The organism is Pirellulales bacterium, assembly GCA_035939775.1.
In the GTDB taxonomy this organism is placed as follows: Bacteria; Planctomycetota; Planctomycetia; order Pirellulales; family DATAWG01; genus DASZFO01.
Genome location: DASZFO010000104.1, coordinates 1 through 57671, shown reverse-complemented (window position 1 = coordinate 57671; position 57671 = coordinate 1). Strand labels below are relative to the sequence as shown.

The 57671-nt window shown below is 62.7% G+C and carries 49 protein-coding genes (1 of these 49 running past the window's edge); 43 read left to right on the top strand and 6 right to left on the bottom strand.

Annotated features, from left to right (window positions below):
* The 4 genes from VGY55_06700 to VGY55_06685 form a co-directional block, all read left to right on the top strand.
* Window positions 1–206: part of a MotA/TolQ/ExbB proton channel family protein coding region (locus VGY55_06700; protein HEV2969661.1), annotated on the top strand (this coding region is incomplete at its 5' end). Its footprint begins 274 nt before the window's first position; the window shows 206 of its 480 annotated nt.
* Between the two features lie 2 nt (window positions 207–208).
* Window positions 209–625 carry a biopolymer transporter ExbD gene (locus VGY55_06695; GenBank protein ID HEV2969660.1) on the top strand — a complete coding sequence of 139 codons (417 nt, stop codon included), beginning with the start codon at window positions 209–211 and terminating at the stop codon, window positions 623–625.
* A gap of 122 nt (window positions 626–747) precedes the next feature.
* Entirely contained in the window at window positions 748–4524 is a 3777-nt protein-coding gene (locus VGY55_06690; GenBank protein HEV2969659.1) for a prenyltransferase/squalene oxidase repeat-containing protein, read from the top strand.
* 247 nt (window positions 4525–4771) lie between these two features.
* Window positions 4772–5218, top strand: a complete 447-nt coding sequence (locus tag VGY55_06685; GenBank protein HEV2969658.1) for a hypothetical protein — start codon at window positions 4772–4774, stop codon at window positions 5216–5218.
* 495 nt (window positions 5219–5713) lie between these two features.
* Here VGY55_06685 and VGY55_06680 read toward each other — a convergent pair whose 3' ends face one another.
* Window positions 5714–5899, bottom strand: coding sequence for a hypothetical protein (locus VGY55_06680; protein ID HEV2969657.1), 186 nt, complete (start codon window positions 5897–5899; stop codon window positions 5714–5716).
* Between the two features lie 114 nt (window positions 5900–6013).
* On the opposite strand from VGY55_06680, the gene VGY55_06675 reads away from it, so the two are divergent.
* From VGY55_06675 to VGY55_06595, 17 genes are all read left to right on the top strand, one after another.
* Window positions 6014–6985, top strand: a complete 972-nt coding sequence (locus VGY55_06675) for an HD domain-containing protein (protein ID HEV2969656.1) — start codon at window positions 6014–6016, stop codon at window positions 6983–6985.
* Window positions 6986–7027: 42 nt separating this feature from the next.
* A complete protein-coding gene (gene rnr / locus VGY55_06670; GenBank protein HEV2969655.1) occupies window positions 7028–9388 on the top strand; it encodes a ribonuclease R in 2361 nt (786 codons plus the stop codon).
* 160 nt (window positions 9389–9548) lie between these two features.
* Entirely contained in the window at window positions 9549–10694 is a 1146-nt protein-coding gene (gcvT, locus tag VGY55_06665; GenBank protein HEV2969654.1) for a glycine cleavage system aminomethyltransferase GcvT, read from the top strand.
* A 12-nt stretch (window positions 10695–10706) separates the two neighbouring features.
* A complete protein-coding gene (gcvH, locus tag VGY55_06660) occupies window positions 10707–11111 on the top strand; it encodes a glycine cleavage system protein GcvH (protein ID HEV2969653.1) in 405 nt (134 codons plus the stop codon).
* An 11-nt stretch (window positions 11112–11122) separates the two neighbouring features.
* Complete coding sequence (gene gcvPA, locus VGY55_06655) at window positions 11123–12493, top strand: aminomethyl-transferring glycine dehydrogenase subunit GcvPA (GenBank protein HEV2969652.1); 1371 nt, start codon at window positions 11123–11125, stop codon at window positions 12491–12493.
* Window positions 12486–13943 (top strand): aminomethyl-transferring glycine dehydrogenase subunit GcvPB, encoded by a 1458-nt coding sequence (gcvPB, locus tag VGY55_06650; protein ID HEV2969651.1) that lies wholly within the window; start codon window positions 12486–12488, stop codon window positions 13941–13943. Before gcvPA ends, gcvPB begins: the two co-directional genes overlap by 8 nt.
* A gap of 186 nt (window positions 13944–14129) precedes the next feature.
* Window positions 14130–14819, top strand: a complete 690-nt coding sequence (locus VGY55_06645; GenBank protein HEV2969650.1) for a biotin/lipoate A/B protein ligase family protein — start codon at window positions 14130–14132, stop codon at window positions 14817–14819.
* 183 nt (window positions 14820–15002) lie between these two features.
* Window positions 15003–15662 (top strand): FHA domain-containing protein, encoded by a 660-nt coding sequence (locus VGY55_06640; protein ID HEV2969649.1) that lies wholly within the window; start codon window positions 15003–15005, stop codon window positions 15660–15662.
* A gap of 213 nt (window positions 15663–15875) precedes the next feature.
* Window positions 15876–17009 carry a hypothetical protein gene (locus tag VGY55_06635; GenBank protein HEV2969648.1) on the top strand — a complete coding sequence of 378 codons (1134 nt, stop codon included), beginning with the start codon at window positions 15876–15878 and terminating at the stop codon, window positions 17007–17009.
* Window positions 17009–18454, top strand: coding sequence for an aldehyde dehydrogenase family protein (locus tag VGY55_06630; GenBank protein HEV2969647.1), 1446 nt, complete (start codon window positions 17009–17011; stop codon window positions 18452–18454). The genes VGY55_06635 and VGY55_06630 overlap by 1 nt, the downstream gene beginning before the upstream one ends.
* A 130-nt stretch (window positions 18455–18584) precedes the next feature.
* Window positions 18585–19736: an iron-containing alcohol dehydrogenase gene (locus tag VGY55_06625; GenBank protein HEV2969646.1), complete on the top strand. Its 1152-nt coding sequence runs from the start codon at window positions 18585–18587 to the stop codon at window positions 19734–19736.
* Window positions 19737–19779: 43 nt separating this feature from the next.
* On the top strand, window positions 19780–20979 hold the full coding sequence (locus VGY55_06620) for a PQQ-binding-like beta-propeller repeat protein (GenBank protein ID HEV2969645.1): 1200 nt from the start codon (window positions 19780–19782) through the stop codon (window positions 20977–20979).
* A 106-nt stretch (window positions 20980–21085) separates the two neighbouring features.
* Window positions 21086–22390 carry a coproporphyrinogen-III oxidase family protein gene (locus tag VGY55_06615; GenBank protein ID HEV2969644.1) on the top strand — a complete coding sequence of 435 codons (1305 nt, stop codon included), beginning with the start codon at window positions 21086–21088 and terminating at the stop codon, window positions 22388–22390.
* Window positions 22391–22428: 38 nt separating this feature from the next.
* Window positions 22429–22974: a DUF2760 domain-containing protein gene (locus VGY55_06610; protein ID HEV2969643.1), complete on the top strand. Its 546-nt coding sequence runs from the start codon at window positions 22429–22431 to the stop codon at window positions 22972–22974.
* 1 nt (window position 22975) lies between these two features.
* Complete coding sequence (locus tag VGY55_06605; GenBank protein HEV2969642.1) at window positions 22976–24775, top strand: Hsp70 family protein; 1800 nt, start codon at window positions 22976–22978, stop codon at window positions 24773–24775.
* Window positions 24772–27609 (top strand): Hsp70 family protein, encoded by a 2838-nt coding sequence (locus VGY55_06600; protein ID HEV2969641.1) that lies wholly within the window; start codon window positions 24772–24774, stop codon window positions 27607–27609. Before VGY55_06605 ends, VGY55_06600 begins: the two co-directional genes overlap by 4 nt.
* A 442-nt stretch (window positions 27610–28051) precedes the next feature.
* A complete protein-coding gene (locus VGY55_06595; GenBank protein HEV2969640.1) occupies window positions 28052–29296 on the top strand; it encodes an acyltransferase in 1245 nt (414 codons plus the stop codon).
* A gap of 294 nt (window positions 29297–29590) precedes the next feature.
* On the opposite strand, the gene VGY55_06590 is transcribed toward VGY55_06595, so the two are convergent.
* The 5 genes from VGY55_06590 to glf all read right to left on the bottom strand — a co-directional run bounded on the left by VGY55_06590 (window position 29591) and on the right by glf (window position 34363).
* Window positions 29591–30532: an IS110 family transposase gene (locus tag VGY55_06590; protein ID HEV2969639.1), complete on the bottom strand. Its 942-nt coding sequence runs from the start codon at window positions 30530–30532 to the stop codon at window positions 29591–29593.
* Window positions 30533–31422: 890 nt separating this feature from the next.
* Window positions 31423–31716, bottom strand: a complete 294-nt coding sequence (locus tag VGY55_06585) for a hypothetical protein (GenBank protein HEV2969638.1) — start codon at window positions 31714–31716, stop codon at window positions 31423–31425.
* 14 nt (window positions 31717–31730) lie between these two features.
* A complete protein-coding gene (locus VGY55_06580; GenBank protein ID HEV2969637.1) occupies window positions 31731–32192 on the bottom strand; it encodes a hypothetical protein in 462 nt (153 codons plus the stop codon).
* Between the two features lie 120 nt (window positions 32193–32312).
* Window positions 32313–33092, bottom strand: a complete 780-nt coding sequence (locus VGY55_06575) for a hypothetical protein (protein ID HEV2969636.1) — start codon at window positions 33090–33092, stop codon at window positions 32313–32315.
* Window positions 33093–33238: 146 nt separating this feature from the next.
* The gene (gene glf / locus VGY55_06570; GenBank protein HEV2969635.1) at window positions 33239–34363 is read right to left on the bottom strand and encodes a UDP-galactopyranose mutase; all 1125 of its coding nucleotides are present in this window, start codon (window positions 34361–34363) and stop codon (window positions 33239–33241) included.
* A gap of 451 nt (window positions 34364–34814) precedes the next feature.
* Here glf and mdh point away from each other — a divergent pair, with 451 nt between their 5' ends.
* The 22 genes from mdh (at window position 34815) to VGY55_06460 (ending at window position 57628) form a co-directional block, all read left to right on the top strand.
* Complete coding sequence (gene mdh / locus VGY55_06565; GenBank protein HEV2969634.1) at window positions 34815–35759, top strand: malate dehydrogenase; 945 nt, start codon at window positions 34815–34817, stop codon at window positions 35757–35759.
* Between the two features lie 151 nt (window positions 35760–35910).
* Entirely contained in the window at window positions 35911–36729 is an 819-nt protein-coding gene (locus tag VGY55_06560) for a PHB depolymerase family esterase (protein HEV2969633.1), read from the top strand.
* Window positions 36730–37192: 463 nt separating this feature from the next.
* The gene (locus VGY55_06555) at window positions 37193–39538 is read left to right on the top strand and encodes a tetratricopeptide repeat protein (protein ID HEV2969632.1); all 2346 of its coding nucleotides are present in this window, start codon (window positions 37193–37195) and stop codon (window positions 39536–39538) included.
* Window positions 39539–39543: 5 nt separating this feature from the next.
* The gene (locus tag VGY55_06550) at window positions 39544–39996 is read left to right on the top strand and encodes a hypothetical protein (protein HEV2969631.1); all 453 of its coding nucleotides are present in this window, start codon (window positions 39544–39546) and stop codon (window positions 39994–39996) included.
* A gap of 4 nt (window positions 39997–40000) precedes the next feature.
* Window positions 40001–40855, top strand: coding sequence for an ATP-binding protein (locus VGY55_06545; protein ID HEV2969630.1), 855 nt, complete (start codon window positions 40001–40003; stop codon window positions 40853–40855).
* Window positions 40852–42324, top strand: coding sequence for a sigma-54 dependent transcriptional regulator (locus VGY55_06540; GenBank protein ID HEV2969629.1), 1473 nt, complete (start codon window positions 40852–40854; stop codon window positions 42322–42324). The genes VGY55_06545 and VGY55_06540 overlap by 4 nt, the downstream gene beginning before the upstream one ends.
* A gap of 280 nt (window positions 42325–42604) precedes the next feature.
* Complete coding sequence (gene flgB, locus VGY55_06535; GenBank protein ID HEV2969628.1) at window positions 42605–43030, top strand: flagellar basal body rod protein FlgB; 426 nt, start codon at window positions 42605–42607, stop codon at window positions 43028–43030.
* A gap of 89 nt (window positions 43031–43119) precedes the next feature.
* Complete coding sequence (gene flgC, locus VGY55_06530; GenBank protein HEV2969627.1) at window positions 43120–43542, top strand: flagellar basal body rod protein FlgC; 423 nt, start codon at window positions 43120–43122, stop codon at window positions 43540–43542.
* Window positions 43543–43617: 75 nt separating this feature from the next.
* On the top strand, window positions 43618–43938 hold the full coding sequence (gene fliE, locus VGY55_06525) for a flagellar hook-basal body complex protein FliE (protein HEV2969626.1): 321 nt from the start codon (window positions 43618–43620) through the stop codon (window positions 43936–43938).
* Between the two features lie 102 nt (window positions 43939–44040).
* Entirely contained in the window at window positions 44041–45717 is a 1677-nt protein-coding gene (locus VGY55_06520; GenBank protein ID HEV2969625.1) for a hypothetical protein, read from the top strand.
* 66 nt (window positions 45718–45783) lie between these two features.
* Window positions 45784–46776, top strand: a complete 993-nt coding sequence (locus tag VGY55_06515) for a FliG C-terminal domain-containing protein (GenBank protein ID HEV2969624.1) — start codon at window positions 45784–45786, stop codon at window positions 46774–46776.
* A 76-nt stretch (window positions 46777–46852) separates the two neighbouring features.
* Window positions 46853–47521: a FliH/SctL family protein gene (locus tag VGY55_06510; protein ID HEV2969623.1), complete on the top strand. Its 669-nt coding sequence runs from the start codon at window positions 46853–46855 to the stop codon at window positions 47519–47521.
* 2 nt (window positions 47522–47523) lie between these two features.
* A complete protein-coding gene (locus tag VGY55_06505; protein ID HEV2969622.1) occupies window positions 47524–48876 on the top strand; it encodes a FliI/YscN family ATPase in 1353 nt (450 codons plus the stop codon).
* A gap of 20 nt (window positions 48877–48896) precedes the next feature.
* Entirely contained in the window at window positions 48897–49349 is a 453-nt protein-coding gene (gene fliJ, locus VGY55_06500; GenBank protein HEV2969621.1) for a flagellar export protein FliJ, read from the top strand.
* A complete protein-coding gene (locus VGY55_06495) occupies window positions 49349–50053 on the top strand; it encodes a hypothetical protein (protein ID HEV2969620.1) in 705 nt (234 codons plus the stop codon). The genes fliJ and VGY55_06495 overlap by 1 nt, the downstream gene beginning before the upstream one ends.
* Window positions 50050–51690, top strand: coding sequence for a flagellar hook-length control protein FliK (locus tag VGY55_06490; protein ID HEV2969619.1), 1641 nt, complete (start codon window positions 50050–50052; stop codon window positions 51688–51690). The genes VGY55_06495 and VGY55_06490 overlap by 4 nt, the downstream gene beginning before the upstream one ends.
* A 13-nt stretch (window positions 51691–51703) precedes the next feature.
* On the top strand, window positions 51704–52138 hold the full coding sequence (locus tag VGY55_06485; protein HEV2969618.1) for a flagellar hook capping FlgD N-terminal domain-containing protein: 435 nt from the start codon (window positions 51704–51706) through the stop codon (window positions 52136–52138).
* 18 nt (window positions 52139–52156) lie between these two features.
* Window positions 52157–54601: a flagellar hook-basal body complex protein gene (locus tag VGY55_06480; GenBank protein ID HEV2969617.1), complete on the top strand. Its 2445-nt coding sequence runs from the start codon at window positions 52157–52159 to the stop codon at window positions 54599–54601.
* Window positions 54602–54995: 394 nt separating this feature from the next.
* Window positions 54996–55244 carry a flagellar FlbD family protein gene (locus VGY55_06475; GenBank protein HEV2969616.1) on the top strand — a complete coding sequence of 83 codons (249 nt, stop codon included), beginning with the start codon at window positions 54996–54998 and terminating at the stop codon, window positions 55242–55244.
* Between the two features lie 96 nt (window positions 55245–55340).
* The gene (locus tag VGY55_06470; GenBank protein ID HEV2969615.1) at window positions 55341–56132 is read left to right on the top strand and encodes a motility protein A; all 792 of its coding nucleotides are present in this window, start codon (window positions 55341–55343) and stop codon (window positions 56130–56132) included.
* 1 nt (window position 56133) lies between these two features.
* Window positions 56134–56859 carry a flagellar motor protein MotB gene (locus VGY55_06465; GenBank protein ID HEV2969614.1) on the top strand — a complete coding sequence of 242 codons (726 nt, stop codon included), beginning with the start codon at window positions 56134–56136 and terminating at the stop codon, window positions 56857–56859.
* A 136-nt stretch (window positions 56860–56995) separates the two neighbouring features.
* Window positions 56996–57628 (top strand): flagellar basal body-associated FliL family protein, encoded by a 633-nt coding sequence (locus VGY55_06460; GenBank protein ID HEV2969613.1) that lies wholly within the window; start codon window positions 56996–56998, stop codon window positions 57626–57628.
* Window positions 57629–57671 lie beyond the last annotated feature (43 nt).

Sequence of the window (57671 nt, the reverse complement as noted above, 5' to 3'; positions counted from 1 at the left end):
CGCTCGTGATTGCGCACTACTTCGAGGGGCGGATTCAGGCCCTGATGCGCGAGGTGGAAGACCTCGTGCAAAGCGTCCTGCCGCAGGTCGAGAAGTACGAAGGCAAGCTGCGCACCACGCGGCAGGCCACGGGCATCGAGCCGCCGCCGGTGGTGAAGGCGGAAGCGCTCGGCGAGCCGGCCATCGCGCAATCGGAAGGAGCTTGATCATGGCAGTCAACGTTCGCGGCCCCGTGGCCGGCAATGTGAACATGATGCCGATGATCGACATCCTATTCCAGATCGTGATCTTCTTCCTCGTCGCCGCGCAAATCCAGATTCAGGAGCGCTCGCTGCCGATCGTGCTGCCGCAAGCCAGCGCCGCCATGCCGCTTACGGCCAAGCCCAAGGAATTCTTCGTTCACGTCGATCGCGACGGGCACTATTACGCCGGCGGGAATTTCATCGAGCTGGACGCGCTGGAACGGGAGTTGAACCAAGCGGCGGTCGATAATCCCGAACGGCAATCGGTCGTGATACGAGCTGATGAAAAATGCGCCTGGAAGCACGTCGTGGCCGTGATGAACGCCTGCAACAAGGTTGGAATCAGCGACTACCGAGTGACGACCGCCGAACCGGGAACTTAGAACAAGACGATTTCTGACAGGATTACAGGATTGCGCAGGATTCCTTGTCGAAGGCTTCGCCTTCGTGTTGAAAACTAATCCTGTAATCCTGTCCAAATTTCGAGCGTGGGGATTGCGTGTCTATGAACGAGCAGCGTCACGTGGTCCGCAAGGTCGATCCGTCGGATCATGCCGATTTCGACGAGCAGCTTTGGCCGGTCAATCTGGCGCTGGTGCTCCTTTGCGGTTGCGTCGGGGGAGTGATCTGGGCGAATAGCGATTTTCAGACACCGGACCTGTTGAATAACGGCTACATCCGACTGGTCACGCTGGTCGGGAGCGTTTTTGTGTTGGGTCTGCTGGCGATCAAGCTCGGTGGCCGAGAGGCGCGCCGGCTTCAGTTGGCGGCCTTCTTGAGCGTCGCCTTGCATTTCGGAGTGGCCATCGGCGCGATCGCGTTTCGACCAGATCATTCCGAGTGGGGTAACGGGCCAAAACGCGAGGCGGCCACTCGCGAACTCCGCCCGATCGATGTGCTGCCCGACTACCATCTCACGCGCGCGTTGCCGAATCGGCCGCAGGAGGAGATCGAGCGGCCGGTCGAGACGAAGATTCCCGACAGCTTGGTTCTGGAAGCGATCCAGCCGAAGCCGCGCGACAATGCCGCCAGTCTCGGCGCGCTCCAGCCCAGGGAGACTGTCGCAATCGCCGACACGGCGCCATCGCTTGCGGCCTTGCCGCAGGAGCGCAAGCGGATCGAGCCCGCCGCGCCGCGCCGCGGCGATCTCGATGCGCAGCTCGCTAAGCAACAATCGCCGATCAATTCGACTCCAGTAGCCGGGCCCGTGAAGTCGATCGACTTGAGCGTGCCGACCACCAAGGCCGGGCCGCTCGAAGCCCGTTCGATGCCGCTTGGTCATCAAACGACCGATCCGACGGTGCCGCGCCGACCGGACGACTCGACCGTGGCGATGACGTCGGCGCCGCTCCAGCCGGGCGGTCCGCGATCGACCCCTGCCCCGCGAACGAACGATCTGCCATCGCCGCTAGTGGCGCAGGGACCGAAGCTGGTTAAGACGATCACCGAGCCGGGACCGACGCCGCGCGGCGAGGCGCCCGAACCTGCGGCGGCGGCGAAGGCTGCGGTCGCCGATTTGAGCCAACTTAGTCCAGCAACGGGCGTCGGGCGACTGGCGCCCGCTGGCGCCGTGGTCGGACGAACTGGAAATGAGCTGGCTATGACCGCGCCGATCGCTGCGCCGTCGCTCGTCTCGGCAAGCCGCCGAGCCGTGACGACACCGAGCGATGAGTCTTCCGCCGCTAGTTCGGCAAATGCGCCGCGGCTCGCGGCGCGCGCGGGATTGGCGACGACCGGGCCGGCCTCCGACGTGGCGTCGCTCTCCGGTCAAGCACCGTTGCGTTCAGCCGACGGCGGCCGCGGTCCCGGTTCGCTCAATCCGGCGGCAACTCAAGTCACGCGCGGCACGCTGGCTCGCGGCGCGCCGCCTCGTCCCGCTGGCCCGGCGCTTTCCGATCCGGCCGGGGCCGGCGGCTTCGGCGCAAGTTTGGCGATGGCCGGGCCGCTGCCGGGTCGCAGCCAGTCGCCAGTCGGACCGAATCCCGACCCGTCTCTCGCCGCTGGCGGGCCAGTCGGCAAAGGCAAGCTCGGTTTTTCCGGGATCAATCGAGCGACATACTTAGCCCCGGTCGCCGGGCTTCCTTCATCGAGGCCGCGCGGTGGCGCGGGTGAATCCGGCGGCGTGGAGAACGATTCTGATGCCCCCGTCGCCGACGTCCGAGCGACCGGCGCGGTGCGCACGGCGGCCGGTTCGGGCATTCCGGGCGGCGCACTCGTGGCCGGCGGGAGCGGGCCCGGCGACGGCCCGGGTGGAGATGGCGGCGACGGCGGCAACGGCCGAATCGGGGTCGCTCAAGTCGGCCGGCCCGGCGCTGGAACCGAGGATCTTCCCGGCGGAATCATCGGCGGCATGCCCGGCGGATTGGGGACCGGCATTGGCCGAGCGGGACGGTCCGCGCAAGGCGGCTTTGCCGCGGACGCACAGGCCGATCTGCCGCAACTCGCCGGCGGCAGCCCCACCGGCAGCGGCGACCACGGCTCGGGCAATGGCGGCAATGGTCCCGGTGGCGATGGCAGCGGGCAGTACGGTCCAGGCTGGAGCGGTCTCGAAGGCGCGCTGGCCGGCGTCGGGCGTCAATCGGCGGGCGGCCTTCCGACTGGCGGCGGATCGGGTGAAGGGTCCGGTCAGCCCGGCGCGGGCATCGACGGAATCGCGGGAGGAGTGCAAGTCGGCGCGGCGGGGTCCGGCGCCGGAGCGCCGGGGTTGTCCGGCAACGGCGATGGCGGACCTTCCGCGGTTGGAGCGGGAATCGGAGGTCTTTTGCCGAAATCGAATTCGATCGGCACGCCGGGCGGATTGGCCGTCGAAGGCGCAACGCCGCAGTTCGCCGGATCGCCCGCCGCCTCCGGTACCGGCAACAATGCGACTGGTGGAGCGAGCGGATCGGGGGACGACGGTCCAGGCGGGCCGGGTGGAATCGGCCTCGGCGGCGACGGGAGCGGTCGGCGCTATGGCAACGCCGGGCTGTACGTGAAAAGCGCCCTGCTCGGCAGCCCCGATTCAACGGCGGCCGGCCGAGTGCCGCAATTCGGCGTGCCGGATCGCCGAGCGCTTCCCGATAGCGACCAGCTTGCCATCAGCTCCGGCCGGTTCTTACAGCGTCAGCCGGGGGGCGGCGGGCCGGCCGTCGCCGCCGATGCACCGGTCCGAGCGCCGACGCCTTCCTTCAGCGGCCGCAGCCGCGAGGGTCGCAACGGCAAGGGCAACGGCAACGCCGATTCCGACGGCCGCACCGAGCAGTCGATCGAACTCGGGCTTGTCTATCTCGCTCAGATGCAGGCCGCCGATGGAAGCTGGAGCCTGCACCGATTCCCCGGCGCGACCGAGTCTGATGCCGGCGTCTATCGCTCCGACACGGCCGCCACCGGCCTCGCGCTCTTGGCCTTCCTCGGCGCCGGTTACGACCATTTCGACGACAAGTATCACAACACTGTCCGCCGCGGCCTCGAGTATCTCTTGAACCATCAAAAGGCCGATGGCGATTTGTTTCTGCCGATGGACCAGCAGGCAAATCCGAATCGTTGGACCCGGCTTTACAGCCATGCGATTGCCACGCTCTCCGTTTGCGAAGCGCTGGGAATGACCGGCGACAAGCGGCTCCGCGAGCCGGCCCAAAAGGCGGTCAACTTCATCCTCGCCGCGCAAGATCGAAGAAACGGCGGCTGGCGCTACGATCCGGGCGACGATAGCGATACATCCGTCACCGGTTGGCAAACCACCGCGCTCAAGAGCGGGGAACTGGCTGGCTTGGAGGTTCCCAAAGTTGCGTACGAGCGGGTAGCTCAGTTTCTCGATTCCGCGCAAATCTCGCCGCAAGACGGCTCGCGCTACATTTATCGTCCGCAAGACCCGCGATCGCAGAGCCCGCTCGATTCGCGCCGGCCGACGATGACCGCCGTCGCCCTCTTGACCCGCATTTATCTCGGTTGGCGGCGCGACGATCCGAACCTGCTCCGCGGGGCCGAATTCATCATGACGAACCCGCCGCGGGCGACCGACATGTACTCGCGCGACACGTACTACTGGTACTACGCCACGCAAGTCATGTTCCAACTCAAGGGCGACTACTGGAAAGCCTGGAACGAGCGGCTGCATCCGCTATTGATCAACAGCCAGATCGCCACCGGCTCGCTCGCCGGAAGCTGGGACCCGCAACACCCCGTCCCCGACCGCTGGGGCTCCGTCTGCGGGCGCATCTACGTCACCACGATGAACCTCCTCTCGCTCGAAGTCTACTACCGCCACCTGCCGATCTATGAAGTAAATCCGGCAAAACCATAAGTTATTGTCCCAACGACAGTCGGACGACTCTGATTCCAATGGGACATACACCGGGGCGCGGGCATAGAATAAAGTCTGATCCGGCAAAGAAGCGCCGATTTCAGAAAAGAGCCGCGGAGAAGAGGGCCACCGCGGATAAGCAATATGACGAGGCGAGGAAGGCCTGGGATGAAATGTCGGATGAGGCGCGCCGCATGCGTCCGGAACTCGATCCGGATCTGGTCAAGCCTCATTGGAGATGAAATCGATGATTCGTAAACTGCCAAAGCCGCCGGCAACTCAACGCCGCTTCGCGAGCAGTTGGGCCGAACTGGACTACCTCTGCAAAAAGATTCGGTATTGGTTGTACTCACGAAAACAGACGGCCAGTGCTCAGCGTTACGTGGATCGCTTGGAGCGGGTCCTGCGCGATGTGCCCGACAACGATATGGCGATCATTCGCGAGGAAGCATTAGCGCTGCTGTCCGAACTCAAAGGGAGCGTAAGGGAGGCCATTGCACACCGGACGCGCGAGATCGAGCTAATGAAGCGACTGCACGTAGACGCCCGGTCTCCAAATTACTCGGACACCACCATGGCCTATATGCTTCGTGATCGAGACTCAGTCGCCTTGCAAGAGCGGCGAGCTATCTTGGAAACGCTCGAGAGAACGAATGGCCGTCAAATCGACGCATTGGCGCCCCGGCGAAAATAGGACTTAGTGCGAAGGCGTGGAATCAGACAAGATTAGCGCGACTTTTGGCATTGATTTGGTGCTCAAATGGCATGGGGGTTTCAAGTTAAGTGCCCCGATTGCGCACACGAATGGGAAGGGATCGAAGTGATCTTACGGTTCGGCCCTCGCATCGCGATAAAGCCCGGGCACACGCAAGACTTGTACTGTCCGCGCTGCTATTTGCGAATTTGTCTCCCGCGAATGGTCGATCGTAACGCCTGGCGCGTGTGGCACGAAGAATTCCTGGCCAGTGAAGACTCGCGATCACCGTTCTTTAACTCAGTAGCCGAGATTATCGGCGCGTCCGTAGCGTCGTCCCGTTGGTACGCTCCGGTGATAGTTCAATTCCAGGAAATGGATTGCCCACAGTGCCACCAATCCCTCGAACGCAGCTCAGATTCCGGCAAACGGTTACTCTGCCCCAAGTGCGGAAGTACATCCACCATTCTGAACGAATACTTCCAACATGTCTGTCTACGCCCAGAGCCGCCAAGCGACCGCTAGCGCCAGCGTCACGAGCGTCAGCCGCAGGCAGACGCGGAGGTATTCCCAGAACGAAATCGCGACCCCTTCACGCCGGGCTTTCAAAATGGCGATCAGGTTGGCCAGCGAGCCGAATAGCGCCGGTTTCCCGGTCGGCATGCTCTCGTCGGTTGTCACTTGTCACTCCCTTGTGGCCCGTGCCCTGCCGCGCTAGAATCAATTCGCTATATGGGGGAATTTTTCTCGGGCCGGCCGAGCGGTTTGGCCTTCTTTGGATCAGAAAGAGTTGTGATGCAGCGTCGTTTTGTCAATCAATTGGGGCATCAAGAAACGGTCGACCAGGTGTTTCTAGCTTCGCAGAAACAGCTTCGGCCTAACCGCAACGGCAATCTGTACTTGCAGGTCGAATTGTCGGACCGGAGCGGTTCGCTTTCCGCCCGGATGTGGAACGCCGGCGACGCCGATTATCGCGGTTTCGAGGATGGCGATTTCGTCCGCGTCGAGGGATCGACGCAGGTCTATCAAGGCGGCCTGCAAATGATCGCCACCAGCATTTGCAAGGCCCGGACCGAGGAAATCGAGTTCGCCGATTTCATGCACCTTTCGCCGGCCGAGATCGATCGGCTGGCGGCGCGGCTGGCCGAATTGCTCCGCGGCATGCGCGATCCGCATCTGCGAAACCTGGCCGAGTGTTTTCTGGCCGACGAAGAGTTCATGCGCCGCTTCGCGCGCGCTCCGGCGGGGATCAAGAACCATCATGCCTATCTGGGCGGGCTGGTCGAGCACGTCGTCAACCTGATGGAGATCGCCGCGCGGATCGTCGATCGCTATCCGGCCATCGACCGCGATCTGCTGCTGTTCGGCGCGTTCCTGCACGACATCGGCAAGATCGAGGAGCTGAGCAGCGAGCGCGGATTCGTATACACCGACGCCGGGCAGATGCTTGGGCACGTCGTACTCGCGGTAACGATCCTCGACGCCAAGCTGGCCGAGGCGGAAAAGCTTTCGGGCGAAGCGATCCCGGCCGAAACGGCGCTCCGGCTGAAGCACATGATCATCAGCCATCACGGAGCGTATGAATTCGGCGCCCCCAAGCTGCCGATGACGCTCGAAGCGGTGGCCCTGCATTATCTCGACAACCTCGACGCCAAGATCCACCACTTCCAACAACTCATCCGCGACGACGCCAATTGCGACAGCTCGTGGACCCAGTTCCACCCCGGCCTGAGCCGCAAGCTGTTCAAGGGCGCGGCGAGCGAATGACGAATGTCGAAGCACGAATGTCGAAAGAATGACGAAACACGAATGACGAATGTTGATCTCGAATCGAAAATCCTCGACCATGTCGGGCAGCCGAATTACCAGCCGGTCAAACCGCGGGTGATCGCCAAGAAGCTCGGCGTTGGCGACGATCGCGAGCGGGAATTCAAAAGGGTGCTCAAGCGGCTCGTGAAGTCGGGCCAGTTGGTCTACGGCGCAAGCCATCTTGTTTTCCCCACGGCCGGCAGGGTCAGCAAAGCTGTTGACGGCAAGGCGGCGAGCGGCAATGATGCCGGCGACGCCGCGAAATCGGCTGAGTCGGCGACGAAATCGGCCGGCGGCGCGGCGAAATCCGCGCGGTCTCCCGCGCCGCGTGGCGTCGTGGCCAGCCAGATCACGGGACTCTTTCGCCGCGCGCAGGCTGGCTTTGGTTTCGTGCGGCCCACCGATTCTGCCCCGCAAGCCGATCGCAAGTTGGACGTGTTTATCCCCGCCGATCGGACGCTCGATGCGGCCAGCGGCGATACGGTGCTGGTCAAACTTCAGAAGCATCGCGACGTGCGCCGCCCGAATCCGGTCGGCGAGATCGTCGAAGTGCTCGAACGGGAAACGCACCAATTCGTGGGCACATACTTCGAGTCGGCGGGCAATGCCTATGCCCAGGTCGACGGCACACTCTTCGTCCGCCCGATCCTGCTCGGCGATCCGGGGGCGAAAAACGCCCAGCCCGACGACAAAGTCGTCTTCGAGATGGTGCGCTTTCCGACGCACTATCGCGACGGCGAAGGGGTGATCATCGAAGTGCTCGGCGCCCGTGGCGATCCGGGGGTCGATACGCTTTCGATCATCCGCGAATACAACCTGCCCGATCAATTTGCCGACGATGCGCTCGAAGACGCCCGCAAGCAGGCCGAGCGGTTCGATGAAACGATCGCGGGGCAGCGCGTCGATCTCACTCGCGAGACGGTGATCACGATCGATCCGGTCGATGCCCGCGACTTCGACGACGCGATTTCTCTCGAGCGGATCGAAAACGGCCACTGGCGTCTCGGGGTGCATATCGCCGACGTCTCGCATTTCGTGCGTGGCAAGAGTCCGCTCGATCGCGAGGCCCTACACCGCGGCACGAGTGTTTATTTGCCCGACCGCGTCGTGCCGATGCTCCCCGAGATCATCTCGAACAATCTGGCGAGCCTCCAGCCGCATAAAGTGCGATACACGAAGACGGCCTTCATCGAGTTCACGCCAGAAGGGGCGCGGGTGGCGGTCGATGTCCATACCGCGGCGATCAAGAGCAGGCGGCGGTTCACCTATGAAGAAGTCGATCACTACTTGGCCGATCGCGAGGACTGGCGCGGCAAGCTCACTCCCGACGTGCACGATCTGCTCGGCCGGATGCACGAATTGGCGATGATCCTGCGTGCCCGGCGGTTCGGCCGCGGGGCACTCGAATTGGCGATGAAGGAGATCAAGGTCGATCTGGACAAGGATGGCCGCGTGTCGGGCGCTCACGTCGTACAAAACACCGAGAGCCATCAGATCATCGAGGAATTCATGCTCGCGGCCAATGAGGCGGTCGCCGAGGTATTGCACGAAGCGGGCTTTCTCTTTCTGCGTCGCGTGCATTCCGATCCCGATCCGCGAAAGCTCGAAGCGCTCGACAAGTTCGTCGCCGATTTGGGCTTTCACACGGAGAGCCTCGTGAGCCGCTTCGCGTTGCAAAAGCTGCTGAGCTTGGTCGCCGGCCGCCCCGAGCAACATGCCGTGAACTACGCCGTGCTGCGCAGCCTGCAACGGGCCGTCTACAGCCCGGTCGAGGAAGGGCACTACGCATTGGCGAGCGATTGCTATTGCCATTTCACCTCGCCGATCCGCCGCTATCCCGACCTGACGATCCATCGCCTGATCGACCATTACCTGCACCGCAAGAAGCCAGTGAACGACATGGCGGACTTGGCCCGCTTGGGCGAGCATTGTTCGGATCGCGAGCAACGGGCCGAAGCGGCCGAGCGCGAGCTGACGAAGCTCAAGCTGCTCGTCTACATGAGCCAGCGGATCGGCGAGGAAATGGACGCGGTCGTGACGGGGGTCGAGGATTTCGGACTGTTCGTGCAAGGAATCAATCTGCCGGCGGAAGGTCTGATCCGCGTCTCGTCCCTGGCCGATGATTTCTACAGCTTCGACCGCGCCGCGCACACGCTCACGGGCCGCCGCTCGGGCAATGCCTTCCGGCTGGGTGACCCGGTCCGCGTGAGCGTCGCCCGCGTGGACACCGACCGCCGCGAACTCGATTTCCAACTCGTCCAGCACGGCCGCCGCGCTGGCAAGAAAATGGAACGGCCAACCTACGGCCAATTCAAACGCCCCAACCGCGGCCCGCCGAAACGCGGGAAGAAGCGGCGGTAGCGGCCCCTGGCATGGATGGGGGAAGCCGCTACAATACCAGCGGTCAGCGGGGCGGATCCTTGGCATCTTGACGCGTAACGAGATTGTTGCGCCGCACTGCGCGACCATCGGGCCCGACTTGAATTACGAGTCCCGAATCCCTAGCCCCGAATCCCTCTTCATGTCCGTCGCGCTTGCAAATCCGCCGTTGGCCAAGACGCCGCTCTACGATTGGCACGCGGCGCACGGCGGGAAGCTGGTCGATTTCGCCGGTTGGTCGATGCCGGTGCATTTCGGCTCGATCGTGGCCGAGCACCAGGCAACGCGGACCACGGCGGGGCTATTCGACGTGTCGCACATGGGGCGGCTCAACTTCGCCGGCCCAGGTTGCGGCAGGTTTCTAGAGGGTTTACTCACGCGCCGAGTCTCCGATATGGCGGTTGGACAGATTCGCTATTCGTTGGTGACCAACGATACCGGCGGGATTCTCGACGACGTGTTGATCTACCGTCTCGCCGACGCAGCCGATAGCTCGCCGCGGCACTTGCTCGTCGTCAATGCCAGCAATCGCACCAAGATTCTCAACTGGGTCCGGTTCCGGCTGGCTGGCCGCAGCGTGCTGCTCAACGACGTGACCCTCGAGACGGCGATGATCGCCGTCCAAGGTCCGACGGCGCTGCGACTCATGCAGCCCCTGTTGGCCGCTGATCTCGCTGCATTGACGTATTACTACGGTATCGAGACGGATGTAGCAGGTTCGCCCGCCATCGTCAGCCGCACCGGCTACACGGGCGAGGATGGCTTCGAGCTGACGGTGCCGGCGCCCGCCGCCGTCGTCATTTGGGAGAAGCTGCTCGCCGCGGGCCACGATCAAGGCGTCATGGCCGCCGGGCTCGGGGCGCGAGATACATTGCGCCTCGAAGCCGCCATGCCGCTCTATGGCCACGAATTGTCCGAAGAGATCAATCCGCTGGAAGCCGGCCTCGGTTTCGCCGTCAACTTGGAGAATCGAATGTTTCCCGGTCGCGATGCGCTGGCCAAGCTCAAGCAATCGCCGCTAGCACGAGTTCGCATCGGCCTCGAATTGTCGGGCAAGCGCGTTCCGCGCGAGCATTACCCAATTCTGCGCGGCCCGGAAGCCGGCTCGCGAACCCAGATCGGTGAAGTGACCAGCGGAACCTTTTCACCCACGCTCAATCGGCCCATCGCGATGGGCTACGTCCGCCCCGATGCGGCCGATCCGGGCGCCGAATTGTTCGTCGACATTCGCGGGCAATCCGAGCCGGCGCGCGTCGTGAAATTGCCGTTTTATCGCCGTTCTTCGTAAAGGGATTCTCCCGTGAAGCCAGAACAACTGCTCTACGCCAAGACGCACGAATGGGTCCAGATCGAGCCGGAATCGCCGGGCGCTAAAGTCGCCACGGTCGGCGTCTCGGCGTTCGCCGTCGAATCGCTGACCGATCTGGTGTTCATGCAGCTTCCCGAGGTCGGCCGCCGCGTGAAGGTGGGAGAAGCTTTCGGCGAGATCGAGTCGGTCAAAGCGGTGAGCGATCTGTATAGCCCGGTGAGCGGCGAAGTCGTCGCGGTGAACAAGGAACTGCCGAACAAGTTGGAAACCTTGTCCACCGATCCCTACGGCGCCGGCTGGATCGCCAAGATTCGCGTCGACGATGAATCGTCGCTGGCCGGGTTGATGGACTACTCGGCCTATCAAAAACAATGCGCCGAAGAGCAACACGGCTGAAAGAATAACGCATGGGCTACATCCTCAATACGGCTGACGATCAACGAGCAATGCTCGAAGCGATTGGCGTCGCGTCGCTCGAGGAGTTGTTCGCGCAAATCCCGCCCGAGCTGCGATTGAAGCGCGAGTTGAACATCGCGCCCGCGCTATCGGAGATCGAGTTGGCTGCCCACATGGGCGAGATGGCGACCAAGAACGTCGCGGCGGGGCAAAAGGTCTGCTTTCTCGGTGGCGGCAGCTACGATCACTTCGTTCCCGCGGTCGTCGATTACGTCGCCTCGCGCGGTGAGTTCTATACTTCGTACACGCCCTATCAGCCCGAGGCAAGCCAGGGCAACCTGCAAGCCTTCTTCGAATACCAAACGCTCATCGCGCAGCTCACGGGCATGGACGTCTCGAATGCCAGTCTCTACGACGGCGGTAGCGCGGCGGCCGAGGCTGTGCTGATGAGCATTTCAGTCACGCGGCGGCACGGGCGAGTGGTCGTCGCCCGCAGCGTGCATCCCGAATATCGGCAGGTGATCGCTACATATCTGGCGAATCTCGACGTGGAAGTGGTCGCCGTGGGCACGCCGGAAGGAACGGTCTCGCCCGAGGATTTGGCCCGAGCAATCACCGACAACACGGCCTGCGTGGTGATCCAGCAGCCGAACTTTTTCGGCTGCGTCGAGGATATGGACTCGCTGGCCAAGGCAGCGCACGAGCGTGGGGCGCTGCTAGTGGTTGCGGTCGATCCGCTCAGCCTCGGCCTGCTGAAGCGGCCGGGAGATTGCGGAGCCGACATTGTTGTCGCGGAAGGGCAATCTCTTGGAACGGCGATGCAGTTCGGCGGGCCGTATCTGGGGATCATGGCTTGCCGCGAGCAATTCGTTCGCCGGATGCCGGGGCGAATCGCCGGGCAGACGGTCGATCGCCGCGGAAAACGCTGCTGGGTGCTGACGCTGCAAACCCGTGAGCAGCACATCCGCCGCGAAAAGGCCACGAGCAACGTCTGCACCAATCAGGGGTTGTTCGCGCTGCGCGCGACGGTGTATCTGGCGGCGCTCGGTCCACACGGCATCCGCGAGCTGGCCGAGTCGTGCCTGCGAAAGGCGCATTATGCCCTGTCGCAACTCACGCGCGGCGATCGGTTCTCCGCGGCGTTCGATAGGCCGACGTTCAAGGAGTTCGTCGTCCGCGACTCGGCCGACGCGATCGATGAGTTTTTGGCCGACGCGCTCGACGCCGGCTTCTTCGCGGGCGTGCCGCTCGGTCGGTGGTATCCGGAACTATCCGATTGTCTCTTGGTCTGTGTCACCGAGAAACGCACTCGGCAAGAAATCGACGCCTTCACCGCTTTCGCCGCGAGTCATCAGCCTCGAAGATCGATGCTTCATGCGTAACACCCGAGCAACCCAATTGCTGTTCGAATTGTCGAAGCCCGGCCGTCGGGCGATGCGGATTCCGCCGAGCGACGTGCCCGAGGCGCCGCTGGACGAATTGCTGCCGGCCTCGTTTCGCGCCGCCGCGCCGCCGCCGCTGCCGGAACTGGCCGAGCCCGATCTCGTGCGGCACTTCGCGAATCTCTCGACGCAGAACATGTCGGTCGATACACATTTCTATCCGCTCGGCTCCTGCACGATGAAATACAACCCGAAGCGGAACGAGCAGGCCGCCTCGCTCCCCGGCATCGCGGATCTGCACCCCTATCAACCGGAAGTGACGCTGCAAGGAATGCTTCAGCTCTTGTATGAGATGCAGCAGATTCTCGTCGAGATTTCCGGCTTGGACGCCGCATCGCTTCAGCCCGCCGCCGGGGCGCAGGGAGAATTGGCGGCCCTGATGGTCGCCGCGGCCTATTTCCGCGATCGTCGTGAGCGGCGCACAAAGGTGCTCGCGCCCGATAGTGCGCACGGCACGAATCCGGCCAGTGCCGCGATGGCCGGATTCGACGCGGTCACGGTGAAGAGCAATCCGCAGGGGCTAGTCGATCTCGACGATCTGCGCGCGAAGCTCGACGACCAGGTGGCCGTGTTCATGATCACCAATCCGAACACGCTGGGTCTGTTCGAGCGGCAGGTGCGGCAGATCGCGGACGAGGTGCATGCCCGCGGCGGCTTGATCTATCTCGACGGGGCGAATATGAACGCGATTCTCGGGATCACGCGCCCCGGTGATTTCGGCGCCGACATGATGCACTTCAACCCGCACAAAACGTTCAGCGGCCCGCACGGCGGCGGCGGACCGGGAGCCGGACCGATCGCAGTCCGCGGCAAGCTCGAGCCCTATCTTCCCTCGCCCGTCGTCGAACGCAACGGCGCGGGCTACAAGCTCGTTTACGATCGGCCGAAATCAATCGGCCAAGTGCGGAGCTTTTTTGGCAATGTCGGCGTGCTGGTTCGGGCGTATTGCTACATCCGCACCTACGGCCCGGCCGGATTGAAGAGCGTTGCCGAGAACGCGGTGCTCAACGCGAATTATCTGTTGAGCCGCGTGAAGCACATTCTACCGGTGCCGCAAGGAGATCGCTGCCTGCACGAATTCGTCGCGACGGCCGCGAAACTTAAATCGGACCGCGGTGTCTCGGCGATGGATTTGGCGAAGCGGTTATTGGACTATGGTTTTCATGCCCCGACGGTGTACTTTCCGCTCACCTTGCGCGAGTCGATGATGATCGAGCCGACCGAGACGGAAAGTAAGGAAACGCTCGACGCCTTCGCCGAAACGTTGTTCCGCATCACCGAGGAATCTCCCGAGCTATTGCACGAAGCGCCACACACCACGACGATCAGCCGGCCGGACGAAGTGCTGGCGGCGCGGCAGCCGGTGCTCCGCTGGAGCCGGGAAAAGTGACAAGTGGCAAGTGACAAGTGGCAAATACGTGTAGGGTGCGTCGAGCGCAGGGCTGACGCATCGAGCGACACCGGTGCGTCAGCCCTGCGCTCGACACACCCTACGGCCTTGTGCCATACGTCATTCGACTCGCCAGCACTGCCGTGTCGCTTTTTTCTCCACGGTCCCGCCGACGGCGCTTGGAACATGGCGGTCGACGAGGCCCTGCTAGAATCCGCCGCGGCCGAACGTGTGGCGACGCTGCGGTTCTATGAATGGTCGGCGCCGACGCTCTCGCTCGGTTACTTTCAACCGGCAGCCGATCGCCGCGAGCATCTCGCGAGCCTCGCCTGCCCGCTCGTGCGGCGAGCCAGCGGCGGCGGCGCGATTCTGCACGATCGCGAACTGACATACAGCCTCGCAATCCCGACGGAGCATCGCCTGGCCGGCCATGCGGAGCGGCTCTATTTGGCAACTCACGAGGCGCTCGCCGCCGCCCTCGATGCGCTGGGAATCCAATCGCATTTACTGCGAAATGTGGCGCCCCGCGCCGCGCCGCTGCCGTTCCTTTGCTTCGAGCGCCGGGCGGTCGGCGATCTATTGATCGGCCAACACAAGATCGCCGGAAGTGCGCAGCGCCGTCATCGCGGGGCGATCCTGCAGCATGGCAGTATTCTGCTTGGAACGTCGCCGAGCGCCCCCGAATTGTGGGGCGTAGCGGAAATTACCGGAAATCAAATCGCGGCGAAATCGCTAGCCAATCTCTTGCGGGCGGCCCTTCGCGACCGATTGAATCTGGAGTGGGAGCAGCCGTCCGGCGGGAATCGCATTGCCGAGCGAAGCAGGATTCTCGCGGAAAGCAAATTCACATCCGCGGACTGGACTTTTCGCCGTTGATTCTTTGATAGATTTCGGTTAAGCTTTGGCAACGTCGCTACGTATTCTTCTTCCTCATCGCAATCTTCGCGACTTATTCAAAAACGTTTTGCGACGGTTTTCTACCTGTTATATTGAACGCGTCGTTTTGCCGCCGTAAACATCCAACGGGGGTCAGGAAGCGGTGCGATAGAGGAAGCGCGCATGCAAATCACTTTCAAGGTTGTCTCAGGGAAGCACGCCGGGCAGAAACTGCGAATCCCTGGCCCGCAGTTTCTCATCGGTCGCGGCGATGAGTGTCAGCTTCGCCCGAATAGCGATCTGGTGAGTCGTAATCATTGCGTTGTGCTCGTGGGGAGCGATGGGGCGGTGGTTCGCGATCTGCAGAGCCGCAATGGCACGTTCGTCAATCACGAGCGAATCACCGGCGACCGCCAACTTCAACAGGGAGATCGCCTGACCATTGGACAGTTGAGCTTCGAGGTCGAGATCAAGACCAGCGACGCGGCCGTTTCCTCGGCGAATCAACCGGTCGCGCGTCCCAAGATTCTCGATCTGAAGGAGGCGGCCGAGCGCCCCGGTCCTAAGGACGAGGACGACGCCGACGTGATGGAATGGATGAAGGAAGTGCCGGGCATTGCCTCGCGCGACACGGTCCGGCTCGACGCCGTTACGGGATCGGGCGTTGACCTGAACGATACGATCGTCGTGCGGCCTGCCGCGGACGATGAGCAGCAGCCGACGCCATCCGCCGATCCGAGCAAATCGGCGCCGGCCCACAAGCGGCCTACGCATCATCCGCATGCCAAAGACAGCGTGGAGGCCGCGAGCATGGCCTTGAAAAACTTGTTCCGAAGCCGCTAAACGCGGCCGACGCTGCCGGCGTCCGGAAAAAATCGCTCGCGTCGGCCATGCAGACGGAACGCCACAGAGGGCGTTCTCTACCCGCAGGCGAGTTGTTTTTGTCTGGCCGGTCGGGTATTTTCTAAGGTAGGCGGTTTGGCCGCCGATCCCACCCGCAAGCGAGGCTCGCGCGCATCCGCAGCGCCTCGCATCCCACCCGAAGCCGTCGAATTCATGACTGCCGATCGATCCACCGCTCCGCCGTCCGTCGCACTGTCCCCAGAAGTTACGGCCGCCGTCCGCTCCGCACGAGATCGATTGGATGGCCACGTCTACGAGACCGTCCAGTGGCATTTCCATCCCTCGACGGGTTGCCCGTTTTGGCTCGACATGGCCTCACGGCTCAAATTCGATCCGCTCAAAGAGGTCAAGGGCTACGACGATCTGAAGAAATTCCCGCCGTTCGAGGACGAATGGCTTCGGGGCGGGCCGGTCCGCCGTTGGGTGCCCAAGGCCTTCGCCGACAAGCCGATCTTTGTGTTTGAGACGGGCGGGACGACCGGCATCCCCAAGAGCCGCGTGGCGATCGAGGATTTCCGCATCGACTATTCGCTGTTCAGCGAGAGCCTGCCGGTCGAGTATTTTCCCAAAGGATCGAACTGGCTGATGCTCGGCCCATCCGGCCCTCGGCGGCTGCGGCTGGCGATCGAGCACCTCGCCCAGCATCGCGGCGGAATCTGCTTCTGCATCGACCTCGATCCGCGATGGGTCATCAAATTGATCAAGCGCGGCTGGATGGAGCACCTCGAAGCCTACAAGCAGCACTGCATCGATCAGGCGATCACGATCCTCGGCGCCGGCCACGACGTGCGCTGCATGTTCACCACGCCGAAGCTGCTCGAAGCGCTGGCGCTCGAACTGGAGAAGCGCGGCTCCAGCATCCGCAAGTCCGGCATTACCGGCATCTTCTCCGGAGGCACCGAGTTCACCCCGCAATGGACCCGCTTCGCTACGGAAGAATTCCTCGACGGCGTGTACATGACGCCGACCTATGGCAACACGCTGATGGGCCTAGCCGCCTCGAAGCCGGTCACAGCCGACGAAGACTACAAGATTAGCTACTATGCCCCACAGCCGCGAGCGGTGATCGAAGTCGTCGATTTCAATGATGGCGACCGGATTGTCGGCTACGGTCAAACCGGCCGCGTGAAGCTCACGACGCTCACCAAGGAGTTTTTCGTTCCCGGTTTCCTCGAGCGGGATGAAGGAGAGCGCGAGCCGCCCTTCGAGAAATACCCGTGGGACGGCGTGAGCGGCGTGCGGCCGTTCCATGAACTCGCGGAGGCGACGACCGTAGGAGTGTACTAATGTTGAACATCCCTGTCTTGCGTTGGGGCAAACCGTACGACTCGCTGGAGAAGGACGAGGTCGTTCACTTCATCACCGGCGAGCCGATCGCGCGGGTGAGTCAGGCGAACGGCGGGCTGTTGCAGCGCGATATGCGCCATGCCGCTACCGCTCGCAAGCGGCTGCGTGAGATTCCGACTGACGACTTGATCGCCCGCGTCAAGAAGGCCGGCGAACTCTATCTCAACGCCACGCTGCCGATTGGCGACGGCACGCAGTCGCCCGATGAATTCGTCCGCGCGCAATCCGCCTCGACCGGTCTGCCCGAGCACATGTGCCGGGCGAACATGCAGAAGAACCTGTTCGTGCTCTCGCACATGGATCAGATGCTCGACGCGCTGACCCGCGGGCTGCCGCTGGAAATCTTGAGCCGCGGCTACGGCGTCGAGAATCGCGGCGTGATCGTCAGCTTTCAGGCGCAGACGAACGCCGTCGGGCTCGTGCTGCCTTCCAACTCGCCCGGCGTGCATACGCTTTGGCTACCCGTGATTCCGATGCAGATTGGGCTGGTGCTCAAGCCGGGTCCGCAAGAGCCGTGGACGCCCTATCGCATGGCGGCCGCGTTTGTTTCTGCCGGAATCCCGGCCGAAGCGATCTCGGTCTATCCAGGGGGCGGCGACGTCGGAGCGGCAGTGCTGGCAAGCTGCGATCGGAGCATGATCTTCGGCGGCACGGCGACCGTCGATCGCTACAAGGGGAACCCGCGAGTCCAGGCGCACGGTCCGGGCTTCAGCAAGATTCTGCTGGGGGACGACGTGGTCGATCGTTGGCCTGAGTATCTCGACCTGATGGTCGAAAGCATCTACGTCAACAGCGGCCGCGGCTGCATCAATTGCTCGGGCGTTTGGGCCTCGCGGCACACGCGCGAAATCGCCACAGCGCTCGCCGAGCGGCTGGGGCCGATCGAGCCGAAGCCGCCTGAGGATCCGCAGGCGGGTTTGGCGGCCTTCACCGTGCCCGCCGCCGCGACCGGCATCTGGAACGCCATCGAAGCCGACTTGCGCGAATCCGGCGTCGAGCATTCCACCGGTCCCTATGGTCCGCGGCTTGAGGAGCATGAGCGCTACGGCTACGTGCGGCCCGTCGTCGCGCATTGCGATTCGCCGGCGGCGGCGATTGCAAAGAAAGAATACATGTTCCCATTCGCGACGGTCGTAAAATGCCCACAGGAGCAGATGATCGACGCGGTTGGTCCGACCCTCGTCTGCACGGCGATCACCAACGACGAACCCTTCCAACAAGCGCTCACGGACGCCACGCACATCGATCGCCTGAACCTCGGCCCGATCCCCACCACCAAGCTCAACTGGCTCCAGCCGCACGAAGGAAACATCGTGGATTTCCTGTTCCGCGCCCGGGCGTTGCAAAGGGATGAGGGACGAGGGATGAGGGGCGAGGGAAAGTAGGGCACGCTTCGCGTGCCGCAGCGAAACACGCCATGATTGTAATACCGACAACTGACCCGCCGATTCGGCGCATTTCGCTGCGTGTGCGCTTTGCTTCCCCTCACCCCTTGCCCCTTGCCCCTCGCCCCTGATGATCCCCTTCGACTTCCATCCTCGCACGCGGATCGTGTTCGGCCCCGGTAAGGTCGATGCACTGGGGGAATTGGCCGGCGAACTCGGGGCGCGGCGCGTACTCGTGGTGAGCGATCCGGGCATCATCGCCGCGGGCCACACCGAGCACGGGCTGGCGGCGCTGCGGCGGGCGGGGATCGAAACGCATTTGTTCGACGGCGTCACCGAGAATCCGACTACCGACGATGTCGAGTCCGGGCTGGCGCTCGCCCGACGCTACGAGCCGGAATTGCTCGTGGGTCTCGGCGGCGGCAGCTCGATGGATTGCGCCAAGGGGATCAACTTCCTGTTCACCAACGGCGGGCGGATGCAGGATTACTTGGGCGTCGGCAAGGCCACGCGGCCGATGCTCCCGATGATCGCCGTCCCCACCACCGCCGGCACGGGGAGCGAAACGCAGTCGTTCGCCTTGATCTCCGACGCCCAATCGCACGTCAAGATGGCCTGCGGCGACAAAAAGGCGGCATTCCGCATCGCCCTGCTCGACCCCTCGCTTACGGTCACGCAGCCGCGGCGCGTGACCGCGCTCACCGGAATCGACGCGATCGCTCATGCGCTCGAAACCTACGTCACGCGGTCGCGCAATCCGGCGTCGTTGGCTTTCAGTCGCGAGGCGTGGTTGTTGCTCGGCGAGAATTTTGCCCGTGTGCTCGACGATCCGAATGACCTGCCGGCCCGCAGTGGAATGCAACTCGGGGCGTGCTTCGCCGGGCTGGCGATCGAGAACTCGATGCTCGGGGCGGCCCATGCCCTGGCCAATCCGCTCACAACCAACTATCAGATCGTTCACGGCCAAGCGGTTGGATTGATGCTGCCGCACGTGATCCGTTTCAACGGGGCGGAGGTGAACGGCTGGTATCACGATCTGTTGGAATGCACGGCGGCGGGCAATGGTTTTCCTGCCGCCGAGACTGGGGCCGACGGGCTGGCCGGCTTTGTGGCCGAATTGGCTCACCATGCCGAGCTGCCAAGCCGACTTTCCGAATGCGGTGTCGATCCGAACCGGCTGCCGCAACTGGCCGCCGAAGCGGCGAAGCAATGGACCGGCAGCTTCAATCCGCGTAAGGTGGATGAGGCGGAGTTGTTGGCGCTGTATCGGGCAGCGTATTGAGATTGTGGATTGTCGATTTTGGATTTTGGATTGGACAAGTGCCATGCCCAGGCGATGTTTAGCGCTGGTCAACCGCGCTTCACTGCTGGCAAGCCAGCAGTGGCACACGCTATTTCTCGCCTTAATCGCGGCTTCGATTGCTTTTGGCGTCTGCCGCCTCGGTTGTACCGCCGACGCGATCGCGGCTGTTGACCTTGCCGGCCGCGATTGGCCGCTAGTGCGCGGCGATGCGTGGGCCAGCGGCGTGGCCCGGTCTACGCTTCCGGACAATCTCGACGCAGTTTGGAAATTCGAGGTCCCCAAAGGGGGCTTTGCCGCGACACCGATTGTCGTCGAGGGCATGGTGTACATCGGCGATCTGGACGGCGCGTTTCGAGCGATCGATCTCGCCTCCGGCAAGGAGCATTGGAAATTCACTTCGCAAGACGGATTCAACGCCTCTGCGGCCGTTCGCAACGGGCTGATCTACGTTGGCGACACCGGCGGCACGTTCTACTGCCTCGATGCCGCCACCGGCAAGCCGAAGTGGTCTTTCAAGACGGAGGCCGAGATTGATTCCAGCGCCAATTTCTTCAAAGACACCGTGCTGTTCGACTCGCAGGACGCCACGTTCTATAGCCTCAATGCCAAGAGCGGCAAAGAGGCTTGGCGGTTCAAGCTCGAGGAACAACTCCGCTGCTCGCCGACCGTGGTCGAGGACCGGGCGTTCCTCGCCGGTTGCGACGGCAAGTTTCACGTGGTCGAATTGAATAAGGGGACCGAAGTCGGGGCGGTTGATATCGATTCGCCGACCGGCTCGACTCCCGCGGTGCGCGGAGATGCTGTCTACTTCGGCACGCAAGGGGGCGTGTTTTTTGCCATCGATTGGAAGAAGGCGACGGTGCTCTGGAAATGGACTGACGCCAACGACGCAGAGATCGTTTCCAGCGCGGCCGTATTGCCCGAGGAAGTGATCTTCGCCAGTCATCGGCAAGTGCGCGCGCTGAACCCGCAGTCGGGCAAGCTCTTGTGGAAGTTTGCAACTCACGGTCGCGCGGATTGCTCGCCGGTCGTCGTCGGAGATCGAGTGTTCTTCGGCGGCACGGATGGGCGGATTACGGCTCTCGATCGCGCCTCGGGAAAGAAGGTTTGGGAATACGAAGCCGGCGGCTCGTTCACCGGCAGTCCCGCCGTCGCTTCTAACCGCATCCTGATCGCCAGCGACGATGGAATTGTTTACTGCCTAGGAGCGAAGACGCCCTAATCTAGCCACGCACATATCACCGCCCAAGCCACGAAGACCGAAAACTCGTAGGTCAGGCTCTTAGCCTGACTGTCAGGCCACGGCCTGACCTACCGATTGGGAATCCATGACCACTGAAACCACGAAGACCGAAGTCGGCAGTTATTTCATTGCCAACTATCCCCCCTTTTCGCAATGGACGGCCGACGCGCTGCCGGAAGTGCGGCGGGCGCTCGAGTCGCCGCCGGTTGACGTGCCGCTCGGTCTCTATCTCCACATTCCGTTTTGCCGCAAGCGCTGCAAATTCTGCTATTTCCGGGTCTATACCGACAAGAACGCGCACGAGGTCGAGCAATACGTCGCGGCCTTGTCGCGCGAGATCGAGTTGGTCAGCCGGCTGCCGGTGATGGGAGGCCGGCCGTTTCGGTTCGTCTATTTCGGCGGCGGCACGCCCTCCTTCTTGAGCGCCAAGCAGCTCACGTCGCTGGTCGATCGGCTTCGAGCGAATATCAATTGGGACCACGCCGAAGAGGTCACGTTCGAATGCGAGCCGGGGACGCTCTCCGAGCCGAAAGTCCATAAGCTCAAGGAACTCGGCATTACGCGGATCAGCCTCGGCATCGAGAACTTCAGCGACGCCGTGCTCGAGGAAAACGGCCGGGCGCACCTGTCGGGCGAAGTGTACAAATCCTGGCAGTGGATTCAGGACGCGGCGTTCCCCGAGACGAACATCGATCTGATCTCCGGCATGGTCGGCGAAACGTGGGAAAATTGGCGCGAAAACATCCGCCGCACGATCGACCTCTCGCCCGACAGCGTCACCATTTATCAGATGGAGCTGCCGTTCAACACAGTCTATTCGCAAGACATCCTCGGCAATCGCATCGAGACGCCCGTGGCCGATTGGCCGACCAAGCGGGCCTGGGTCGATCATGCGTTTGACGAGCTGCTCGCCGCGGGCTATTCCGTCTCGAGCGCCTACACGCTGGTAAAAGACAAGAACAAGGTGAACTTCAGCTATCGCGACAATCTCTGGCGCGGGAGCGATTTGCTCGCGACCGGCGTGGCCAGCTTCGGTCATGTGTCCGGCGTGCACTATCAGAACCTGCCCGACTGGCCGCAGTACGTCGGACCGCTGGAGCGCGGCGAGTTGCCGCTGGGTCGCGGAATGCGGCCGACGCCACACCAGCTTCTCATTCGCGAGATGATCCTCCAGCTCAAAACGGGCCGGCTCGACGCGGCCTATTTCCGCGACAAGTTCGGCGCGGAGATTGTTGACGAGTGGCTAGATGTTTGGAAGCAGCATCAAGACGACGGCTACGTCGAACTCGACGGCGACGAAATTCGCCTCACCCGCGCCGGCCTGCTCCACGCCGACGGCCTCTTGCCCGCCTTCTTCGAGCCGGAATTCCGCGATGTGCGGTATACGTAGGCGTTGAAGCAACGACCGTCCTTCAATCGAATCCGACTATGCATAGAATCGCACTGGCGTTTCGGGCGTTTTTTCGGGTGTTGGCGAACGCCTTGGTGGCCGAGCAGGTGGAGCGGGCGCTCGAGGGACAGAACCTGCCGGCGATCGAGCAGAAGCCAGTGGTGGAAGTGTCGGCGCCGAAGCCCGCAAAAAAAGCTGACGCGCGCAACGACGCTTTGAACCTGCTGGCGGCGCTACAGCGCGAGGCGCGGCTGGTCGACTTTTTCCAGGAGCCGATCGCCGGTTACAGTGACGCCCAGATCGGCGCCGCCGTGCGCGACATCCATCGCGAGTGTGCCGCGGCGATCGAGCGGGTTTTCGGGTTGAAGCAGATCGAGTCAGCGGCAGAAGGCGCAATGGTCGACGTGCCCGACGGCTTCGATCCAACGCGGATTCATTTGAGCGGCAACGTCACCGGCCCGCCGCCATTTCGCGGCAAGCTTTGTCATCACGGATGGGAAGCCACGCGCTGCGACCTGCCCGAGTGGAGCGGCGGCGAGAAAGCGCTGCTCGTTGTGGCCCCCGCGGAAGTCGAGATTGCTTGATATGGCTGCCAAATATGTCTTGGGCATCGACCTGGGGACGACCAACAGCGTACTGGCTTTTTTGCCGCTGGGGGTCGAGAACGTGGCGGTCGAGATTCTGCCGGTGCCGCAGCTTGTCGCGCCGTCGTTGGTCGAAGCGCGTTCGATGCTGCCGTCGTTCCTCTATCTGGCGGCCGAGCATGAGCGCGGCTCCGGCGCCTACGATCTGCCGTGGGAGAAAGGACGGGACCACGTCGTCGGCGAATTGGCGCGCAAGCAGGCGGCCGACGTGCCGATGCGGTCGGTCGTCGCGGCCAAATCGTGGCTTTGCCACAGCCGCGTCGATCGGCACCAGCCGATCTTGCCGTTCGGAGCGCCGGAGGAGGTGCCGAAAGTCTCGCCGGTCGCCGCCTCGCGGCGCTATCTGCAACATTTGATCGCCGCCTGGGAAGCCGCGTTTCCCGACGCGCCGGTTCGCGAGCAGCAGGTCGTGCTCACGGTGCCCGCCTCGTTCGACGCCAGCGGCCGCGAACTCACGCGCGAGGCGGCGATCACGGCCGGACTGCCGGACAACCTGGTGCTGCTCGAAGAGCCGCAGGCGGCGGTCTACGCTTGGCTCGCCGATCGGGGCGACGCCTGGCGGCGCGAGCTGAAAGTGGGCGATACGCTCCTCGTTTGCGATGTTGGCGGCGGCACGACCGATCTGACGCTGATCGGAGTGACCGAAGAGGATGGCGAGCTGGCCCTGAGGCGGATCGCGGTCGGCAATCATATCCTGGTGGGTGGCGACAATATGGATTTGGCGCTGGCTCATCAGGTGACTGCCGCGTTCAATGAAAAGAAAGTTGAGCTGGATCCCTGGCAATCGGTCTCGCTCTGGCATGCCTGCCGAACAGCGAAGGAAACACTCTTCGCGGCGGACGGTCCAAAGAAGCATCCGGTGACGATCCTCGGCCGCGGGAGCAAGTTGATCGGCGGCACGATCTCGGTCGATTTCGACCGCAAGACGGCCAGCGCGCTTCTCTTGGACGGTTTCTTTCCTGCCTGCGCTCTGACCGATAAGCCGGCGCAGCGGCGGGCCAGCGGCTTCCGCGAGATCGGGCTCCCGTTCGAATCCGATACGGCCATCACGCGGCACCTGGCGGCCTTCCTTGCTGCACAAGGCGATGCGAAGAATGGCCCAATCCGGCCGACGCATCTGCTCTTCAACGGCGGAGTGTTCAAGGCCGACTTGCTCCGCGAGCGGTTGGTCGAGGTGCTAAGCGGCTGGTTCGGCGCGAAAGCGGCGCCGAAGTGCCTGGAGGGGAACCACGATTTGGAACTCGCCGTCGCTCGCGGCGCCGCCTGCTATGGCTCGGCGAAGCAGGGTCGCGGCATCCGCATCCGCGGCGGAACGGCGCGGTCGTACTACGTCGGCATCGAGACGGCCGGGTTGGCGATCCCCGGCGCCGTTCGCCCGCTGCGAGCGCTGTGCGTCGTGCCGTTCGGGATGGAAGAAGGGACGGAAGCGGATGTCCCCGGTGGCGAGGTCGGCGTGGTCGTCGGCGAGCATTCGGTGTTTCGCTTCTTCAGCTCCGCCGTTCGCAAAAACGACAAGCCGGGCGTCATGCTCGGCTCTTGGAGCGACGATGAATTGTCGGAGACCGATTCGCTCGAAGCAACGCTTCCGCCCGCCCAGGATTTGGAAGATCCCTATGTGCCGGTCCGATTCCATTCCCACATCACAGAACTCGGTGTCTTCGAACTCTGGTGCGTGAGCACGAATTCCGATCATCGCTGGAAGCTAGAATTCAGCGTCCGAGAAGACGCGGAAGGGAAATGACCACTGAACCGATTGAAAACTCCGAAACCGCCAGCCGCTACGTCGTCGGCATCGATTTGGGAACGACCAATTCGGCCGTCGCGTTCGTCGATACGAGTGCCGAGCGATGGCAGGTTGAGACGTTCGGTGTACCACAACTTGTCGCGCCCGGTGTGGTCGAAGCCCGCGAGACGCTGCCGTCGTTCCACTATCAGCGGGCCGAAGGCGAATTCGCCGCTGGCGCCTTGCGGCTGCAGTGGAGCAAGGAGGATTCCGGTTACGCGGTCGGCGTCTTCGCCCGCGATCAGGGCGCGATCGTTCCGGGCCGGTTGATCGCCTCGGCCAAGTCGTGGCTTTGTCATTCGGGGGTCGATCGGCTCGCGGACCTGTTGCCCTGGCACGGCGCGCCCGACGTCGATCGGCTGTCGCCGGTCGAGGTGAGCAGGCGGTATCTGGCGCATATCCGGGCGGCCTGGAATCATCGCTTTCCGCGCGAGCCGCTTGAGGTTCAAGAGGTCGTGCTCACGCTCCCCGCCTCGTTCGATGAAGTTGCCCGCGAGTTGACGGTCAAGGCGGCGGCCGCGGCCGGGCTGCCGCGCGTGGTGCTCATCGAAGAGCCGCAAGCGGCCATTTATCAATGGATCAATGCCCACCGCGAGGATTGGGAGCAATTGGTCCAGCCGGGGCAAAAGATTTTGATTTGCGACATCGGTGGCGGGACCTCCGATTTCACGCTGATCCGCGTCGATCGCGACGGCCAGGGAAAGACGCAGTTTCATCGTGTGGCGGTTGGCGAGCATCTGATCCTGGGGGGCGACAATCTCGATCTGGCGCTCGCGCATCACGTCGAGCAGAAGCTCGTCGGCGGCGGCAAGCTCGAGCCGCGGCAATGGTCGGTGCTGGTGCAGCGCTCGCGGCAGGTGAAGGAAGCGTTGTTAGGAGATCAACCTCCCGAACGATTGACGCTGAGTCTTCCCGGCTCCGGCTCGCGGCTGATCGGCGGTGGATTGCAAGTGGAACTCGCGCGCGACGAAGTGCAGCGGTTGCTGGTGGACGGCTTTTTCCCGCTCGTACCGCTCGACGAAAAACCAGTTGCGCGGCGGTCGGGGTTTCAAGAGTTCGGCTTGCCTTACGCGGCGGATTCGGCGATCACGCGCTATCTCGCGGCCTTTCTTACGGCGCATCGGTTTGTGGCGCTGCCGCCCGGCGCGGCGCGGCCGACCGACCACGATCCGGCCCGCCCCGATGTGGTGCTCTTCAACGGTGGCGTATTCGATGCGCCGCTTTTGCGCGACCGCCTTTTGGACGTGATTTGCTCTTGGTTTCCCACCGGCCGGCAAATCTGGCAGCCGCAAGCGCTCGAGAACGAGCGCCGCGATTTGGCCGTCGCGCGCGGGGCCGCCCATTACGGCATGGTGCGCCGCGGGCAGGGAGTGCGGATTGCCGCCGGTTTGGCGCGATCGTATTTCATCGGCGCCACGACTGCCGATGACGCGCCGTCGGCGGTCTGCATTCTGCCGGCGGGCATCGAAGAGGGGCAGTCGATCGAGCTGACGGATCGCGAGTTTCACCTGCTCATCCGGCAGCCGGTCGAGTTCCCGCTGTATGTTTCCAGCACGCAGCTTACCGCTCGCGCGGGTGACATCGCCGCGATTGATCCCGAGCGGATGACCGCGCTGCCGCCGATCCGCACCGTGCTGCAATCCGGCAAGAAAACCGGCGCGGCCGACCACGTCGCCGTTCATCTGCACGTGCGGCTTACGGAGATCGGCACGCTCGAACTTTGGTGCAGCGAGATCGCCGGTCCGCGAACGTGGCGGCTTCAATTCGACGTTCGGGCGGCGACGCGAACTGACCTGGCCGGTCACGAAGGTCTCGGCGAGCGGGCGGGCATCGTCGATCTAGCGCTATTAGACGCCTGCCGGCAGTTGATCCGCCAGACTTTCGGCTCGGCGAGCGATGCCGAGCGCCTCAAGCCGGAGAGTCTCGTCAAACGCCTGGCGGAAGTGACCGAGATCCCCCGATCCGCTTGGCCGCCGTCCTTAATGCGCGAGATGTGGGAAGCGCTGATGGAGGTCGAGGCGGGGCGGAAACGAAGCCCTGCCCACGAGGCCCGCTGGCTCAGCTTGCTCGGCTTCGCGCTGCGCCCCGGCTATGGAATGGCCGTCGATGATTGGCGCGTGGCGCAGACGCGGCGGCTGCTCGGCTCGCTCGCCTACAACAATCCCACTTCGCGAGCCGAGTGGTGGATTCTCTGGCGGCGGATCGCGGGCGGGTTGCCGGCGGGCCAGCAGCGAGCGCTCGCCCAGCCGCCAATCGCCGAGATTCGCAACGCTCATCGGGCCCTGGCGAAAGGCCGCGGGCTGGAATCGCGATCCGGATCGCACGAGGCGGCGGAGTTGTGGCGCATGCTCGGCTCGCTCGAATTATTGAGCATCCCCGACAAGATCGACTTGGGCAACACGCTGCTCGACATCGCCCCGCGCGAAAAGGTGAGCACGGTCGAGAGCGCGGCGATCTGGGCGCTCGGGCGAATCGGCCAGCGCGTGCCGATGTATGGCCCGCTCAATACGGTCGTCCCGGCGGATATTGTGATTCAATGGGCCGAGCGATTGATGAAGCTGCCGAAAGAAGTGGAGACCATTCCGCTGGCGCTGATGCAGATGGCGCGCAAGACGGGGGATCGCTATCGCGACGTGCCGGACTCGCTGCGCTCGAAAGTGCTCGATTGGTTCAACGTGCGCCAAGTGCCGCCGCATTTCATCCAGCTTGTCGCCGATGGTGGGCAGCTTGAAGAAGCTGAGCAGAGCCTCGTATTCGGCGAAAGCCTGCCGCAAGGATTGCGGCTACTTTGAGGTAGAGTTGAAGCCGTAGGGTGTGTCCAGCGAAGCGCAGACGCACCGCGCGCCACGATCAATCGAACGTGCTGCCGGGTTCCGGTGCGTCAGCGCGGACTTGACGCACCCTACGCAGCTGCTCTGAGCTAGATTTCAGATGCGTTAAAGACCAGCGCAGTTTCTAAGCATTTTGCACGTCGAGATTGAACAATGCTGTCACGCCGGATTTCTCGGCATAAGCGGCACGCCGCACATAAGTTGCTAGCCGAGCCGGGCTTATGCCGCCAGCGGCATTCGCGCTGCAGGCCGGATCAGCCCAACGGCGCGTGAGTTGCTACAGCTTTGGCCCCCTATTGGCCAAAGCGGCGAAACTCGATAATCGCGGACGACGGCAAGATGGAGGTCGTCGCGATCGGTCATGTTTTTGCTGCTTTGAGAATGCTCGACCGGAGAGAGAAAAATGGAGTTTCCGAAAGCGATGATGGCCGCGGTGCGTCGTACGCGGACGAGTTTGTTTCGCGATCGAGTCGCCGCGGCGGGCAGCAAGGCCGCGATCGCGACGGTCGAAGCAAGCGGTCAACGATTCGCGTTTGTCGATGCACTGCGCGGGCTGGCGGCGCTTGGGGTGGCCGCGTTTCACATTTATCACTACGGGCCGTTGCCCGAGCTGGCTGCGACGGTCGTGCCCAAGCCGTTGGATTTCGCGCTGCACCACGGCTGGGCGGGCGTGCAGATGTTTTTCGTGATTAGCGGATTCGTGATTGCCTACACGCTCCGCGGTGCGCGGATCACGCCCAGCTACCTGGGCAATTTCGCACTCCGTCGATCGCTGCGCCTCGACCCGCCTTATTGGTTCACGATCGCATTCGTCATCGGTCTGTATGCGATCACCAGTTCGATGTTCGATATCGACGACGGATTGATGGACGACGCCCCGACTTGGGACCAGGTGCTCGCTCACGTGTTTTACTTGCAGAACATCCTGGGTTACCAAAACCTATCGGCCGGTTTCTGGACGCTCTGCATCGAGGTGCAGTTCTACATCCTGTTTGCCGTGCTGTTGGGTTTTGCCCAACGGTTGACGGCGCATTGCAGCGATCGGGCCGAGGGAGCGCATTGGCTGCCGCTGATTCTCACGTTCGCTCCGCTGGCCGTGGCTTCGTTGTTTTGGTTCAGCCTGGACCGCGACAACACCGACTGGGTGGTCCATTTCTTCGCCTTCTTCTTCCTCGGGGCGTTGGCTTGGTGGACGCTCGAGGGGCGCACGCCGAAGCTGGCGTTTTGGGCTTATGTAGCCGCGATTCTGATGCGGCAGCAGATCGAGTGGACGCTCGATATGCGGATAGCGCTCATCACGGGAGTGGCCATCTACGGCGTCATTCAGACGGGCCGTTCGCAGCGCTGGCTCAACTTCGGCTGGCTCCAGCGGCTCGGCAAGATTTCGTACTCTCTGTACCTGATCCATTATCCGATAAGCTGGATCATCACGACGCTCGGCTACGAACTCACCGGCGACTCGGCGGTGGCCGCTGCCTTCTGGCTCGTGCTCAGCCTGGCGGCCAGCATCGGCGTGGCCCACGCATTGCACCTGGCAATCGAAGGCCCCGCAATCCGCTTCGCCCGGCGGTTGAAACGATTCGGCGGGCAAACCGCCATTGGCGCCGCGCCGGGAGCGGTGCCCCTGCTGGCGGATCCGCTGCGGTGAGCGATCGTTCGCCACTGTATGTATTCTTGTTAATTCGGTCGGCCGCATTGTCCTTGGCCTGAAAGGCCGCCGGAGCCCAGCCCAGGGCGCAGTGAAATTCTCCGCAAGGAGAATTGAGCGCAGCCCTGGGTACGCGATCCAGCAAAATGCTATTGCGGCCTGAAGGGCCGCCGGAAAATGCGCCATTCAACGATCGATTGGCGAAGTCGACGTCGGAACTCGGTCGCCCTTTCAGGGCTTAGCAAGCTTTGGAAATCGTGGACCCAGCGGCTGTGTTTTTTGTCAAGGTTATTTTTAAGCATGATTGGAGTTCCAGGTAGAGTTTGTTTTGACCATGGTATTGAGGATGACAAGGAGTTTTCGCATGCAGGCGGTGATGGCTTTTTTGAAAGGTTTTCCGGCGTTGCAGAGTCGTTTGTAGAAGATTTTGAGTGTGTCGTTGCAGCGAACGGCGCTGAGGGCGGCCATGTAGAGCGTGGTGCGTACGTCGGCGCGGCCGCCCCAGATGGCTCGTTGTCCTTTGAGTTTTCCACTGTCGTGATTGAAAGGGGCAAGTCCGACGAGGGACGTGATCGCTTCGCGGCTGAGTTGTCCGAGTTCGGGCAGATCGGCGAGGAGCGACATGGCGGTAATCGGTCCCACGCCGGGCACGGAGGTGAGGATCTCGGCTTTCTGTTTCCAGTCTTCGTGCTTGTCAACGAGGTTGGCAATCTCGGTTTCGAGCGTCTCGATTTGTTTTTCCAAGAGCTTGAGAACCGCTTGAATGCTGCGTTTGGCGATCTTGGACGATGCTTGGTACAAGCGATTGGTTTCCGCCGTTCGCAGTTCGATGAGCTGCCGACGACGTTCGACCAACTGCTGCAATTCGGCTTGCGGGCCGGCGGGTTTTTCCAGCCAGCGCGGTTGGGTGACTTCGCCGAATCGGGCGAGTACGGCGGCATCCAGGGCGTCGGTTTTAGCGAGGATTCCCATGCCTCTGGCAAAGTCGCGGACCTGTCGCGGATTGACCATCGCGAGTCGGTGGCCACGATCGAGCAATTCGGCGATGACGAGCCGTTCGTACCCTCCGGACCCTTCGAGGGTGATCACGCACGTGCCTGGTTCCGGCAATTTGGCGAGGAGTTTTTGGATCCCCTCGCGATCGTTATCGACGCGGAAGGGTTTCGCCTGCGGCGACAGGGCCACGTCCAACGCTGCCTTGGAAACATCGATGCCTACAGAAATGAAGCCGTCCATGAAAACATCCCTTCCTTGCGAATACGTACTCGAGCGGGCCTGCGGCACAACTCGGTGCGAGCGGCTGTTCGGGTTAGATTCAAGAGGTTGGCCGCGATCACGCTGGGTCACGGAGTTCGCGTCTCCGAGGGTTCCTCGATCTCCGGCCAACCGCTTGTCCTGGGGAGCAACGTCCCCAGAACAAGCCCGCTTCATTTCGGCATTTTCGTTCTCGACCGATGGTTGGCAAGTGGCCGGTGCCCTCACCTCGCCGCCCGCCGCCGTGAGACGGCCCGCTCCGCTCCGGCTCGCTGGCGCTCGCCTCCGCTGCGCAGGCCGTCCCACGGCGGTGACAATTTCATTCTCCGTCGTACCCACGGGTACGTCGATCACTCGCGCCGAAGAAACATACAAGGGTTCCGCGGCCGCGCCGCTGCACCCTGGGCTGGGCTCCCTCGGCCCTTCAGGCCGGCGCCAACACGACTCGAGTTCTCCGCGCCTCGGGACAATGGTCGCGAAGGTTTTCCACCTAACTTTCATGACGCCCACACTCCATCCTGTGCCAGCGCTTCCGGAGAATAATCAATCATGGGAATCCAATGGAAAGACGGCTTCTCCGCTCACGTCGAATTGTTCTTGCTCGTCGAGGACAAGAAGCTGCGAGTCGCCCAAGTCGGACCGGAGTCGCTGATCCTCCGAGATACGTGTACGATCCCACCGGGAACGCGAGGAAGAATTGTAATCAAGGTGGATGACAGGAGAAAGAGCATGACGTGGTCCCGCACAACGGAATTGTTGCGGGGACCGAAAGAGTCGAATTCTTCTAACTGGCCCCGGGACGCGTGAAACGCGGAGGCCGCAGAGATCGCGGAGAAAAAGGGGCGACGGCAACGCTTTTCAACTCGCAAGATTCAGTGCGCCGGAAAAAGCAAGAAGTAGATGATCACGGGGTAGCCGAGAAGAAAGAACCAGCCGATGAATGCGACAAGGGCCGGCGGCGTTTCAGTGTCGATATCGCCTCCGCGTCCGACATAGCCCGTGAGGCTGCCAAGCTCTTCCGGAAACCAGATGAGGGCCAGCGGCACCAACACCATCAAGCACACGTAGACAACGCCGCGGTTGATCTCCTGCTCGTGAACGATCATTGCCACGACATAGGCAATCGCCATCAAGACAGCGATGATTCTTGCCGCCAGGGTCCACATTTGGGCAACGTCCTTTAGCCCGGCAGATTCAGCAATCTCTCGATCGCGGCGCGGTCTTCGGCGTCCAGTTGGCTGGCCGCTTGAAGGGCCCTTCCGCGCCACTCTTCGGCCTCTGACATATGCCCGGCGGAGCGCAAGGCGACTGCCATCGTGGAGTGCGCCTCGGCGCGGTCGAACGGGGTTTGCCCGTCACCAGTTTCGAGGCTGAGTTGCCAGGCCTGCTCCGCGAATTGAAGCGACAGTTGGCCGAACCCGGCGGCGGCGTGGGCATGGGCCAAGAGATCAAGCGCCCGCTGGCGATTCAGCGGCGTGCCGACTTGCGACCAATGCACAAGCGCCGCGTGGGCCAGATGCAGCATCTGGTCGATCTGATCGGGCAACCGAGGCGACGACTCGACGATGCTCCAGGCTTCGTTGTTAAACTCCACGGCGAACCAGCGATGGGCGCCGGCTTGATCCATCGGCCATTGCGGCATGGTGGGACTCGCGTAAACAATTGGGGAATGGCTCGGAACTCAAGCAATTATGCGCGAGCGCAAAGAACGGCGGTAGATGCGGCGCGGCACGTCCCGTCGGAGTCCACCGACGAGAATCCGCTACGCGGCTCGGCGCATGATCCGGTCGGAGACCCGGCGCCATAAGCCGCGGCGAAAGCCCGGCTCGAAGAGAGTCGGCATCGGCTGTTTGCCAAAATGCATCCTGCGGACCGCGCGCTCCGAGATGCCTCCCCAGCGGCGGACCACTTCGTCGCGCTCCTGCCGCGGATCGATGCCCAGCTTTTTCAATCGAACATACAATTCGCCGATCTCCAGCGGCCGCATGTGTCGGGCATGAATGGAATCGAGAATGGCCAAATCGCGCTGACCAAAGAACTGCGGCCAGACCAGGTCGATTCCCCAGCCCGAGCGGCTGGCGGCGAACGTGTGCCGCACGCGGAAAAACGCCTCGCAAGTGAACAGCGGGCACATGATTTCGACGAAGGGCGTGTAACGCAGCACGGCGCCGGGCTGCGGCCGGAAGGATTGAAAGGAAACGTCCCCTTCGGCGATGGCCGGCTGGGCAAGTTGGAGCCGATACCGCTCAAACATGGAAAACATCGCGTTAATGCTGGCCGTGTCGAGCGCGATATCGTCGTCGGGGCACCAGATGCAATCGTAGCGCCGCAATTCCGGCTCGAAATTCGCCGCGACAAAACCGAGGTGCTCAGGCTTGAAGCCCGCATGCTCGACGAAATAGGTCGCGTGGGGTGGCGCGGCGCGCGGACCAGGACGAAAGTCGACCACGAACAGATCGAACTGCCGCTGGTCCGGGCGGTCGAACCATGTGTCGAGCACATTGCCGTCGCCAATCGCCGTCAGAATCAGGTTGCGTTGCATGGGCGGGACGCGAAAGTTAGGCGCGGCGTTCGAGAATGCGCGTGAACTGCGAACGATTTCCGTTAGCCGGTTCGCTTGTCTTCGACCCTGAGGCTCAGACCGAAGGGCGAACCGAAGTACGCACGTGGTCAGCATTTCGCGACCCCCTACGCCGCCTTCAACTGCGATGTGCGGCCAACTCCCAACTCTCGCTCGGCGAGCGTCATGGCTTGGGCAACGACCTGGTGCATGTCGTAGTATTGATACGTGCCCAGCCGGCCGCCGAAAATCACTCCGCTGGCTGCCGCCGCCGCCCGATAGCGATCGTAGATCGCCGAGTTGCAGGCATCGCGAATGGGATAGTAGGGCGTTTGCCCGGCGTCAAAAGCTTGCGGAAATTCGCGCGTGATGACCGTGCGGCGCGTCGGCTGAGGATCGAAGTGCTTGTGCTCGACAATGCGCGTGTAGGGGACCGATGCATCGGTGTAGTTGACGACGGCCGTTTCCTGAAAATCGCCATGGAGAACTTCCGATTCGAATCGCAGCGAGCGATAATCGAGCCGGCCGTAGCGATGGTCGAAGAATTCGTCGATCATGCCCGTGTAGACCAGCGTTCGGCCGAGGCCGCGCAGTTTCGCCGCATGGGCGAAAAAGTCGACGCCGGTTTCCACGCGAATGTTTGGATGATCCAGCATGTTCTCGAACATCCGGGTGTAGCCGCCGCGCGGGATGCCTTCGTAAAGGTCGTCGAAGTAGCGGTCGTTGCCGGTCAGCCGGATCGGGATGCGGCGAATGATCGAGGCCGGCAGCTCGCGCGGCTCGCGGCCCCATTGCTTGGTCGTGTAGCCCCGCACGAAGATTTCATATAGCTCGCGGCCGACTTGCGAAAGAATCCAGGCTTCGAGTTTCTCGGGCTCATCGGTTGGAATGCGGACGGCGGCCAATTTCGCTTCCGCTTCGCGCGGCGTCGTGACGCCCCACACCTGTTGCAGCGTCAGCAGATTGATCGGGAAGGAATAAAGTCGCTCGCCAAACCGCACGGCGATCCGATGGCGATAATCGTTGAACTCGGCGAAGCGATTGACGAATCGCCAGACAGGGTCGCTATTGGTGTGGAAGACATGCGGACCGTAGCGATGCACGTGAATGCCGGCAACCTGTTCCGTGTAGCAATTGCCGCCGATGTGATCGCGCTTGTCGACCAAGAGCGCGCTCTTGCCGCGGTCGGCGACCGATCGCGCGAACACGCAACCGAACATCCCGCAGCCGACGATCACAAAGTCGAAGTGCATCGCAAGGAAATCCCGTAGGGAGCGCCCTCGGCGGCGTTCCGAATGTGCCGCAAGTTCACGGAACGGCACGGAGGCCGTTCCCTACAGATTCAACACGCTTCCCGAAATCAAGAACTGCCGCGCGAGAAGCGAGCTGACCTGACGGATGGGGGCGAAAGCATAACAAGCGATTCCGCATGGGTCCATGCCATCTGCGAACGACCTCGTGTCGCCCTGTCAAGAGGGGTCGCCCCGCGGCGCCAAACTTTCCTTCCTCGCCCCCTTTGCAAAGCGGAAACGGTTCGGTAGGGTTGGCGGTGAGGTAGACCCGTCGGACCCCCAAATGGCGAAGAGCCTATCCGAGAACCGCCTCGGCAAAGGGGACAGTCCCCGTTTTGCTGCGCGGACTGCGCAAAAGGGGGACAGTCCCCGGCGGTTTTCGGATAGGCTCGAAATCGAGCGAGGGAATTCCATGCGTCGAGCGAAGATCACCATCATTGGCGCCGGCAATGTCGGCGCGACGACGGCGCATTGGTGCGCCGCCGCCGAGCTGGGGGACATCGTGTTGTTGGACATCCCGCAAACCGAAGGCATGCCGGCCGGCAAGGCGCTCGATTTGATGCAGGCCTCGCCGATCGTCGGCTTCGACTCGCGGATCGTCGGCACGACCAACTATGCCGACACCAACGACAGCGACGTCGTGGTGATCACGGCCGGCATCGCGCGCAAGCCCGGCATGAGCCGCGACGATCTGTTGGCCACTAACGCCAAGATCGTCGGCAGCGTGGCGGCGGAAATCAAGAGCACCAGCCCCAACGCCGTGCTGATCGTCGTCAGCAATCCGCTCGATGCGATGGTGCAGCGGGCCTGGCAGGTGAGCGGGTTTCCGCCGGCGCGCGTCGTCGGGCAGGCGGGAGTGCTCGATACGGCCCGCTATCGGGCGTTTCTGGCAATGGAACTCGGCGTCAGCGTCGAGGACGTTTCGGCCCTGTTGATGGGAGGTCACGGCGACACGATGGTTCCGCTGGCAAGTTGCACTTCGGTGGGCGGAATTCCGGTCAGCCGGTTGATCGACCGCAAGCGGCTCGACGAAATCATCACCCGCACTCGCAACGGCGGCGCGGAGATCGTCGGCCTGCTCAAGACGGGAAGCGCCTATTACGCCCCCGCCGCCGCCACCGCGCAGATGGTCGAGGCGATCACGCGCGACAAGAAGCGGCTGATCCCGTGCGCCGCGTATTGCGACAAGCAATATGGCGTCGGCGGGTATTTCGTCGGCGTGCCGGTGGTTCTCGGTTCCGGCGGCGTGGAACGAGTGATCGAATTGGAACTTACCGCCAGCGAGCGGGCCGAATTCCAGAAGAGCGTCGATGCCGTGAAAGAACTCGTGAAGATCATGGCCGGGCTGACGGGTTGATGCTAGCACCGCGGTAGTCCGCGTTGACATCCTTGCCGGAGTTGCGTTATCGTCCAGCCACGCGGGAGTTGTCGCTGTGAGGAGGCGTACGTCGGGTCAGCTTGTGTCGGCTTGGATGGGATCTTCTCCACTTGCACAACTTAGGGTGTTTATGAACCGCATTCGACCGCCAAAGCCACCCGCCACGACTTCTTCGCTCGGCGCAAAACCCTCCGGGGTGACGGGATCCGCGGGCCTCGCCGCAATGTCCGAGGTCAGCCAGGCGATTCTTTCGCGGGCCGGGTCGGAAAGAGCGCCCCATGCGCTGTTCGCTCCGCTGCACTACGAGCGCAACTACGCCTATCCGCTGATCGTCTGGCTGCACGGCGCCGACGACAACGAGGACCAATTGAAGCGGATCATGCCGCTCGTCAGCTTGCGGAATTACGTGGCCATTGCCCCGCGGGGAACGGCTGCTGGTGCGAATGCGCATCCTGCCGCGTTCAACTGGCAGCAGATGGACGGCCACATTCAAGCGGCCGAAGAGCGGGTCCTGGACTGCCTGGCCACCGCGCAGGCGAAATTCCATCTGGCCGCGGGCCGCGTCTTTCTGGCCGGCTGCGATTGCGGCGGGACGATGGCACTGCGGGTGGCCATGCGGCAGCCGCGGCGCTTTGCCGGCGTGCTTTCGTTCGGCGGCCAATTCCCGACGGGCGACGCGCCGCTGGCCCAGTTGGCCCAGGCCCGGCAGTTGTCGATCTTCGTGGCCTGCACTCGGGCTTCACAACGCTATCCGACCGATGTGGTCTGCGACGACCTGCGACTGCTGCATTCGGCCGGCATGTCGGTCGTGCTCCGCGAATATCCTGGGACTGACGACTTGACGCCGCGGATGCTCTCCGACATGGATCGCTGGCTGATGGAGCAAATCACGCGGACGGGCATCTCCGCGGCCGCGGCGGCCCCGTCATCGCCGGCCGGACCCCGCTAGCCACAGCGATTCTTGCAGGAAATGCCCTCCGCGGCGTTCCCTGGGCCGGCGCGGATTAGGAACGGCGCCGAGGCCGTTCCCTACGGAATTCTGGCGAATTCCGCTAATGGCAATCCCCACACACCGCCCGCCGCCCGCTGCTCCCAGCCTAACGCCATTGACAGCACGGTTGCTTTTCGTGTACAAGCCGGCCGACTTTTCCTCATCTTGATCAGAGCCGCGGTCGCGGCGGTTGCTCGGCCAACGTAATCGGCACACTCCGTGCGCCGAAACAGCTACGGCACACGGAGCGTGCCTGCTACGTTGTTCGCGACACCGTACTGTGCCATTAAGCATGGAAGCCCAACGGCAGCCACAATCCGATAGTCCGCCGCCGGCGTGGTTTCGCCGGGTCTGGTCCCGTTTGCGCTCGGGGATTGTCGGGGCCGGAGAGAGAATATCGCGCCGCGCGCGGATCGCCATCTTGGTCGGCGTATTGATGGTCGGCGCGAACCTTGCGCTCGTGCTTACGTGGCTCAACGTCAAGCCGAAGACCGAATCCCAAACCAAGAAGGATTACCTTGCGGCGGCGCTCGCGGCCCTGGACCGCGGCAATTACTCCGACGCCAAGCGGCTGGCCGCCTTGACGCGAGACCAAAGAGGCATATCTGCGGCCGAGTCGAGCGGAGCCAGTTTTGTGCTCGGGGCGGCAACCGCCATGGAAGCCGACTCGATGTGGGACGAGGACCAGCGCCGCTACTATTTGCTGGCGGCGCGCCATCTCGAAGATGCGCGGCGCGGAGGATTTCCCAAAGGGCGCGAAGGAAAAGGGCTCTTCCTGTTGGGCAAGAGCCTCTGCCTGAGCCGGGAATACACGGCCAGTCAAGCGATCCTCGAACGAGCGCTCCAATCTCAACCCGCCGAGAGCAACGAAATCCACCGGCTCCTGGCCCGAGCCTACCTGTGGGGCACGCGCCCCGATTTGAAGCTGGCGCTGGGTCACATCGAGCAATATTTGGCCGACAAGCAGCTTTCGCGGCGCGAGCAATTCGAGGGATTGCTCACCAAGGGCCAGATCCTGTTCAAAGACGGCAAGATCGACGCTTGCCTCGATGTCCTCAAACAGATTCCCAAGGACTCGCCGTCGTATGCCGACGCGACCGTTCTTCAGGGGCAGTTGCTGATGCGGGCGGCCGAGAAATTGCAGGCCGACGCCGGCGACGCGCCGACCGCCGAGGCCCGCCGCGCGGTGCAAGACAAATATGCCGAAGCGATCGATACGCTCCGCAAGGCACAGAATCGGGGCAACTCGGCCGAACGGATCGTGCCGCAGTCGATGTACCTCATTGGCCAATGCTTTCTGGCGATGAACGACCCGCGCTCGGCGCTCGACCAGTTTCGCCGCACGCAACAAGGCTATCCCGAAAGCATCGAGGGCATCGCCGCGGCGTTTCAAGAGGCCGACCTGTTGCTGCGGCGATTGGATCAGGACGACGAAGCGATCGCCGCTTATCGGCGTGCCGTGGCCGCGGTGGGGGATCCTGCCGAGTTTCGCAATCCGCTGCTGTCGCTCGACAATATTCGCCAGCGGTTGTCCGACGCCGATCAAACTTTTGCCAAAGCGGGCCGCTTCGAGAAAGCGATCCAATTGACGGGAGTCCTGTTCCCGCTCTTCACGCGCGAGAAGCAAATCGAATTGGCCGCCGAAGCGCATCAAGCCTGGGCGGCGGCTTTGACGCACGACGTGGGCCGCTCGTCAACCGTCGAAGGTCGAGAGGCGGCCCGTCAGGCACGAGCCCAGTTGCGGCAAGCCGGCGATGCATTCAGCCAGTTGGCCGCCTTGAGACTGGCGAGCCGCGCGTATCCCGAAGACGTTTGGAACAGCGCCGATTCCTATCTGGCCGGTCACGATTTCCGGGGAGCCGTCCGGATGTTGGAGGAATACTTGCGGTACGAATTGCGGAGGCGGCGGCCCCGTGCACTCCTGAACCTTGGCACGGCGCAGTTGGCGCTGGAGAACTTCGACCGGGCGCTTGAGGCCCTGAACGAATGCATCGCCGCTTATGCCTCCGACGCGGCCAGTTATAGTGCCCGCCTGCTGGCCGCCAAAGCACATGTCGAAAAAGGGGAAGCCAAAGAGGCGGAAAAGCTGCTCCGCGAGAATCTCGAAGATGGCGGCCTCACGCCGAAGAGCCTTGAATGGCGCGATTCGCTGTTCGCCTTGGGATCGTTGCTCGAAGTCGAAGGACGCGATGAAGAGGCGATCCCGCGACTCGAGGAATACGTCGAGCGTTATCCCGATTCGCCGCAACTGATCGACGCCCGCTACCTGATCGCCGAGGCCTACCGCCGTAGTGCGCGGGTCCCACGAGAAAAGCTGGATGGCGACACGATCGAAACCTCGCGAATCGAGCACAACAAGCAAATGCAGCAGCTCTTGGGCGCGGCGATTGCCCAATACGAGCAAGTGCAGGACATCCTTACCCGCCGGCAGGAGCAAACGGAACTCGAGGCCTCCGATCAGGCCATCTTGCGGAACTGCTACTTCGCCCGCGGAGCCGCCTTCTACGAGATGGGGCGCTACGACGATGCGATTCGGGCTTACGAGGCCGCCACAAACCGCTATCAGCATCAGCCCGAAGTGCTGGACGCGCTGATGCAAATCGCGGCTTGCTATCGCCGCCTGGGCAGGGCGGACGAAGCCCGCCACACACTGGAGCAGGCGAAAGTGATGCTCACCCGGATCAGCCTCGACGCCCCATTCACGGAGACGACGAATTACACTCGCGACCAATGGTCGCGAATCCTCGATTGGTACGCGAGCTTGTAGTCCCCATGCAATTCACCACCGACATTTTGGCCAGTCTGGTCGGCAAGAAGCACGATCTATTGCTGCAACTGCGCGACGTGGGCCAGCGGCAGACTGAATTGATCGAAGGGGGCGAAATGACACAACTGCTCAAGCTCCTGTCGAGCAAGCAGCGGCTCTTGAATGGACTACAAGAAATTGAACGTCTAATGGACCCCTACCGAAACCAAAACCCGGCTGAACGCGTTTGGCGCACCCCCGCCGATCGCGACCGCTGCGCCGAACTCGCGGGCCGTTGCGAAATCCTGCTGGCCGAGGTCGTCGAGCAAGAGAAGCGGAGCGAGTCGCGATTGATGGCGCACCGCGACCGCGTGGCCACCCAATTGGAGGGCATTCAGCAGGCGGCCGTGGCCCGCAGCGCCTATAGCGACCATCCCGCATTCGAATTCCGTCAACTCGACCTCTCCTCGGAAAGTTGAGACCATGACACGTTCCCTGACGTTCGCAGATCCGACATCGCTCGACGCCAGCGCCGATCTGGAAACCGTCTTGGCGGCCTGGCACGGCGCTACGGTGCGGCTGGAGCAAACCCATGAGGCCCTGCGCAACGAAGTGCAGCGGCTCACGCACGAGCTGGAGATCAAGAACCGCGAGTTGGCCCGCAAGAGCCGCCTGGCCGATATCGGCCAGATGGCCTCGCACGTGGCCCATGAGGTCCGCAACAGCCTGGTGCCGGTGACGCTCTATTTGAGTCTCTTGCGGCGACGGCTCTCGGACGATTCGGGAAGTCGCGACATCGTCGAGAAAATCGCCGTCGGCTTCATGGACCTCGAAGCGACCGTCAACGATCTGTTGCAATTCACGGCCGATCGCGATCCTTGCTGGCAGCGGATTGAAGTGCGGAACCTTGTCGAGGAAGTGCTCGGCTCTTTGGCGCCGCAGTTTGTCGCGCAATCCATCGAAACGATCCTCGACGTGCCGCACCAGCAGATGGTCACGGCCGATCGCGAGATGCTCCGCCGCGCTGTCCTCAACCTGTCGCTCAATGCTCTGGACGCGATGCCCGACGGCGGGCGGTTGTTCATCACCACATATTTTGGTCCCGACGGGCTGGAACTTGAGATCGCCGACACGGGACCGGGCCTTTCCGAGCAAGCCCAACGACGGGCCTTCGAACCGTTTTTCACCACCAAGAGCAACGGCACGGGGCTCGGCTTGGCCATCGTCGACCGGATCGCCGAAGTTCACGGTGGCGACGTCGCGGCCGCGAACTGCCCAGAAGGGGGCGCCGCGTTTACCATTCGAATTCCGACGCGCCGTTTGGAGGCCGCCGCATGAACGCTAAAACGATCGAACTTGCCGTCGCAACGCCGTCCGTCGCCGGCCGGGTGTTGGTCGTCGACGATCACCTTCAGGCCCGCGAATCGATGGCCGACGTGCTACGGCATGCCGGCCATCAGGTGGAGTGCCTGGCGAGCGCGGCCGAGGCCCTGAAAGGGCTCGAGCGCGAGAGCTTCGACGTCGTGATCACCGATTTGCAAATGCCGGGCATGAGCGGCTTGGAATTCATTCATCATCTCGAGCGCCGGCCGCACGGAGCACAGGTGCTGATGGTCACGGCGCACGCTTCCGTCGCCTCGGCTGTCGATGCGATGCGGCACGGGGCGTTCGACTATATCGAAAAGCCCTTCGACGTCGAGCAGCTCGAGCAGCTTGTCGCCCGAGCGATCCAACATGGTCGGCTGCTCGATCGGCGACCGACGGTGCAGCAGCCGGGCCAATTCGGGCCGGTCACGATGATCGGCGCCAGCCAGGCGATGCAAGCCATGCGATCGAGGATCCAGCAGGTCGCCCGGACGTCCGAGACGGTGCTCATCACCGGCGAAAGCGGCACGGGAAAGGAACTCGTCGCCCGCTCGGTGCATGCCGCCAGCGACCGCGCCGCGGCGCCGCTGGTCAGCCTGAATTGCCCCGTGCTCTCGGTTCATCTCATGGAAAGCGAATTGTTCGGCCATGAGCGGGGCGCATTCACCGGGGCGGATAACCCGCGGACGGGGCGTTTCGAATTGGCCGACGGCGGCACGATCCTGCTCGACGAAATCACCGAGATCGATCTGAGCTTGCAGGCCAAGCTGCTCCGCGTGCTGCAAGAGCGGACGTTCGAGAAGGTCGGCTCGAGCGCGACGCGCGAAGTCGACGTCCGTGTGTTGGCCACGACGAACCGCGACCTGCGGCAGGAGGTCGCGGCCGGCCGGTTTCGCGAGGACCTGTATTACCGGCTCGCCGTCGTGCCGCTGGTGGTCCCGCCGCTGCGCGAACGCCGCGAGGACGTCGCCGAATTGGCCGAGCATTTTCTCTGGCGGGCGGCTGCGCGGCTGCACCGCGAACCGTGCGCCCTGGAGCGCGGCGCGCTGGATTTGTTGATCAACTACCGTTGGCCCGGCAACGTGCGCGAGCTAGAAAACATCATTACGCGGGCCAGCGTGCTGAATCTGGGCAATCCGATCTCAGCCGACGAACTGCGCGACTGGTTGATCGATGGGCCAGCCGGCACGGCCGGGCATCAAAGACCGATCGCGTCGGCGACGGACGATTCAATCGAAGTCGGCCTGAATCTCGATGACATGGAACGGAAGCTGATCGAAGCGACGCTCGAACGATTCAACGGCCATCGAGCCAAAACGGCGCAGGCCCTGGGGATTGGCATTCGCACGCTGTCGGGAAAGCTTAAAGCCTATGGATATGCTCCGCGAGCGAAAGCATTTGGTGAAGTACAAAGTGCTAAGTACGAAGTACGAAAGATTTGACATTGTTCGGAGTGAGTCGTTAGCCGCGGCACTTGTGCCGTGATGGTTTACCATTCGGCGCGATCCGGCAAAATCTGCCGATTCGAGACGCGCAGGAAATGCCGATCGTCGGCGCCTGTGAGACACAGATTTTACGAATCAAGCGGAGCGAAGGAGTCTAGCGAGATGACGCAAGCTCGCAATAATTCGCAAATTGCGTCGATGTGAATCGCCGCCGGCCGGCCGAGAAAGCGCCGCCGACGCGCGCGGCACGGCAGTTGCGTTAATCCGAAGGAATGAGATGCTCCCGACGTTATTCAATTCGACCACAATCCCCATACTCGAGAAGGTGATCGGGTTCAGCGAGGCGCGGCACAACGTGCTGGCGGGCAATATCGCCAACCTCGACACGCCCGGCTACCGGGCCAAGGATTTGTCGCCCGCCCTATTCCAGAGCCAACTGAAAGAGGCGATCGAAACTCGCCACCAACAGGCCGCGGAACCGGGAGGCGCCAACCCGCTCGGGGGAACAGCCGCCGACAGCGAAGACCCGTTTGCCGGCGTGCGCGAAACGATGAAGAGCCTAGTCTATCACGACCAGAGCGATAACGACCTCGAACGGCAGGTCGCCGAATTGACCAAGAATCAAATGCAATACAACCTGGCCGTGACGATCATGACCAATCAGTTCCGGCTGCTCCAATCCGCGATCAGCGAACAAGCGTAGCCGACGCTGCTAACGTCGGCACGGACGCTGGCAGCGTCCGCTACGACCATAAAACCGAGCCACACGATCATACTCGACAGGGACGTCGCATGTTCACCTCTCTCGATATCAGCACCAGCGCGCTCATCGCCCAGCGCACCCGCATGGACGCGATCTCGGGCAATATCGCGAATCTTTCGACCACGCGCAACGAGGCGGGGGAAGCGGTCCCTTATCAGCCTCGGTTCGTCGTTTTCAAGACCGACGAGCAGACCAAGACGCCGGAAGGGGCCGTCGGAGTTCGCGTCGATTCCGTCGAGACGTCGCAGAAGGAGCCGCTCTGGCGATACCAACCGGGGCATCCCGATGCCCAGCACGAAGGCCCGCACAAGGGCTACGTCGCCTATCCCAATATCGACATGACCACGGAATTCGTCGACTCGCTCAACGCCACGCGAGCCTATGAAGCGAACATCGGCGTAATCGAAGCCAGCAAGAGCATGTTCGGCCAGGCATTGAAAATTATCGGATAAGCGACGTAGGGCACGCCATGCGTGCCAGAACCACCAGCAGCGCCGGCACGCACAGCGTGCCCTATACGGTGAACCATGAACACGATAGGCAAACTTAGCACGGCTGCTTCATCCGCCGCGGCGCCGCTCGGCGCCGCCTCGCTCGGCGGCGCGGGAGCTGCGAAGGAATCGGGCGAAGGGTCGTTCAAGAATCTCCTGCTCGATTCGATCAAGCAGGTTAACACAATGCAGCAAGACGCCGATCACGCGGTCGAAAACTTGTTCACCGGCGGCGACGTCGATCCGGCGCAAGTGCTCACCGCCGTGCAAAAGGCCGATATCGCTTTCCGCATGATGATGCAGATTCGAAATAAACTCACCTCGGCATTTCAAGAGATCAAGGGGATTCAGATTTAGGTAATAGGCACACTCCGTGTGCCGTGACGACGCGGACCGGACGGCACACGGAGTCTGCCTGCTACATTTCCTGAGTCACGAAACTGGATTTGGCCGCCCACCATGGACTTTCTCAACAAAGCGATCGCTCAGATCACCGATCTGTTTCGCTCGATGACGCCCGGCGCGCGGATCACGGCCGGGCTGTTGCTGGCCGTGCTGGTCGTGAGCCTGGGGTATTTATTCAACCATCAAACGTCGAGCCCAGATGACTTTCTGTTTGGGGGAAATCCGATCCCGTCCACCCAACTCGTTGCAATCCAAGGGGCGTTCGGGAAGGCGAAATTGAACGACTTCGAAATCGACGCCGGCGGGGTGATTCGCGTGCCGCGCACGCAGAAGGCGCTTTATTTGGCGGCGCTGGTCGATGCCAACGCCCTGCCGCGCGGTTTCGGCGACTACATGATCGGTGCGATTAAAGATGTCGGACCCTTCGGCTCGCAGAAGCAGCAGAAGGAGATTTTCCAGGTCGCGCACCAGAAGGAATTGGCCGCCGTCATTGCCGGGATGAGCGGGATTGAAAGTGCCGAGGTCATGTACAACATCGAGCCCGAATCCGGGCTAAGCGTGCAGCGCGCTGTGAAGACCGCGTCGGTCAGCGTCAAGCCCCAGGGAAACGATCCGCTGGAAGACGAGCGTGCTCAATCAATCCGTCAGTTCATTGCGGGGGCGCTCGGTTGCAAACCGACGGATATTTCTGTTCTTGATCTCAACACGAATAGCACCTTCCCTGGCGGCAGCAGCGCGGCCGGAAGCGGCCTCGACGATGCGTATGCCACCGCGAAACGCAGGTACGAGAGAGACTACCAAACAACAATCCGCGATGCGCTGTCGTTCATCCCAGGCGCCAAGATCAACGTCAACGTCGAATTGAATACGGAGCTTGACGTTGAAACACGCGAAGACCGAGTCGATCCCAAAACCATCCCGGTCGAAGTGGAAGAGAATACTCACACATCGAGCACTCAGCCGGGTTCCGTCGGCGGATCTCCCGGCTTGGCCCGCCAAGGAGGAGTGCTGAGCAACACGGGGGCCGTACTGGGCGCGTCAAGCGGACCGAAGACCGAAGAAGACACCCAGAAGACGCGCACAAAAAATACGGCGACGCAAACGCAATCGGTCACCAGAAAAGCCGGCCTCACTCCAAACCGCGTTACGGTTACGGTCGGTGTTCCCAGCAGTTACTACGAGAAGGTTTGGCGCATGGAGAACCCGACGCCCGCCGGTACCGAGCCGAAGGCCCCTAGCAACAGCGACATCGACAAGATTGAATCGGCGGTAATGAAAAAGATTCAGGGCCATGTGGCCCAGTTGCTACCGAAGCCGGACGCCAAAGTCCAGGAGACGACGCCACTGGTCACGGTGACAACTTTCCAGCAGCTTCCTTCGGCGCCAATTACGCCGCCGAGCGCCGCCGACAAAGCGCTCTCTTGGCTGAGCCAGTATTGGAGCACGTTGGGGATGATCGGGCTGGGATTGGTCAGCCTGCTGGTTTTGCGATCCGTCGTGAAGGCCATGCCGGCGGCGGCACTGCCGCGGAGCGAAGCGGCGCCGGTCGCCGCGGCGCCCGCCGGCGAGGCGGAAGCGCCACCGGAGATCGAGCAGCAAGAAGCCGCCGCGCGGCTCAAGCGGCGCGCGAAGTCCGGCCCGACGCTCCGCGATGAACTGGTGGAGATTGTCCGCGAAGATCCCGACGCCGCGGCGAATATCCTGCGGAATTGGATCGGCAGCGCAACTTAATAAGTACGAAGTGCGAAGGACAAAGTACGAAAGTCAGTCAGCACTATGAAACGACGAAAACCATCCTTGAGGAAAGCGGCTATTCTGGTCGCGAGTCTCGATCAGCGGACGGCTGACCTGCTGCTCGATCAGATGGCGGCCGAGCAGGCCGACCGAGTCCGCCGCGCGATTCTGCATCTTGGCGACGTCGATCCGGCCGAACAAGACGAGATCATCGACGAATTCTTCCGCATCGGCCCCTTGGTGCCCGACAAGCATCCGCCGGGGATTGAGTTGGATGGCGAACTGACCCGCACGTTGGCGATTCCGATCGAGCGCCCGCGCGCCATGGCAATCGAAGAACCGATCGAAGAACCGGTCGCCGACAAACCTCCGTTTCGCTTCTTGCATGAGACGGAATCCGACACCCTATTGCCATTTCTCCGCCGCGAGAACCCGCAGACAATCGCGTTGGTAGCCGCGCATTTGCCGCCGGAGCGGGCGAGTGAACTGCTGGCCCAATTGCCGTCCAGCGTGCAAGTGGAGGTGGTCCGACGCCTGGCCAATCTGGATGACACCGATCCGCACGTTCTGGCGGAAGTCGAGCGCGGATTGCAAGCCTGGCTGCTCGAGCAGTCGCACCATCGCCGCCGAAGGGCGAACGGCTTAGCGGCTGTCTCCGCGATCCTCGATGCGGCCCCGCGCGACGCCCGCCGCCAAATCATGACGAACCTCTCTCGCGTGGATCGACCGCTCGCCGGCAAGCTTCGCCCGAACCATTACTGCTTCACGGATTTGATGCGGTTCGACGACGAATCGCTGATTGCCGTCCTGCGCGCCGCCGATCCGGAGTTGATCGTGCTGGCCTTGGCCGGGGCAAGCGCCGAACTGGTCGAGCGCGTCACACGACGCCTGCCGGCCGAACAATCCCGGGCCCTGAACAAAGCACTCGTTCATTTAGGGCCGACCCGGCTGGCCGACGTCGAGGACGCGCAGCAAGCCCTGGCCGACTTGGCCGCCGATCTGGAATCGGAAGGTCGCATCCACGCCGATCGAGCAACCCGCCTGGCAGCCGCTTGAAATCCAAAATCCAAAATCGAAAATCCAAAATCGTAGATACCCCGCTCATCCGCACCCAGCACCCCGCCGCCCTCCAATGTCCACCATCATCAAGTCCGGCGGTTCGGCGCGCAGCATCCGGCAAGCCGCGTTCAACCTGGAAGACATGAAACAGCAGGCCGGGAAATACCTGGATCAGATCCGGTCCCAGGCCGCCGAGATGGTTGCTGAGGCCCAGAAGCAAGCCGACGGCGTGCGGAAGCGCGCCGAGGAAGAAGGAAGGCAAGCCGCGATGCGAGCGGCGGAAAAAGTGCTGGACGAGAAGATCGGTCAGCGAATGCAGACCGTCTTGCCGGCCCTGCAAAAGACGATCGCCGGCATTGCTGACGCCAAGCAGGCCTGGCTCGGTCATTGGGAGCGAAGCACGGTGAAGTTGGCCGCCGCGATCGCCGCCAAGATCGTCCGCGGGCATGTGCCCGACCTGCCGGCCGTGACGCTCGCGCTGGTTCGCGAGGGATTGGAGATGGCCGCCGGCAGTTCGCAACTCCGCATCCATCTTCATCCAACCGATCGCGATACGCTCAAGGGACAAGTCGATCGCCTGACGACGGAACTCGAGCGGCTCGGGCCCGCGGAAGTCGTGGCCGATCCCGAAGTCACGCCTGGCGGTTGCCGGATCGAGACGCTGCACGGCACGATCGATCAGCAGTTTGAGGCCCAGCTAGCGCGGATCGAGGAAGAGCTGACTAACGGGAACGAAGAGTAACAGTGCAAGACCTCATCGAACAACTCGATCGCGTGATGCCGACGGCGCTGGCTGGCAGCGTGCTGCGGACGCAGGGGATGACCGCCGCGGTGGCCGATTTCCCCGCGCCCGTCGGCGCGCTCGTCGAAATCGAGCGGCAGGGGCGAGAGCCGCTGCGGGCGGAGGTCATCGGCTTCCGCGATTCGCTCACGCTGCTTTATCCCTTCAGCGGATTGAAGGGCGTGCGGCGCGGCAACCGCGTGCGGCTAGTGGGAACCGCGCGCTGGCTCCGCGTGGGCGACGAACTCTTGGGGCGCGTCGTGAACGCCCAGGGCCGCGCCATCGACGGTCGCCCGCAACCGGCGCTGACCAGTCGCATTCCGCTCGATCGCCAGCCGCCGCCGTCCGTCGATCGTCCACGGATCGACTCACCATTGGGCACCGGCATTCGGGCCCTCGATGGTCTCTTGACCTGCGGCAAGGGGCAGCGCATGGGCATTTTCGCCGGCTCGGGAGTCGGCAAGAGCGTGCTCTTGGGGATGATGGCCCGCTACACGGCGGCGGATGTGAACGTGATCGCGATGGTCGGCGAGCGTGGCCGGGAAGTGAACGAGTTTTTGGAACGGGACCTAGGTCCGGAGGGGCTGGCGCGGAGCGTCGTGGTGGTCGCCACGAGCGACGAGCCGGCCCTGATGAGAGTTCAGGCCGCGCAAACGGCCACCGCGATCGCCGAGTACTTTCGCGACCAGGGACGCGACGTGATGTTGCTGATGGACTCGATCACGCGGTTCGCAATGGCCCAGCGCGAGATCGGCCTGGCCGCCGGCGAGCCGCCGACCACACGCGGTTATCCGCCATCGGTGTTCGCGATGCTCCCCAAGCTCGTCGAGCGCGCCGGCCGCGCCGCGAAGGGGAGCATCACCGGATTCTATTCCGTGCTCGTCGAGGGAGACGATCCCCAGGAGCCGATCAGCGGCACCGTGCGCGGCCTGCTGGACGGCCACACCTGGCTCTCGCGAAAGTTGGCCGCCCGCGGGCATTATCCGGCCATCGATGTGCTGGGGAGCATCAGCCGCCTGATGACCGAAATCACCCCGCGCAAGCAACACGATGCGGCGCAAACCGTCCGCGAATTGCTCTCAGCGCATCACGATCACGAAGACCTGATCTCGATCGGCGCCTATCGCCGCGGCGCCAATCGAGCCGTCGATGCCGCGATCGAGATGCAAGACGACATCCAACGATACTTGCGGCAGCGGATCGACGAACCGGTGACGCTCGCCGACGCGGCCGCCGGCCTGAGCAAACTACAACAACGCGCGACAACTCTGATGCAACCGAGCAACCCAACCAATCCGATTGCAACGAGCCCATGAGCGCCTGAACCTTCCTGCACATGCCGAGTTTTCGATTTCGATTGACCACCTTGCTGCGGCTTCGCGAGGCGTGGCGCGACGAGCGCCGCGCGCATCTGGCGGACGCGCAGCAGGCGGAGCAATTGATTTTTCAGCGGATCGCAGAGATTGAGCGCGCGCTGGTCGAGTTGCAGCGCCGAGCGCTCGATGCTGCGCGCCCCGGGACGGTCAACGTCGATCAATTGGCCGAGTCGGCGCGCTACGAAATGATTCTCAAGGTGGATCGCGATTCGGCCGATCAACAGCGGCAGGCGGTGGCCGCCGAGGTCCAGAAGCGCCGCGAGGCGCTCGTGGCGGCCGATCGCGAGGTCCGAGTGCTCGAGAAGCTCCGCGACACGCAGCGCGAGCGGCATCGAGAAGGGGAGGCGCGACAAGAAGCGCAGCGGTTGGACGAAATGGCCGTCATGCGACACGAACGCGGGGAGGCGTTTTGATGGGACGTCTCTTGGGGACCTTCGGCTCCTTGTTCGCGTACGTGTGCATCGGCACGGTCATCGCGCTGGCGATCATTCTCGGATATGCGACCACGCACGGTTACCTCGACAAGGACAAGCTGTTGCGAATAGCCGACGTGGCCCGCGGGATCGAAGTCGTGGCGGCGCCAGTCGAGCAAAGCAAGAAACAAGTGGAGGCCGCGGATCAACCCTCGTTCGACGACATCGAGCGCCGCCGTGGAATCAAGGCGCGAAACCTCGAACTACGCGAGCAATCGATCGAAAGCGGCCTGGAAAGAATTCGCTTCGAGCAAAAAAAACTGGACGACGAGGAAAGCCGCTACAAGCTGCTGCGAGACAATTTCAACGCCAAGGTGCTCGACGTCGACAAGGAAAAAGCCGTCCAGGAGGGGCGCGACAAGATCCGCTTGATCTGGGAAAGCATGAAGCCCAGGCAGGCCAAGGAGCAAATCGTGCAAATGATCGACGCCGGAGAGATGAACGAAGTCGTGTCGATCCTCTCGGCCGTCGCGACGACCAAACAGGCCAAGATCATTGCCGAATTCAAGACCGATGAAGACGTGAAAAAGCTCGACGAAATCCTGCGCCTGATTCGCCAGGGGGTCCCCGACGTTCTGCCGATCGACCAGGCCCGCGAGCAATTGAAGCAGTTCAATCCGAAAACTCCGCAAACCGCGCCATGACGCAATTCGCCCTGGACAATTTGAGTTCGCTAGCGAGCCTGTCTCCCACGGCGGGAGCGGCTTCGGCGCAGTCCGCCGGGAGCACGGCAAGCGGCTTCGACGATCATCTGCAACGGGCGAGTCAGGCCGGCGAGGGCGATCCCGCTTCGTCAACGGATTCCGCAGGGCCGAATCCCTTTTCTCCGTCGAAAGACGTCGCCTCGAACGACTCGCCTCGTCAACCGGCGCGCGACGCCACTACGACTTCCGCCTCCCAGTCGCCGGCCGAGCCAACGACTCGATCGCCGTCGAACGACACACCGGCGAGCGCCTCGGCAACGAGCAACGACCCGCTCCCGGCATCCAAGCCGCGCAGCCCGAAAGACAAAGGGGATGCGGTTCAGGATTCGTCTCGCACGGCCGGGGGGCGGGGCGGCGCGAAGGGAGCGAATGCAAATGCCGCCGCCGTGCCAACCAGTCCTCTGCCGGAATTGAAGTCTCAAACGCTCACGATACCAACCGCAACGCCACCTTCCCCACCGGCGACCGACAAGCAGCCAGAGATTGCCGCGACCAAACCGGCGGAGGCGAAATTGACTGCGACGCAGCCGTCGCCCACCGGAACGGGCGCTCCACAACAGCCAGTTGGCGATAGCGCTGCGAACGCCGCTGGAACACCTCCCGCGCCGGCTAACGGAGATACGACCTCGCAGTCCGCCGCGTTGCAAACGCCCGGTATCGAAAGGCAACTCCCCGAGCCGCAAGGAAACGTCGCCGATCGCGCAACTCCGAGTGCCGCCGAGCACGGGGCATCAACGGCCAGCGCACCGATCGGTACCGACACCATCTCGCTCCCCGCGGATCATCAAGCCGCCGGCGTCCAAGACTCGTCGGCGGTAGCGCCCGACGCTAAGAATTCAGCGCGGCCGGCTCGCGAGGTCAGTTCGACGCAGCATCCGACGTTCGTCGTCGCGAGCGCAGATGCCCAGGCGGCCGCGGCAGCGCTTGCAACAAATGCCCCGCCCGCGGATTCGCCGGCGACCGATCCGGCCTTCGCCGGGCCGCTGCGCAAGGACGGCGCCGCGCCGGCGATCGACGGCGTTGCGGCGAAATCATCATCGCAGCCTGTCGGCCAAGCCGCCGCCGGCTCATCGGCGCCAGCCAAGGGAACTGCCGGCGCTCAGTCCACGGTGCCATCCACCTCCGGCTCGGCGGCTGGCGAAGTCGATCGCGTGCGGTTCCTGCAACGTGTTTCGAGCGCGTTTCAGGCGGCCGATGAGCAGGGAGGTCAGATCAAGCTGCGATTGAGTCCGCCCGACCTCGGCTCGATGCGGCTGGAACTTACGGTGCGCGACGGAGTGATGACGGCCCACGTGCAGACGGAGACCGATGCCGCCCGCACGATGCTTTTGGACCATCTGCCGCAGCTTCGCGACCGACTGGCCGATCACAATATCAAGATCGATCAATTCGACGTCGAATTGATGAGCCAATCCCGCGGCGGCACTCCGCAGAATCCTTCGGGAAACACAAATCCGGGCTATCAACCACCGCAGGGACAAACCGGGCGCGTTGCATCGACGGGGGCCGCGTCCGCCGCGGCCTCCCCTTCAATAGGCCTTCGCAACATCAACGGACGATTGGACGTTTTCGTTTGAAAGGAAACCGAACATGGCAATTTCATCGGTCCCCGGCGCGTCATCGGCCGCGGCCGGCAGTTCATCGAGTTCGCAGTCGAATAGTCTCGCGAACAGCCTCGGCAACGTCGATGTGAGTCAGTTCCTGCAGATGATGATCACCGAGCTGCAGAATCAAGACCCGCTGAATCCGATGGACAACAGTCAGATCATGCAGGAACTCGGCGCCATGCAGCAAATCTCCTCGACGAACCAATTGACGACCACGCTAAACGGGATGTCGCTCGGCCAATCGCTCTCGAGCGCCACGAGCCTGATCGGGAAGAAAATCGACGGGCTCGACGACAGCGGCAACCAGGCCTCGGGAGTCGTGCAAAAGGTGAGCATCGTGAACAACACGCCGAAGCTGTACGTGGGAACGCAAATTGTCAGTCTGAACAACATTCAGGATGTCTTGCCGTCGGGCTAAAAACAAAGGAACAGACAAATGGGTTTAGCATCCGCACTCAGCACCGCCTTGACAGGGATGGGCGCCTCGCAATCCACGATCGACGTGGTAGGCAACAACCTGTCGAACTCGAGCACCGTCGGCTTCAAAGCCTCGACCGCGATTTTCGCCACTCAGTTCTTGCAAACACAGAGCCTCGGGAGTGGGCCGCAAGGGGATTCCGGTGGCACGAACCCACAGCAAATCGGCTTGGGCACCGCGGTCGCCGAGATCACTCCGGACTTCACCCAGGGGACGATTCAGGTCAGCTCGAGTCCCTCGGATCTGGCGATCCAAGGTCAAGGTTTCTTCATCGTGCAGGGAAACAGCGGCGAGACATTGTACACTCGCGACGGCCAGTTCCAGACCAACTCGCAAAACGATCTTGTTACGCCGACCGGCGCCAAGCTGCTCGGCTACGGCGTCGATGGCAACTATCAGGTGAAGGCCACCACGCTGCAACCCGTGTCGATTCCGCTCGGCACGACCGCCGTCGCGCAGGCCACGAAGAACGTGCAGTTCGAGGGAACGCTGCCCCCCACCGGCGACGTCGCCAACACGGCCGAGATCATCCAGAGCGCGGTCCTCGGCGACAGCCGATTCAGCGCGCCGCCGGCCGGCACGACCGCCAACATCGCCGTGCCGCCGATCGTCACCTCGACGACAGCCGCGGCCTCGGGCGCCCCCGGACCGCTGATTCCAGGCGGGACTTACGACTATAAGGTCGTGTACGTCGACGCCAATGGCAACGAATCCGACGCCGCCAGCTTTTCAGGAACCATTCCTGCCAGCGCGGCGAGCAGCGAAGGGATGACCATTAGCAATCTTCCGACCGATAGCAGCGGCAAGTATGTCGGTCGCCGCGTCTACCGCACGCAGGAATTGGCCACTGCGGGAGCGAATCCCGTCTACTATCTCGACAAGAACTATTCGTCCGACAACACGACCACCACCTTCACCGACACCACCGACGACACCACGCTGGCCACCCAGGCTCAGCAAGACACGTCGACCATCTCGGGGAACTACAGCTATTACGTGACATTCGTCAAACCGGGCGAACCGGAGAGCCATCCCTCGCCGCTGGCCGGGCCGCAAAACGTCACCGGCGACCGCATCGTCGTCTCGAACTTGCCCACCCCGACCGGCCAATATGCCGGCGGGCAAATCCGCATCTATCGCAATCTGGCCACGAATCCGTCGGTGTTTTATCGCGTGGCGGACGTGAACGCCGGAACGTCGTTCGTCGACCACGTCTCCGATGCGACGATCTCGAATTCGTCGACGGCCGGTTTCGAGCAGCTCGATTTCAACGGGCCGCGAATCACTCCCGACACGCCGCTGGTCGACGTCCAGAGCTTCGACGGCACGACGTACAACGTGCCCTTCCAGACCGGCAAGCTCGCGTTCACGGGAGAAAAAGGGGGCCGCACGCTCACCGCCAAAGACCTCACGATCACGAATACCACCACCGTGCAGGACCTTGTCGATTTCGTTTCCCAAGCGACGGGCATCCAGCCGCCGTCGGCCGATTCGGCCCATCCGGTCCCCGGCGACATTTCCGGCGCGTCTCAAGGGGGCTCGGTGCTGGCCAACGGTCGCATTCAGTTCGTCAGCAACAACGGCGTCGACAACGCGGTCACGATTCCGCTCTCCTCCTTCGTCCTGACACCGACGGCCGGTGGCGGAAATACAACGCCTAATCTCACGTTCAGCGAGACGCAGGCCGCCAAAGGGCAAACGGCCGTCAGCGATTTCGTCGCCTACGATTCGCTCGGCATCCCCGTCAACGTCCGCGTCACCGCCGACCTGGAAAGCCAGAACAGCACCAGCACCGTCTATCGCTGGTTTGCGGATTCGCCCGACAATCAGCCGGTCAACGGCGTCGGCACGGCGGTCGGCACCGGCCTGATCACATTCGACGGCAACGGGAAGGTCGTCTCGGTGAGCAACAGCACCGTCTCGATCAACCGCTCGCAGACGCCGTCGCAGTCGCTGCAATTCAACCTGAATTTCAACCAGTTGTCCGGCTTGTCGGCCAGCACCGCCACGCTCACTACGAGCGGTCAAGACGGCTCGGGCGCCGGCACGCTCTCGAGCTTCAATATCAACGGCGACGGCACGATCAGCGGCGTGTTCACCAACGGCGTCACGCGCACGCTCGGACAAATCCAGTTGGCCCGGTTCACCAATCCCGACGGTCTTGAACAGCGCGGGCAGAATAACTTCGCGGCAGGAGTCAACTCGGGCTTGCCCATCCAAGGCAGCCCCGGCACGCAAGGCATCGGCTCGATCGTGTCCGGCGCTTTGGAGCAATCGAACACTGACGTCGGCACGAATCTGATCGACCTGATCCTGGCCTCGACGCAATATCAAGGGAACACCCGCGTCGTCTCGACGGTCAACACGCTGTTCGGCGATCTGTTGAATCTCGGCCGCGGATAGAGAAAGTGCGGCCGCCTGCATTCGCGGCGATTCTGATTATAAAGGGATTATAAAGGGGTCGGGAGTCATTGTTATGGCTCCCGACCGCTTTATTTAATCTCTAACGTCAGCGATGGCGACTGCCCCGAACGGAATGTCCGCTTTTCTTTGTCAAATGAGCCGAGTTAGCGGATTCTGACGGTCTTGCTGCCGCTTCGCCGTCCTCATCGCGCATCGTCCCCAGCCGACGAGCTTGCGCTGCCGACAACCAACTGCGTTAACGGCGGCTCATCAGAATTCGGCCATATTGCCGCTGCTTCGCGGTCATCTCAGCCCTCGTTTGTGGCCTACACTTGCCGTGAATGAGGCCGAATGCGCCGGCTCGGGCCGGCGGTTCCCTATGCGGAGGCAGACCATGATCAAGCTCACTCGCTTGGGCGGGGAGGAGTTCGTTTTGAACGCCGACCTGATCCGTTACATCGAAGCGCGCCCCGACACCTTCATCACGCTCACCATCGGCGACCGGGTGGTCGTCGAGGAGTCGATGGATGAGGTGCTGCGCCGGGCAATCGATTACCAGCGCGAGAAACACATGATTCCACAAGCAACTCGGGGTTTGGCGCCCGGGAATCGGGACTTGGGCCTCAGCACCAGGGCCTGGTGATGAGAGATTTCGGATTTCAAATTCGACTCGCCACTCGCAATCCCCCCAACTTGTCGCTAACACTCCCTCAGAAACACGCCGCTCGAAACGACTGAAATGGACATCTCCACGGTAGCCGGATTGATGATGGCCTTCGCCATGATGGGCGGCTCGCTACTCATCATGGGGATGGAGGGCAAGGGGAGCGTCAACTACGGCGCCTTTATCGACCCGCCAGCGATCATGATGGTGATCGGCGGTGGGATCGGGGTCGGGCTCGTCGGGTTTCCATTGCGCAACGTGCTCGGTCTGCCCAAGGTCATTCTGAAGGTGTTTTTCAACAAGCCGGAGAATCTGAATCACCTGATCGAACAATTGGTCGGGCTGGCCGAGACGGCGCGCCGCGACGGATTGCTCGCGCTCGAGAGCAAGGCCTCGGAGATCGACGATCCGTTCATTGCCCTGGGCATTCAAATGGCGGTGGACGGCACGCGGCCGGAAGTGATCGAAGAGGTCATGCGCACCGAGATTGCCGCGATGGGATCGCGGCACAAAGAGGGTAAAAAGATTCTCGAGCTGATCGGCCGCTGCGGACCGGCGTTCGGGATGATCGCCACGCTGCTTGGTCTGGTGCTGATGCTTGGCAATTTGAACGACCCCGAATCGATTGGTCCTTCGATGGCGGTGGCGCTCATTGGAACCTTGTATGGGGCGCTGATGGCCAATTTGGTCTGCATCCCGTTCACCGAGAAGCTGGGAATGCGCAGCCACGAGGAAACGATGGCCAAGGAGATCATTCTTCGCGGGATCATGGGAATTCAATCGGGAGACAACCCGCGCACCGTGCAACAGAAGCTGAACACCTACCTGCCGCCGAAGCTGCGGCCCGGCGCTCAGGAGGCGGCGTAGCATGTCGGCAGCCGCGGAAGAACATCCAAGCGAAGGCGCGCCCGAATGGATGGTGTCGTATGCCGACATGATCACGATCCTGATGTCGTTCTTCGTCGTGATGTTTTCCATGGCCGGCTCGAAGGACACGAAGAAGGAAGTGCCCGTCCTGATGTCGTTGCGGCGCCAATTCGGCCGGTTCGTCGGGCTGCCGGCGAACCAATATGTACCGACCGATTCGGCGCTGACGACCAAGAACGTGGTGATCCGGCCCACGCCCACCAAGGAGACTCGCAACCGCGGGCTTGTCGGCGAACACGCGCGGGTCAGCACGATCCGCCCGGGCGACCAGGCGACCATCGGCGGAGTTATTTTCTTTGACGCGGGAGTGAGCGACCTCAATGACGAGCAGCGGCGCGATCTTCAGACGACCGCCACGGAGTTGGGGGGCAAACCGCAGAAGATCGAGATTCGCGGCCATACGCTCGGTCGACCGCCCCAGGGCGCCGGCAAAGTTCGCGACAATTGGGACCTGGCCTATGAGCGGTGCTACAAGACCATGCGATACCTGGTTTCCTTGGGGATCGATCCGCGGCGGATTCGGATCGGCGTGGCGGCCCAGTTCGAGCCGGTCTACGCCGGCCGCGATCCGCGCTTGCTGGAAAAGAACAGCCGCGTCGAGGTGTTCATGCTTAACGAGTTCACGGAAGATGGGCGGGGGATGATCGACGACGGTGCGGTGGAGTAATGCGAGACTGAAATGGAAGAAACGGTAGGGTGTGTCAAGCGCAGCGCGGACGCACCGCCCAATCCGGTGCGTCTGCGCTGCGATTGACACACCCTACATTCTGAGCAACGCAGAACGGTATTCGGAGTAAACGATCATGGCGGAGCTTGCCACATCCCCCGCGGGTATCAATGGCGCGGATGCCGCTGGCGCGAAGAAGTCGTTGTCGAAGGCGAAGATCGGCGCGATCGTCGGCGCCATCGTGCTCTCGCAATGCGTGCTAGCGTATCTGTATTTGCCCGGCGGAGATTCGGCGGCCAAGGCGGAAGCCAAGAAAGAGACCGCGGCCGCGCAGACCACGGAGAAATCGGAAAAAGAGGCTGCAGCCGAAGGACGCGCCGAACTCCGCGAGGTGGACCTCGGCAAGTTCAGCCTCACGGCGTTCGACCCCAACTCGAATACCACGTCGCTCATCGACTTCCAACTCTTCGGCACGGTCGCGGCCGACCACGAAGAAAAGGCAGCTAAGGGAGGTGGGGAACATGGAGGCCACGGTAAACCAGGTGAAGTGGAGGAAGACAATTCGCCTTTTGGCAAGTTGTTCAAGAGAAATAAAAACCGCTTTCGCGATCAGGTGATCACCATCATTCGCAACGCCCAGATGTCCGACCTGACCGACCCCGGTTTGGGATTGATTAAAAGGCAGATTTTGGCGAAAACTAACTCGTTGCTGGGAGAGCCTCTGTTGAAAGAGGTGCTGTTCAGCGATTTTGCCGTCGTTCAGCAATAGTCGGCGCGGGCGTAGAGCGGCGGCGCGCGGCTGGATGCCGCTA

Bases quoted from the DNA above. Each gene is read 5' to 3' on its own strand.
- VGY55_06585 (HEV2969638.1), bottom strand. From the start codon at position 31,716: ATGTGGACCCTGGCGGCAAGAATCATCGCTGTCTTGATGGCGATTGCC.
- VGY55_06495 (HEV2969620.1), top strand. From the start codon at position 49,349: ATGGGACGTCTCTTGGGGACCTTCGGCTCCTTGTTCGCGTACGTGTGC.
- VGY55_06545 (HEV2969630.1), top strand. From the start codon at position 40,001: ATGACACGTTCCCTGACGTTCGCAGATCCGACATCGCTCGACGCCAGC.
- VGY55_06620 (HEV2969645.1), top strand. From the start codon at position 19,780: ATGCCCAGGCGATGTTTAGCGCTGGTCAACCGCGCTTCACTGCTGGCA.
- VGY55_06595 (HEV2969640.1), top strand. From the start codon at position 28,052: ATGGAGTTTCCGAAAGCGATGATGGCCGCGGTGCGTCGTACGCGGACG.
- VGY55_06590 (HEV2969639.1), bottom strand. From the start codon at position 30,532: ATGGACGGCTTCATTTCTGTAGGCATCGATGTTTCCAAGGCAGCGTTG.
- VGY55_06485 (HEV2969618.1), top strand. From the start codon at position 51,704: ATGGCAATTTCATCGGTCCCCGGCGCGTCATCGGCCGCGGCCGGCAGT.
- flgC (HEV2969627.1), top strand. From the start codon at position 43,120: ATGTTCACCTCTCTCGATATCAGCACCAGCGCGCTCATCGCCCAGCGC.
- VGY55_06685 (HEV2969658.1), top strand. From the start codon at position 4,772: ATGATTCGTAAACTGCCAAAGCCGCCGGCAACTCAACGCCGCTTCGCG.
- VGY55_06550 (HEV2969631.1), top strand. From the start codon at position 39,544: ATGCAATTCACCACCGACATTTTGGCCAGTCTGGTCGGCAAGAAGCAC.
- VGY55_06610 (HEV2969643.1), top strand. From the start codon at position 22,429: ATGCATAGAATCGCACTGGCGTTTCGGGCGTTTTTTCGGGTGTTGGCG.
- VGY55_06540 (HEV2969629.1), top strand. From the start codon at position 40,852: ATGAACGCTAAAACGATCGAACTTGCCGTCGCAACGCCGTCCGTCGCC.
- fliJ (HEV2969621.1), top strand. From the start codon at position 48,897: ATGCCGAGTTTTCGATTTCGATTGACCACCTTGCTGCGGCTTCGCGAG.
- VGY55_06635 (HEV2969648.1), top strand. From the start codon at position 15,876: ATGACTGCCGATCGATCCACCGCTCCGCCGTCCGTCGCACTGTCCCCA.
- VGY55_06615 (HEV2969644.1), top strand. From the start codon at position 21,086: ATGACCACTGAAACCACGAAGACCGAAGTCGGCAGTTATTTCATTGCC.
- VGY55_06695 (HEV2969660.1), top strand. From the start codon at position 209: ATGGCAGTCAACGTTCGCGGCCCCGTGGCCGGCAATGTGAACATGATG.
- VGY55_06675 (HEV2969656.1), top strand. From the start codon at position 6,014: ATGCAGCGTCGTTTTGTCAATCAATTGGGGCATCAAGAAACGGTCGAC.
- VGY55_06520 (HEV2969625.1), top strand. From the start codon at position 44,041: ATGGACTTTCTCAACAAAGCGATCGCTCAGATCACCGATCTGTTTCGC.
- VGY55_06645 (HEV2969650.1), top strand. From the start codon at position 14,130: ATGGCGGTCGACGAGGCCCTGCTAGAATCCGCCGCGGCCGAACGTGTG.
- VGY55_06625 (HEV2969646.1), top strand. From the start codon at position 18,585: ATGATCCCCTTCGACTTCCATCCTCGCACGCGGATCGTGTTCGGCCCC.
- VGY55_06600 (HEV2969641.1), top strand. From the start codon at position 24,772: ATGACCACTGAACCGATTGAAAACTCCGAAACCGCCAGCCGCTACGTC.
- VGY55_06690 (HEV2969659.1), top strand. From the start codon at position 748: ATGAACGAGCAGCGTCACGTGGTCCGCAAGGTCGATCCGTCGGATCAT.
- VGY55_06605 (HEV2969642.1), top strand. From the start codon at position 22,976: ATGGCTGCCAAATATGTCTTGGGCATCGACCTGGGGACGACCAACAGC.
- fliE (HEV2969626.1), top strand. From the start codon at position 43,618: ATGAACACGATAGGCAAACTTAGCACGGCTGCTTCATCCGCCGCGGCG.
- VGY55_06470 (HEV2969615.1), top strand. From the start codon at position 55,341: ATGGACATCTCCACGGTAGCCGGATTGATGATGGCCTTCGCCATGATG.
- flgB (HEV2969628.1), top strand. From the start codon at position 42,605: ATGCTCCCGACGTTATTCAATTCGACCACAATCCCCATACTCGAGAAG.
- VGY55_06510 (HEV2969623.1), top strand. From the start codon at position 46,853: ATGTCCACCATCATCAAGTCCGGCGGTTCGGCGCGCAGCATCCGGCAA.
- VGY55_06640 (HEV2969649.1), top strand. From the start codon at position 15,003: ATGCAAATCACTTTCAAGGTTGTCTCAGGGAAGCACGCCGGGCAGAAA.
- glf (HEV2969635.1), bottom strand. From the start codon at position 34,363: ATGCACTTCGACTTTGTGATCGTCGGCTGCGGGATGTTCGGTTGCGTG.
- VGY55_06480 (HEV2969617.1), top strand. From the start codon at position 52,157: ATGGGTTTAGCATCCGCACTCAGCACCGCCTTGACAGGGATGGGCGCC.
- VGY55_06475 (HEV2969616.1), top strand. From the start codon at position 54,996: ATGATCAAGCTCACTCGCTTGGGCGGGGAGGAGTTCGTTTTGAACGCC.
- gcvT (HEV2969654.1), top strand. From the start codon at position 9,549: ATGTCCGTCGCGCTTGCAAATCCGCCGTTGGCCAAGACGCCGCTCTAC.
- VGY55_06560 (HEV2969633.1), top strand. From the start codon at position 35,911: ATGAACCGCATTCGACCGCCAAAGCCACCCGCCACGACTTCTTCGCTC.
- rnr (HEV2969655.1), top strand. From the start codon at position 7,028: ATGACGAATGTTGATCTCGAATCGAAAATCCTCGACCATGTCGGGCAG.
- VGY55_06630 (HEV2969647.1), top strand. From the start codon at position 17,009: ATGTTGAACATCCCTGTCTTGCGTTGGGGCAAACCGTACGACTCGCTG.
- gcvPA (HEV2969652.1), top strand. From the start codon at position 11,123: ATGGGCTACATCCTCAATACGGCTGACGATCAACGAGCAATGCTCGAA.
- VGY55_06580 (HEV2969637.1), bottom strand. From the start codon at position 32,192: ATGCCGCAATGGCCGATGGATCAAGCCGGCGCCCATCGCTGGTTCGCC.
- VGY55_06490 (HEV2969619.1), top strand. From the start codon at position 50,050: ATGACGCAATTCGCCCTGGACAATTTGAGTTCGCTAGCGAGCCTGTCT.
- mdh (HEV2969634.1), top strand. From the start codon at position 34,815: ATGCGTCGAGCGAAGATCACCATCATTGGCGCCGGCAATGTCGGCGCG.
- gcvPB (HEV2969651.1), top strand. From the start codon at position 12,486: ATGCGTAACACCCGAGCAACCCAATTGCTGTTCGAATTGTCGAAGCCC.
- VGY55_06575 (HEV2969636.1), bottom strand. From the start codon at position 33,092: ATGCAACGCAACCTGATTCTGACGGCGATTGGCGACGGCAATGTGCTC.
- VGY55_06465 (HEV2969614.1), top strand. From the start codon at position 56,134: ATGTCGGCAGCCGCGGAAGAACATCCAAGCGAAGGCGCGCCCGAATGG.
- VGY55_06460 (HEV2969613.1), top strand. From the start codon at position 56,996: ATGGCGGAGCTTGCCACATCCCCCGCGGGTATCAATGGCGCGGATGCC.